A 57,671-nucleotide genomic window follows, 5' to 3' on the forward strand; every position below is an offset into this window, starting at 1 on the left:
CGGGACGAAAAGACCCCGTGAACCTTTACTATAGCTTCGCATAGTTGTTGAATACAGAATGTGTAGGATAGGTGGGAGACTTTGAAGCAGCGTCGCTAGGCGTTGTGGAGTCATTGTTGAAATACCACCCTTTCTGTATTTGTCATCTAACCTCGTGAGAGGGACGGTGCGTGGTGGGTAGTTTGACTGGGGTGGTCGCCTCCGAAAGTGTAACGGAGGCTTCCCAAGGTTTCCTCAATACGGTTGGTAATCGTATGTAGCGTGTAATGGCATAAGGAAGCTTGACTGCAAGACAAACAGGTCGAGCAGGTACGAAAGTAGGGCATAGTGATCCGGCGGTTCTGTGTGGAAAGGCCGTCGCTCAAAGGATAAAAGGTACTCCGGGGATAACAGGCTGATCTCCCCCAAGAGCTCATATCGACGGGGAGGTTTGGCACCTCGATGTCGGCTCGTCACATCCTGGGGCTGGAGAAGGTCCCAAGGGTTGGGCTGTTCGCCCATTAAAGTGGCACGCGAGCTGGGTTCAGAACGTCGTGAGACAGTTCGGTCTCTATCTGTTGTGGGCGTAGGAAATTTGCGAAGATCTGACTTTAGTACGAGAGGACCGAGTTGGACAAACCTCTGGTGTATCAGTTGTGGTGCTAACTGCATTGCTGAGTAGCCACGTTTGGAACAGATAAGCACTGAAAGCATCTAAGTGCGAAACTGACTTCAAGATGAGATTTCCCTTAAGAGACGTTAGAGATGATGACGTAGATAGGCAGCAGGTGGAAGTTTAGAAATAAATGGAGCTGAGCTGTACTAATTTCTCAGTAGTCTTTTGTTAGTGTAGGTTTTCCGATATGCAAACGGAGAGTCATAATTTTTAAATATACTATACATCTTACTTTGTTAAAGTAACACTTGTTAAAGAACTTTTTAAGAACTTGTGTAAGTTGCATTGGTACTAGCCAGACAATTTACCTAAAGAAAAAGGGTGATCATAGCATAGGGGTACACGTCTTTCCATTCCGAACAGAGCCGTTAAGCCCTATTGCGCCGATGGTACTGCGCTATTCGTGGGAGAGTAGGTCATCGCCCGTCTTTATAAGGACAGATACAGGAATGTATTTGTGAACGGACAAAGAATTAAGCCTTTTTAATCATAATTGATTAGAAAGGCTTTTTTTGTGGAAAATAGTGTTTATATCATCCTAGTGAAAAGATATGATGGAGAAAAATTTATTAGAGTAAATCAAGTAATAATAGTAATTTATTGAGTCAAAATTATCTTTTTTAAAAAATATTTTAGAGATTTGTACTATCACAAAATTCACTATATTTTTCTTGTTTTTTGATTAATTCTTTTATGAATAAATTAGCTACTACAACTCCTTCTGCGTCTATATTAGATTATTTCAAACTTCATTTTATTGTAATTATTTGGGGTTTTACAGCTATTTTGGGAAAATGGCTTACTATTCCTGCTGTTGAAACAGTTCTGTATAGAACTATAATTGCAGCCGTTGTTTTAGCTTTTGTTGTAAAACGAAATGAGTGGCAGATTTCTACAAAATTTATTTTTCAACTTCTTTTTACAGGAATGATTGTGGGAGCACATTGGATTACATTCTTTGCAGCAGCCAAAGTAGCTAATGTTTCTATTTGTTTAATTGGACTTTCTACAGCCTCGCTTTGGACTGCTTTTATTGAACCTATATTTAATAAGAAAAAAATAAAGCTCTATGAAGTAGCTTTAGGTCTTGTTATTATTTTTGGTTTGTATATAATTATGAGGGCTGATTTAGAAAGTAATATGGTGTTAGGGCTTGTTTTAGGTGTTATTTCTGCTGTTTTGGCAGCTCTTTTTTCTACTATTAATGGAAAGTTTACTCATCTTGCTGAACCTAATACCATTACTGTTTTGGAGATGAGTGGTGCAGCCATTGGAATTATATTATTTCTTCCTTTTTATTCTACTTATTTTACAGGAGTAGAAGGAATTGATATGGTTTTGAAAAATAACACAGTTTATTTTAAAGAAGGAGAGTGGTTTTTTGATTTTGTCAATTCAATATATCTTACTACTGATGCAGTTATGATTTTTATTTTAGCTATAGTTTGCACCGTTTATACTTATTCGGTAAGTATTGAGCTTTTACGAAGACTTACTGTTTTTATGACTAACCTCACTATTAATTTAGAACCTGTTTATGGAATAATTTTGGCAGCTATTTTCTTTAATGAACATGAAAAGATGGATTCTAATTTTTACATTGGTGCAATAATCATTTTATCATCTGTACTCTCTTACCCAGTTTTTAATTATGTAAATAAGAGAATGAAGAAGAGAAAGCAAAAATTGGTTTAAAACAAAAGTCTTTATTAAAACAATTATTTTATAGGCGAATTCCTAAAAGCGTAATATCATCACGTTGAGGTGCTGTGCGTTGATGCTGCTCTAACAGGTTTTCTAATTCTTGTTTTTGTTTTTCTGTGGGAAGATCTGCTATTTTTTCTAATTTTTCTATGATTACATTTGAACCTACTTTTTGCCCTTGTAAATCAGACTGATCTGCAAAACCATCACTCATTAGATATACCATTGAGCCATTTTGTAGAATGATTGTTTGTTCTTTAAAATTACTATCTTGCCTTTTACTTCTTCTTCCACCAATTGACATTCTATCACCTTTAAGTTTAATTATCTGATGATTTTCTACATAAAACATAGATTGCTTTGCTCCTGCAAAAGTAATTTTGTTTCCTGTTTCAGTCTTGTCTAAACAAAAAATAGATATATCCATTCCATCATCATTCTTTGCTTTTTCTTGTTGAAGGGCAGCACGAACATCCTGATGTAATTTCTCTAGAATTTTAGCAGGAGAAAAAATACGTTCAATAGTGACAATTTCATTTAAAAGAGCATTTCCTATCATAGACATGAATCCACCTGGAACACCATGTCCTGTACAATCTACAATAGCTACAAATGTTTTGCCTTTATAATTTACTGTCCAGTAAAAATCACCACTTACAATATCTTTAGGCTTGAAAATTACAAAATATTCATCAAAAAGTCTGTTCATTTCTTCTGGAGTAGGTAAAACAGCCTGTTGAATTGTAAGAGCATAACGAATTGAATCAGTAATATTTCTGTTTTTTTCTTGAATAATTTCGTACGATTTAGCATTACTTTGTGCAATAGAAATATAGGCTGCTAATGCTTCCAATATTACAACATCTTCTTTTTTATAGGCATTTTTTCTAAATGACTGTACAGTCAGAACACCTACTGTTTTTTCATTGATAACTAAAGGAACATAAATAACAGATTTAGGCATTTTTCCTATATCTAAGTATTTGAGCTGAGAGTTTTGAGCAAAGTGCTCATCTAAGTCATTTATGAATATAGATTTTTTCTTAGTAAAACTTTGCACTGAAAGACGATTAACCTGAGAAAGAGAATCACTATGAGCAGCAAGTAACTCTCCGTGTTCAATGTAATTTTTAAATTCAATCTTATTTTCTTTTTTCTTATAAGTACCGATTCCAAAACCTTCTGCTGGCATGAGAGCCAAAATATTTTGATAAATGGTTTGTACAAGTGTATCAGTTTGAAGTTTTGCAGTGATTTTTTGTCCAATTTCTCCTACTTTGTGGATTTGCTGATAGGACTCTGTAATAGCTTGACGTTGCTCTTCAATTCTATCTCTTTGTGATTCAATTTCTTCTTTTTGTTGATTAATCTCTGCTGTACGCTGTTGAACAGTTTCCTCTAATTTTAAGTTCTGTCTTTTAATTCTTCCTACCTGATAACGATAAGCTAAAAATACTAGAATTAAAAATACTAATACTAAACCCAACCAAAAATAAGCTGTTTGATAGAAAAAAGGCTTTATCTTAAAATTTACAGTAGCTACTTCTTTGCTCCAAATGCCGTCATTGTTAGCAGCCATTACTTCAAAAGTGTATTCTTTTGGTAGCAATCCTGTATAGAGTGCATCTCTTTCATTGACAACTTCTATCCAGTCTTCATCAAAACCTTTCAAACGATATTTGAAGTGCATATCTGAAGGAGAAACAAGACTAAGTCCTGTAAAATGAAAAACAACACGTTTTGCTCCTGCTTCTACAGTTATTTTTTCATTTTTTAGAGAAGGGAATGAATAATTAATACTATCTATTGCCATGTTTAGAATATAAACAGGAGGAGGAAGTAAATTTTTGGATATTTTGGTAGGGTTAATCATAGAGAGACCTCCAATAGTAGGAAACCACATTCTTCCTTGACTATCTTTTAGAAAGTGTACAGCTCCTGTACATTCTTCTTCCTTCATTCCATCACTTCTATCAAAAATTTCTGTTTTCAAGTCGGTTCTTTTTCCTTGAAAATAATCTGTAACTGAATTTCTATCTATCTTAATCACTCCAGACGAAGAAGAAAGCCATAGGTCATTATTGCTATCTTCACGAATATCAAAAACAGCATCAACAGGAAAGCCTGTGGATGGACTAAAAATATTTATCTTATTTATATTATTAGGTGAAATAGCAACTAGTCCAGAATTTGCACAAATCCAAAGAATTTTCCTAGAATCATAACGAGCTGAAAAGGCTAGATTAGAAGGTAATCCTTCTGTTTGTGTATAAATTTTACTGACTTTCCTTGTTTTGAGATTTATGATATTTACACCAGCATCATTGGTAGAAACGATTAGTTTACCATCTTGAGTTGGTTCTATACCCATCACAAAATTAGAAGTTAATCCATCATCTTTTGTAAACGGAATCCATTTTTGTTCAGAAGCAGAGTATTCATCTAGTCCACCACCACGAGTTCCTATCCATATACTTCCATTTATAGTCTGAGTAATTACTCTAACTTGATTATCACTAAGACCATCTGCAGTAGTAAAAAGTTTTTCACTTCCATCAGAAGAAATTCGTAGCACTCCTGCATAAGAGCCTACCCAAATATTGCCTTCTCTATCTTTAAAAATGGCACGTAAACGGTCAATAGAAAGAGGTGTTCTGAAAGTATATGTTCCTATATTTTGATTATTAATAGTATTTATAACCCCTGCATCCGAACCAATCCAGTAGGTATCTTTTTCTACTTCTTGTATTGAACTAACTGAAACAGAAGCTAACCCTTGTTGAACTGTATAATTTACAAACTTTCCATCTTTTAAACGTATAAGTCCTGCTCTATACATTGCCAACCAAATATTTCCTTCTCTGTCTGTACTGACATGCATTACATTATTGTGAGGAAGTCCATTTTCTGTATTCAAAACTTCATAGCGATTGGTTAGAGGGTTTTTTCTGAATAAACCAGCACTTGTAGCAAACCAAATACTACCTTCTGCATCTTCTATAATATCATTAATTGTAATCCCTTCAAATTCTTTTATAACCTTAGACTTTCCGTTTCGGATACAGTTTACTCCATTTATTGTTCCTACCCAAAGTGTATTTGTTTTATCTAATAAAAGACCTGTAATTACATCATTTGAAAGTAAGCCATTTTCTACATTATATTTTTCTACGATTTCGTTTTGATAAGCAAATAAGCCTTTTCCTTCTGTTCCTATCCAAATTGTACTGTTAGCTCCATTTTGAAGTTCATTAATAGAAATAGAATTGATTTCAGAAATAGTAGTAAAAGGAGTAAAGATACCATCTTTATAAATGATTATGCCATTTCCTCGTGTACCTATCCATAGAGAACCATCTTTTATTTTTACAATAGATTCAATAGAATAGTCTGGAAAGTTACCCTGTGTAGTTTCAGAAGTATAAAAATTAAAATTATTGTCTTTTTGTACAATTAATCCACTTCCATGTGTACCTATCCAAAGTGAATCATCTTGAGTTTGGTAAAGTGATGAGATAGAACTATTAGTAAGATAAGGGAGGTTTTTTTTATCAAAAATTTTGAATTCTACTCCATCAAAACGTATTAAACCACTATATGTACTTGCCCAAATAAAACCATCTTTAGATTGGTATACATAATTTAGAGTATTAGTAGGAAGACCATTTCTAGTTGTCCATTGATCAATTATATACTGTGAAATTTGTTTTTTAGGGTCTAAAGCAAAGCCAAATGTTGAAGAGAGTGCATAAAAAAGCAAACCTAAAAACAACGTAAGGGCAGTTGTTATTGAACTAGGTTTATAAAACCATTTAGGAATATAAAATATGCAACTAAAAGAAATTTTTGGTATCACGTCAGAATTATTCAGCTGATAGATTCAGAGAAAAAATAATAGATTAAATTTAGGATAGTATGAAGCACATAATTACTTTCCTCCTGCTCCCCCACCATATCGCCCTGTACCAAACACATAAACACCATAATAAGTGCTGCGATATGTTCTGTCACGGCAGTTTCCCCATTTATCACGCATATTTTCAGGACAGTTTTCATTAAGATCTTTTATAAGGTCTTTGTCATGAGCTGTACTTAACCCTAAACTACTTTTCGAAGCTGCATAGGTGGTAAGAAGAAGAAAAAACAATCCACCAAAGACGATAATTTTTGTAAGTATTGACATAATCTTTTATTTTGAAAATGAGATATTTAAGTTTAAAAAGATATTTATTTTTTTATTCTGCATTTATTCCTGCATAAATATATTTTTCTTTAGTTTTTCTTCCTATTTTACCAAAACTAATAAGCAAAGCTATAACAGTAAGAAAACCACTTAACATCAAGAAATATCTACTAAGTAATGCGCCTTCATTTACTGTAAAATTAATGATGGCTTGTGATTTGGTAGCATCAGTAAAGTAAGTAGAATCTGTTTTTGCATAAATGCGAGCAAAATAGTCTCCTTCTTCTACAAATTTGAAATATTTAGAAGAAGATGTTTCTGACTCTGTCCAACTTCCTTCAGAGTCTGTTCCTGATTCGTACCAAAAATCGCTTTCTACTGCGTTGATAACATTTTTTTCTTTATCTAAAAGCTCTACAACTACATACATCCCTTGGTTCTGATAACTTTTAAATTGCACACTCCACTCAATATTGTAGTTTGTGTTTGTATTATCAATTTTGATAGGTTTAGATAAATAACCTTCTTTTTTGTCTATATCTTTTGTATCAACTTTTGTTGAAGAAATAGGTGTGCCATCAGAAAAAAGAGAAACCAAAAAGACTAAAAAAGCTACTAGAGCTGCTGCGCTTGTTACTTTACGGATGGTAGAAAAACCTTTGTCTCTCTCTTGATAGGTATCAATGTATGGGTTTCCTTTTAATCCTTGATATAATTCTTCTTTAGAAATTTTCTTTTCTGCTGAAAATTCTTTCCAACCATCACCTTGTTCAACAGTATAACTCCACATTCCTTCTTGATAAGTAGCAAAATGAGTTTGAGTTCCGACTGCATAAGGATCTTCTTTTTCGGTTTCTCCTTCAAAAAACTCTAAAAATAAAGAACCATATTCAGTAACTCTATAATCAGCTCTTCCTTCATAAAAGTTAGTAAAAAGCTCTAAATTAGTAGGGTCTGCATCTGTTTTATCAACAGTAATGGGCATTCCTAATGAATATCCTTCTTTATCTTCATTCAAGTAAAAACGCTCATTTTTTCCTTCTTGCGTGTTTTGTAATATATAAGTGTCTGAATACCAAGTTTCATTACTATATCCTGAACCTTCATCGCTGGTATAATATTCTTTATGGGAAGAACGGTAACGCAGACGTGCTGTAATTATAAATTCTTTTTCTTCTAAATTAAGAACCTGACCTACTCTAAGAAAGCTATAATAAGGAAAGTTTTCTGTTTTTAGACTTTCATTAAGAACACGGTTGAAAGCTAAATCTGAAGCCACTCCACAATTATAACAATACATATAACGTACCTCCTCATCCCACACATAGTTAGTATGCTGACAACTCGGACATGTTTTGGGGTTAGTAAAGTTCCCTGTTTTTTTGAGTATATTAGGTGTATTCAAAAGGAATTATAGTTTAGTTTGACTCTAATTTTAATGGACTGGTATTCATTATTTTGATGCAAACATAGTGCTGTTATTTAATATCAAGATAAGAAATATGATGTAATATAACCAATAAACCAAAATACTACAAATAACAGAGGGATAAAAGTAGAATTAAAGAGATACAATTTTTTTGAATAATACTTAGTGATTAAGTTAAAAATAAAATAAATAATTGTATAATTTAAAGATGTTTTTTTTGTGAAATGAAACCTGTATTAGCGTTTTACCGTTTGTTATATAGAAGCTAAATATCTCAATTATTATTACAGTTTAGCTTTCATTTTTTAAACTATACAATTCACTAAAATCAAATATTCTTATGAAATATAATAATAAAAATACCAGACCCTCTAAATCAATAAATTATTTTATTTTATTGATTGTTCTTGTTATCTTTTTTGGGTTTCAAATAAATTCTGTTAATGCACAAAATACTATTGAGTCTAACGAAACAGTCACTGAAATATTGGACTGGAATGTAGAAACAACAGAAAATAATGAAGCTACAAAAGAAGAAAAAGAATTGGCTGAACAAACAGCATTAGGTTGGGATAAATGGGATGCTGAACATCCAACTGAATCTTCTACTATAATCTATGATGAGGAAGTAGAAAATAATAAAGTAAAATCTCCAACTGAAGTTCTCAGAAGTGCATTGATTGGTAATTGGGAAGGTTTCTATGGAGGAAGTAAAGCATATATAAATTTCAAAGAAAACAAAACAGTAGTTATTAATACTTCTGTATTTTCAAATGTTCCTTCAGCTTCAGGTAGAGAGCATACCCAACTGTATTACGAAATTGATGCTTCACAAAGTCCATATAAGCTAACTTTTTATAATAGGAACAAAGAAATAAAAGGAGTTTTTAGAATTAATGATAATAATCAAATTACTATATGTCATAATTTCAATACTACTGAACAACCTAAGGAAATAGATAATAAATATACAGTAATTAACTTTTACAAGCTAGAAACTCAAAAAGAGAAAAAAGAAATTATAAATGAGTAAAGTTTTTACTTATACAAAAGCTAACTTTTTAATTAAAGTTAGCTTTTTTTATGAAAATTGTAACCTTATATACAAAGAAGACGTTATTATAGATAGGTAGTCATTTTTTTAAGCTATCTAATAATTTGATTTTATTTCAAATTATCATTTTTTAAACTACTATTTTTTAATCTAATTTCAAATTTATTATGGAACGTACAAAACGTATGCTCGTTGTGATGCTGGCTTCATTTGGCATCTTTGCTCTTCTTACATTTTTAACTTTTTCTAGTTATGGACAAACTACCAACTCTCTAGACAATGCCGAAAAAGCATTAGTAGGTGCATGGGAAACAGAACTGAATGGAGAAACTAATTATTTTACTTTTAATGAAGATAACTCTCTAATAGTTCGTTCTGATGTTTTTTCAAATTCAAGTGCAAATACGAATGATAAGCAAGTAGGAGAAATGTCTTATAAGATAAACGCAAGTACAACTCCTAATCAAATAACTATCTACAGAGCAAACTCTGTAATGAAAGGTGTTTTCAGAATTGACAATAGTGAAAAAATTTCTTTATGTTTGAATATGGAAGATAATGACTATCAACCTACTACATTTACAGATGATTATCTGACAATGACACTATATAAAGTAAAAGAAGAAGATAAATAGAAAAGATATTAAAAAGAAATAAAGTTGATTTTCTAAAAATACTAAAAGCAAAAATAATCAACATATTTGCTTACCCAAAAGAAACCTGCTATATTTGGTATAGACAGGTTTTTTTTGTTCATTATGAAGCAAAAAATTATACATCAATAAATAAAACTTTTTGATTTGTAACTTCATCATTTTTCCATTCTAATCTGTATGTTTTTAAGGAAGGAGCATTTCCACGAGTAGAATTTCCTGTTTTAAGGTTAAAACAATAACTATGAAGAGGACAAACTATTTCATTTTGCTCGTTTATAAAACCTTTGTGTAGGTCTGCTCCTGCATGAGAACAGTTATTTTGTACAGCAAAAAATCCGTCTTTGGTATGAGAAAGACAGATTTTCTCGTCTTCATTATTTGCATCAGAAACTGTCAGCAAAATTGAGGTTCCTAATGCAATTTTTTGTTTAGCCTCCTGTTCTGAATCAAATAATTTTGTCAAGGTATAAGTAATTAAAAGAATTTGTGAAAATACTAATTTAGTTTTTTCCGATAGCATGATAATAAGGTTCATTTGGAGATATAACAATCTCACTTAATCCTGCTTTTTGCATCATTTCAGTAATCTCACTTCTAGAGAATCGTTGTTCAAGTGAAGTACCAAATCTATCTAAGGCATCATTACGAACTACAAAGAAAGATTGATTTTGATAAAAACTTAAAGGTAAACTAAGAGCAAGTTTCTTCAAACCCAAGAACTTAAAGAATCGTCCTAACAAAATTGTAGGCATATAAACAAAGATAGCTATTAAGTCACAAACAAACTTTTTCAATGTAGAAGGTAAGCTACTTACAACTTTGCGAATGACAGATACAATAGATAGAATCAGTTTAAAAAAAGAAGACTTATCTTCTAAATTATAATAGAGATAGACATAAAAATAACCTCCTTTTTTGATTTTTTTGACGCAATTGCTCATAGCTTTCTGTGTATCAGGAATATGGTGTAATACACCTATACTCATACCAAAATCAAATGTCTCGTCATCAAATGGAATATTATCTGTAGAAGCTCTAGAAAACCGTACATTTTCTTTTTCTGCAATTAGCTTATCAGCAGTATAAATAGCTTCACTAGGATCTATAGCTTCCATAAACCCTATTTTGTCTAATAAATATTTTGTCCATCTTCCAGTACCACACCCTATATCAATTCCATAAGTATTTTTATTGACTATATTCTCATCAATTATATCAAAATACATTTTGCCTAACTTATCAATTTCTTTATCCTCAAAAGAAGCAAATTTTTTCCATTCTTCTCCAAAAGATTCCACTACTGAATGGTCTATATTTTCTTCTTCAAATTCAGTATTGAAGCAAAAAATTTCTTTAAATCTACCCTTTGTTATTTGTAGAGGAGTTTGATTGAATTTTTTTGTCATGCTACTAGTATGTATCATTTTGAGTTTTAAATTAATATTGTCTTTTTATACATTTTTCTCTGTTTTAGCCTTTAATAATTACTCCTGTTGCCATAAAAGAAATTTTGACTTCATCTTCTGTAATTTTTTCAATTTCTTCTTTCGTTTTTCCCGCATCTTCTGCATAATGACGAAGTTGTGCTACAGAAATGACTTCTTTTTTTACTTTTCCTTCCATCACAATTTCTTTTCCTTCTGAATCCATAGGAACAAAAAAGCCATAATCTTTAAAACGGACAAACATTTCTTGATTATCTGAAATAGGAACTTTCATCCAACAGCCTTTTTTCTGGCAACATTCGCCTATTTTTCCAATGACTTTTAGTTCAGCAGAATCTTGTTTGTCTAATAGAGCAGGAATTTCACTTACAGCAATAGCATTTTCTAGTGTTATTTCTGCACCATATTTTTCTTCTTTATTATCAGTATCAGTTTCTGACATAGAGTTTACTTCAGTTGTGTTTTTTTCTTTGTTATCAGTATTGCAAGCAGATAGAGATACAAAACAAAATAAAATTAAAAGGAGTTTGAAAGTGATTTTCATAAAAAATAGAATTTAGATAAAAAGATAAAGATTTTCAAAAATACGAAATTAGACTTTAATTTTTCTTAGTTTTTTAGGTTTAGGAGGTTTATATGCCAAAATAATCAATGCAATCATATAAAAAGGTAAAATAGGAATACGATAACGAACAAGAGTTCCAAAATTACTACTTACAATTCCTATAATTCCACTAAAGAATAAAGTGAATATAAGACAAACTACTACCATTTGATGAGTTTGCAAACGTTTGAGGATTATTTTCCATTTTTGATTTTTAAATACACGAATAGTAAGAAATAAAATAACAAGATTTTCTAGTCCAGCCAAAGCCATATTAAAATTCTTTATTTCCCAAATAAAAGGACGAAAAAGAGTAATAAATATTCCTTTTGGATAAAGTTTTAATAAACCACCAATTGTTCCATCCATCTGATCAAGACCTATATCATAGGCACTTCCTTGTTCACTCATTTGATGAATCCAATCAGCTGTAATGTATGCCTCTTGAGCTACTTTATCTAAGTCATATTCTGTCCCTCTGATGAGATTAGAAAAAGCATAATAGGCAATACCAATACCTAGAACTAATAAAATAGGAGCAAAAACTACTCTTAAAAACTGAGACTGAATCTGTTTAGTATATTGAGAATAAAACCACCAACCACAAGCAGGAATAAAACAAAGCAAAATGTAAAGTTTAATTAAATACATCGTATAACAACACACTGCAAATAAAAGCAAGTTGATATAAACTTTTCTTCTGCGTATTACACCAAAATGAAAGGCTGCAAAAGCAAAACATAATGCAGAAAAAGTAACAGAGTCTTTTACAATGCCTGACGCCCAAAAAAATATAGAAGGAATAAAAAAAATGGCCCAAGCAAGTTGTTTTTTTAACATAGGATAAATATCTACCCAAGCTTTATACATCTGCCAACTTCCTGTAAAACTCATTAGTGCAAAGAAAAGACAGTTTACCGTATAAGTATTAAAGGAAAGAATAGAGAAAATAGAACCAATTTTATTAACAGCAAATGAACCTTTATCTCCATAGTAAGGCATACGATAAGCATAATAATAGGTGTGTGGTGTGCTGTATTCATCCATATTTTGAAACATGATTTCCCAATAGCTTAGTATATCATTCAAAAATGCTTCTCTTGCTATTCTTGCCCCCTCAAAATAAAAAAAAGTATCTCCATATCCGTACACAAACTGAAATACCAATCCAAAAAAAATAGCTCCAACTACTTTTACACTATATCCTATAATAAAAAAATTTCGCATTTCTTTATCTACAATACTTGTACGCATAAAAAATAATACTCCATAAATAAGAAGTAGATATATAGGCGTAAGAAAAAGATCTTGAAGGTTTATATAATTCATAAAATAATTTCTCCTTTTGTATCATTACTGTTTTAAATAACAGCAGAATCCTAACAAATTTACAAAAAACAAAGTTAGTCTATTTTACATTTATCAAAATCTACTCATTTTTATCACTTAATGAAATCTAAAACCATTTTTTTATTCGAATCAATTCGTTTTTTTGTTCAAGATAATATCAATTTCTTTAATGGATTAATATTGGTTATGTATTTTGCAGGACTTTTAGGACTTTGGTTTGAACCTACTCGTGAGCTTTTTGAACTGGCTACACCCTTCAATTTGGTTACAAGTATTGTACTTCTTTTCTTGGCACAACGTAAATACTCACCTTCTTTTTGGATTTTTGTGAGTATTACTTTTTTAGTAGGTTTTTTTATTGAAGTAATTGGTGTGAAAACAGAAGCTATTTTTGGAACATACAATTATGGCAAAACACTTGGCTTTAAAGTGTTAGAAGTGCCTCTCTTGATAGGAGTAAACTGGATAATGATTACTTTCATTGTTAATTATTTTGTTTCTACATACCTTATTTTTTATATTTTTACTTCCAAGGTAACACTATTTTTTAAATCTGTTTTTAGTGCTGCTTTGATGGTAATGTTGGATTATTTAATAGAACCTGTTGCTATAAAACATGATTTTTGGAGTTGGCAGGGAGATGTTATTCCTCTTCAAAATTATATCGGATGGTTTTTGGTGGCTCTGCCATTGTGTATGCTTTTTCAGTATTCTAGGTTTGAGAAAATAAATAAATTTGCTTATTTCTTATTACTGGCTCAATTACTTTTTTTTGGTGGTTATAATGTCTTAATGCGTCTTTTCGAACACTAAAGTATTCGGTACAGTGGCACTCACGCTAAAGCATAAACTACAGTTTTATTTGATATACAAAGTGAGAAAAAGCCTTTGCTCCAAATTCTTCTTTCCATTTAAAAAGTCCTTCATTGATTGAGTCTTTATTTTCTGTATTATTTCTTATCTCACTTACTCCCAAACTCAAAAAATCAAAACTTCCAGTAGGAGAGGTTTTGATGATTTTATCAAAATGAATAACATGGTTTTCTATAAGATGATTAATCAAGAAATCTAATGCACAAATTTCTTTTCCCTTTTTTGTAGCTGACATATACTGTAAATGAATCGTAGATTGATAAACAAAAGAAACACTACAAGCTACAATCTCATTTGTTGAATTTTTTGCTAAAGAAAAAAGAATGTTATTAGGAAATTTATCTTTTAATAACTGAATTTCATCCACCGAATGAACAGGAAGAAGATTATGACGAGTTTTTAAATTGTCTTCTAGTATATTCCAAAAATCAGTCGCTAGTTCTGTCTTTTCTATTCTCAAGTTAGATTGATAGGCTTTTTTGAGATTTCTTTTTTTTCTTGTAGAATAATTTTTATAGTTTATTTCTTGATAATCTACTTCACTCTTGGGCAAAGTAATTACAGAGTTTGCCTCCACTCTCAGAATTTTACTTTCAATCTCATTACTATTAAAGTTATCATTCAAAATTCTGTGAATACTTTCATCTTTATCTATAAAAAAATAAGAGGGCAAAGGTTTTATAATCAAATCAGTAAATTCATTTTTTTTCAAAAACTCAAAACAAGAAAAAACAATTTTTCGTTTTTCTAAAAAACTCAAATTATCTTTAAAAATAAATCCTCCAAAGGTTAAGCCTTTATGAGAATGAAGAATTTTTTGATTATTGTCGTTGGTGGGGATACCAACAACAGCAGGAGATTTTTTTGTAATTTCACAACAAGCTGGTAAAACACAAATCAACTCTTTTTTTCTATCGTAAATCATCAATGAAAAATCCTCAAAACGTTCCTTGTGATAAAATAAATAATCTGTTTCAAAGAAAAAATGTCCTTCTGAATTTGTTCTTATAAATGAATTCCATTCTTTATTATTTTCTTTAAAATTAAATTTTTTGATAGAATACATTTTATACTAATTTGATTTTGAGTATTTTATGAGTCATTTTAAATTAAATCCTAACAATAGTTATTCTGAAAAGTTAAACTAAAAACAAAATCAAATACATTTTTTAAACTACACTTTTAGACATGAAAAAATACGACGCAATCATTATTGGTACAGGACAAGCAGGCGTTCCACTCGCTGCAAAATTAGAAAAAGAAGGAAAAAAAGTAGCGATTATTGAAAAAAATAAAATTGGAGGCACGTGTGTAAATGATGGTTGTACACCTACTAAATCGTATGTAGCTAGTGCTAGAAGGGCTTTTGTAGCCAAAAATAGTGAAGGTTTTGGAATAGAAATAAAAGATGTAAAAGTAAATCTCAAAAAAATAAAGAAACGAAAAGATAAAATCGTTTCAGATTCTCATGATAATATTCAAGGTCTTTTTGATAAATTAGAAAAACTGGATTATTATAAAGGAGAAGGCACTTTTTTAGATGAAAATACGATTGAAATAAAAACAAAAGATGGAAAGACGCAGAAAATAGAAGGTAAGCAAATTTTTATTAATGTAGGTGCAAAAACTATTATTCCAAAAGAATATCAAGATTTAGATTATTTGACTAACACAAGTATTTTAGAACTTGATGAAACACCAAAACACTTAATTGTGATTGGTGCAGGTTATATTGGTTTAGAGTTTAGTCAAATGTTCTCTCGTTTTGGAAGTAAAGTAACTATTTTAGAACAAAACGAACGCTTTTTACACAAAGAAGACAAAGATGTAGCTGATGAAATAAAAAAAGTATTGGGAAAAGAATCAATAACAATTCATACCAACGCAAAAAATATAAAAGTAAATCAAGAAAGAAAAGAGAAAGAACAAGAAAAAACTAAAATTTCGTTTGAAAAAGATGGAAAAAAACATTCTATAAATGGTTCTCATATTCTGATTTCGGTAGGCAGAAAGCCAAATACTAAAACTCTAAACTTAGAAAAAATAGGTATAAAAACTGATAAGAGAGGATATGTAAAAGTAAATCAGCATTTTCAAACCAACAAAAAACATATTTTTGCTTTAGGAGATTGCAATGGTGAAGGAGCTTTTACACACACAGCTTATAATGATTTTGAAATTGTAAGTGATTTTCTTTTTGGAGAGAAAAAACGAAAATTATCGGATAGAATTCAATGTTATTCTATGTTTATTGACCCACCACTTTCAAGAGTAGGAATAAATGAAGAACAAGCAAAAGAAAAAATGAAAGAAGATAAATCGCTGAAAATTGTACAGGCTTTTCGTAAGATGGAAAGGGTTGCTCGTGCTACCGAAAAAGGTGAAACAGATGGAATGATGAAGATTTTGATAGATGAAAAAACAGAAAAAATATTGGGTGCAACATTTTTCGGAATTTCAGCAGATGAAACTATTCATGCAGTTATTGATATGATGTATGCTAAAAAATCCTATAAAACTATTCGTGATGCTGTTCATATTCATCCAACAGTTAGCGAACTTATTCCTACAATGCTTGGGAATTTGAAAGAATTGAAATAAGGGAATAACTTATAACTCAAAGCAGTTTTTTTAATTGAACAGGGTTTTAACCCTGTTTTTATAGATTAATCTCCAAAAATAGATTTTCTAAACTCACTAGGCGATTGGTCTGCATATTTTTTAAATAAAACACTAAAATAGCTCAAACTATTAAAACCAGCTTTGTAACAAACATCAGTTATACTCAATTTCATATTGGTTAATAATTTTTTTGCAAGGCTAATTCTCTGTTTCAAAATGTATTCTACAGGCGTAATTCCAAATTCTCGTTTGAAGGCTTTATAAAAATTAGATTCGCTCATACAAGCTAGTTTACTCAATTTTTCTACTGTTATTTGTTCTTCCAAATGTGTTTCTACATATTCTATCACAAAAGCAAAACGATTTTGAGAACTGTATTTTTTGTATTCTTCAAAAATCAAATTACGTGCTTGTGTTTGCATAATTCGGATTAAAAGTTCTTGTAAGGCAAGGTCAGCCAATAAATTTTTAGCTTCACTTTTTCCTAGTGAAATATGCGTAATTCTATCAATGACATTCTTTAATTCTGCATTATTTTTTAAATGATAATCTGGATTTTCTAGTGTCCAATTTCCGTTTTTATTTTGTGGTGTTTCTAGTTTTGGAAACTGATTATTAAGAGTTTCTAAAGTAGATTTTATTTTTTCATTATCAATTGCAATTGCCAAACACTGAGTAGGATTTTTTTCGTTTGCTTCTGGAAAATCAATTATCATTTCTTCATTTGCAGGAACAATCACACTTTCTCCAGGTAAATAATCAAATTCTGTTTTGGTATTTTTTATTTCTTTATAATGATTAATATTTTCAAAAGATTGCATTACTTTTTTTCCACGAATCATTGCAGTTACTGTCAAAGTATCAAAAATTAGACTTACTTTTTCGCTTTTTTGATGCGTTTCAAAAAGATTGAGTTCAAAGTTGGGAAGATTAAAACTTGAACGATTTTCGACAAGCGTTTGAAGATTATTATAAGAAGTAAGAGCCTGCTGTTTTGGAATAAATAAAGATGATTTTAAGGAATTTTCCATAATTGATAAGATAAATTAGATAGTTGTTTGTGTGCTTTTATTGGAGTGGTGTTTTAAATATAGTACAAGATAATCAATTCTTGACAAATTTTATTTGTTGGAATGATTGATAGAATACTATAAAGTTTTGATAGAATATTAAAAGACAGTTGATTATTTATGTTTTAAATTTGTAAAAGAAAATAAGACTTTTTAAGGAACAATTACGAATTAAAAATTACAAATTACGAATTTAGTATATTCAATATCAATAAATTATTATTTCAAAATAAGTAATTTAGTTCTATTCCTAAATAAATTTTTACACACAAATAATCATTTTTTAATTATGGAAACTACCACAAAAGCAACTGATAAATTAGCTTTTCCAAAGTTTAAGGAACGCTATGATAATTTTATAAATGGAGAATGGACTTCTCCTGTTAAAGGACAGTATTTTGATAATATTTCGCCAGTAAGTGGAGAAGTTATCACAAAAATAGCTCGTTCAACAAAAGAAGATGTAGATTTGGCTCTTGATGCAGCTCACGAAGCATTCAAAACTTGGTCTAAAACATCGGCTACTGAAAGAAGTAATATTATGCTCAAAATAGCTGATATTATGGAGAAAAATTTAGAGTATTTAGCAATTATTGAAACGGTAGATAACGGCAAAGCTGTCAGAGAAACAAAAGCTGCTGATTTACCACTTTGTATTGACCATTTTCGTTATTTCGCTGGTGTGATTCGTGCCGAAGAGGGAAGTGTTGCAGAACTAGACCAAAACACAGTTTCAATGAATATTGATGAGCCATTAGGTGTGGTGGGTCAGATTATTCCTTGGAATTTCCCTCTTTTAATGGCGACTTGGAAACTTGCGCCTGCTTTGGCTGCTGGTTGTTGTGTCGTAATGAAACCTGCCGAACAAACACCTGTCGGAATTTTGATTTTTATGGAACTTATCAAAGATGTCTTGCCTAAAGGTGTCGTTAATATTGTTTCTGGTTTTGGTGTAGAAGCAGGAAAACCATTGGCAAGTTCCCCACGAGTAGCAAAAGTTTCTTTCACAGGAGAAACAACAACAGGACGTTTAATTATGCAATATGCGTCTGAAAATATTATTCCTGTAACTATGGAATTAGGTGGAAAATCGCCAAATGTATTTTTCCCAAGTGTAATGGATGCCGACGACGAATTTTTTGATAAGTGTTTGGAAGGTGCTGTTATGTTTGCCTTAAATCAAGGTGAAATTTGTACGTGTCCTTCAAGATTGCTTGTACACGAAGATATTTATGATAAATTTATAGAAAGAGTCATTGAAAGAACCGAAAAAATCAAAATGGGACATCCATTAGATGATTCGACGATGATGGGCGCACAGGCTTCAAAAGATCAGTACGAAAAAATATTATCGTACTTAGAAATTGGAAAAGAAGAGGGCGCAGAAGTCTTGACAGGTGGTGCAGCCAAATATGTCGACGGACTAAAAGACGGATATTATATTCAACCAACTATATTAAAAGGACACAATAAAATGAGAGTTTTCCAAGAAGAAATTTTTGGACCTGTTCTTTGTGTTACAACATTCAAAAATACCGAAGAAGCCATCGAAATTGCAAATGATACGCTTTATGGACTTGGTGCAGGTGTTTGGACGAGAGATGCTCACGAACTTTATAATGTTCCTCGTGCGATACAAGCAGGTCGTGTTTGGGTAAATTGTTACCATAATTATCCTGCTCATGCTCCGTTTGGAGGTTACAAAAAATCTGGTTTTGGCAGAGAAAATCACAAAATGATGTTAAGTCATTATCGCCAAAACAAAAATATGCTTATTTCTTATGACAAGAAAGCATTAGGTTTCTTTTAAAATTGTAAAGTAAAAAATCAACCAGTTATATCAAACCCTAAGGGACTATGAAGACCCTTAGGGTTTTGCTATAAAATGTAGGTAGTTTTTTGTCGTCGGTAGGGACACCGACAACGGCTCAATGTAGCTTACTCTTTAGAGTGAGAAACAATGTACCGAAAACTTTAGTTTTTGTATAAAATAGACAACCAATTAAAATAAAAACAATTATGAAAAATACGCAAAGAGTAGTTGCAACAGATGCAGCCAAAAAAATTATTGATGAGCTAAGAGAAGAAAATGGAGAACTTATGTTCCATCAAAGTGGAGGGTGTTGTGATGGTTCACAACCGATGTGCTTTGCAAAAGGAGAATTTAAAGTTGGTTCAAATGATGTTTGGGTGGGAACGATTCACGGATGCGATTTTTTTATGAACCAATCTCAATTTGATTATTGGAAACATACGCATCTTACGATTGATGTTACAGAAGGGCGAGGTTCTAGTTTTTCGTTAGAGATTCCTTTGGGTTATCGTTTTATTGTCAAGTCCAGACTTTTTACGGAAGAAGAAACCAAAAATTTGATTCCTGTCAAAAATGGAGAGGAATATTTGGAGGAAACAGCTTTATAAATTATTCTTACCTCAACGACGGCAACACCTCGTTGACGGTTGAAAACAGAATAAAACTAATAACTAACCGTCGTTGAGGCTCAAATGAAGCCGTCAACGAGGTTTCTTTATTAAAAATATCAGCCTTTATACAAACTTCCATCTACTTCCAAGGCAAAAACATTTAGGGCTTCTTTAAACTCCTCATTTTTTATTCCGGCTACAAAAAAACCTTTGAGTTCTTGGTAATTTGTGCTCATAGAAGAAGGAATAATTATATCCATTTCTTCAAAATATCCTCTGTAATTGTTGGAATTTAACTGATTTAGGGCTTTTTGGATTAGTGGGTGCATGTTTTTTGTGATTTAATTTTTGTAGATAGATTATTGAACAAAACCAAAAATAATTGTATTACTATTTTTTGTATCTTAGCTTATCAAAATTACAAAATATATAGATTAAGAAAACACTTGTTTTACAGACTGATAGTTCAAGAAAAAGGAATACAAACCAATTATGAAAAATAAAATTCCAAAACCAAAGAATGAAATTCAGTATTTGTACGAAGACATAAAAGAAATTGCAGAGCAGTTTCCTACTGACTATAAGTGGAATTACGAAGAGTTGTGTAATCATTTTCCTGAAGACCTTTTAGTAAAAGTAGAAATTATTGAAAATAGTCTTTTTGTTTATCCAAGTCCTACTCTAGAACATCAAAGTATTTTAGAAAATGTACTCGTAAAATTTCATCGTTTTATCAAAGATGATAATTTAGGACAACTCCTACTTGCTCCTTTAGATGTGCAACTTGACCAAAATAATATTTCACAGCCTGATATTTTGTTTGTTGCGAAAGATAATCGCAAAATTCTAGGAGAAGCAAGTATTGAAGGCGCACCTGATTTAATTATAGAAATTTGGTTGCCAATGGAAAGTTCAAAAATAAGAGAAGCAAAAAGAGAACTTTACCAAAAAAATAAAGTAACAGAGTTTTGGCAGGTTTATCCTAAGAGAAAACAAGTTTTTGTAGAGGTTTTGAATGAAAAAGGAAACTATCAAACCTTTTCAGAAGCAGAAAAAGAAGGAATTATAAAATCGAAGGTATTGACAGGTTTTGAAATAAACATTACAGATATTTTTGAAGATTAATTTCTCGCACCATTGGTGCGAGTTTTATAAAAACTAATTGTGTCACCACTGGTGACAGTATTTGAAAAGCCGTTGTCGGTGTCTCACCGACAACACAAAAACAACTTACTCAAATCCTTTAGGTTCAACCATTACCACATCTTCTCTTTCCACGACAACTGCACCAAGTGCTGCTCCTTTTGGTTTTCTGACATATTTTTTAGGTGTTACGATGACAGGACAAAGCGAATCTGTTTTTCGCTTGGAATAATAGGCTGCTAAACTGGCAGCTTTTTCGATGACCGATTTTGGAAATGGTTTTCCTGCTCTATATTTTATCACGACATGCGAACCTGCAACACCACGAGCATGAAGCCACAAATCTTCCTTATAAGCATATTTTTGAGTAAGTAAGTCGTTGTTTTTAGAATTTTTACCTACCAAAATCTGAAAATCTTGATATTCAAAAACTTTAAATGGAAGTTCATCAGGTTCGCTTTCTTGTAAATTGGTTACCTTAATTTTATTTTCCTTCAAAAATTTTCGCATTTCTTTGAGTGAATCAAAATTATTTATTTCGTCCAACTGACTTTCAAAAAGGTGTAATTGCTCTTCTTTTTTCTCTAAATTTTGATACAAATTATCAATTTCTAGTTTTTGATTTTTGCCTTTTCTATAAAAAAGTTCTGCATTTTTTTGTGCTGATAAATGGTCTTTTAATGGAATTGTGATTTGCTCGTTGGTATAAAAATCAAAAAGTTCTACTGATTTTGAGCGAGGTTCTACAGCGTGAAGATTTGCCATCAGAATATGTCCAAATTCTTCGTAACGCATTGTATTTTCTACTTTTTCTATCTTTTTGAGTGTCTTGTCTATGTAGTTTTGAGTTTGGCGATGACGTTTTTCTATGGCTTTAAGTGCTGCATTTTTTTCTTTGCCTAAATAATAACGCCTTGAAAACTCCATGTAAAACAAATTACAGGCTTCAATGGCATTGTCTGTTTTGTGTAGAATTTCAGCATCTTTAATAAACTCTTTTGGATTAAGAATCGATAATTTTACTTCATTTGTTTTTAAGAAAACATAAAAATCTAAATTTTCAATCTCATCAAAATAAGTAATTAATTTTTCGGTTTCTTGCCAATATTTTTCTCTGTCTTCTGTATTTTCTACTTTATTGTTGATATATTTTAATACATCTTTTCCAAAAGTAGGAAAGGTTTTCTTGATTCCATTTTCTATAAAATCCTCTTTTTCCTGTTCTATACTTCTATCCAAATCTTCATAAATTATCTCCCAATCGGCTTGTAGCTTATGTTGAAAAATAGCTTCAATTTCTTGTTCTGAATTTTCACTTTTTGAACTCTCATCTTGAGAAAATAAAATAATATTTGAGCGATTACCAAATAATTTGAATAGCAAAGTAAAATTTTCTTCCAATTCTATTCCAAAAGCTCGTTCATTATTAAACTGACGAATACTCGTTATTTTCTTTCCAATAATAGAATCAAAAAGATCAATGCTATTTCGCTTTGCTCGTGCAAAAGATTGAGGAAAAGAAAGTGTTGTGAGTTCAGGTGTAAAGGTAGCACGAATCCAAAATTCAGTTTCTGGATTGTTATTATCAATAAGTCCTATCAATAATTCATCTTTATTTTGCGAAAAAATAGTCGCAATTTCAAATCCTATAATCTGTTTGGAAAGTTCGTTGGAAAGACTTCGAATAAAATAATAATTGTTTTGCATTGATTTTTTTATAAAATTTGGTACTAATCAGACTTAGAATTTTTACTTTGTAATCTATAGTATGTATTTCAGACTTCCTAGTCTGAACAAAATGATTTTTTATTTTCAAACAGACTGGAAAGTCTATCATACGTAATTTCTCCTATACAACCCCAAAAATCACAAAAAGATGCGACAATTTATTTTATTTTTTCTATTCCTTTCATTTTCATTTACTGTTTTGGCTCAAAATGACACTATAAAGGTAGAAAATTTGGATAAACCACTATCAAAAGTCAAATTTAGTGCGTATTTAGAAACCTATTATATTTATGATTTCAATGAACCTGAAAATCATGTTCGTCCAAACTTTTTTTATGCATATCATCGTCATAACGAACTGGCTTTAAATTTAGGATTGATTCAAGCTGATTATGAAACTGAAAAAGTTCGTGCAAGACTTGCGCTTATGACAGGAACGTACTCAAACATAAATCTAGCAGCAGAAGAAGGTGTTTTGAAAAACATTTATGAAGCATATGCAGGAGTGAAAATTTCAAAAACAAAGAATATATGGATTGATGCAGGTATTTTTAGTTCACATATTGGTTTTGAGAGTGCGATTGGAAAAGATTGTCCAACTATGACACGTAGTCTGTTAGCTGAAAATTCGCCTTATTATGAAAGTGGAATCAAAATTTCTTATACTTCAGATAATGAAAAATGGTTTCTATCAGGACTTTTACTCAATGGTTGGCAACGCATTCAGCGAGTAGAAGGAAATCAAACGCTTGCTTTTGGACATCAAATTACTTTTACACCAACCAAAAAAATCACTTTTAATAGTAGTTCTTTTATAGGAAATGACTATCCAACAGCAGAAAAAAAGATGCGTTATTTCCATGATTTTTTTATGAAAGTTGATTTTTCAGACAAATTTGAAATTATTGCAGGATTTGATATTGGCGCAGAGCAAAAACAGAAAGAAAGTTCGGAATACAATGTGTGGTATTCGCCTATTTTGATAGCAAAATATAATTTTAATGAAAAAATTTCTTTAGCTGTACGAGCAGAACATTATAACGATGAAAATGAAGTTATTATAGTCACAGAAACTCAAAATGGCTTTCAAACCTCAAGTTATTCTATTAATCTGGATTATAAAATAACAGAAAATATACTTTGGAGAATCGAATACCGTAGTCTGAAAAGTAAAGATGACATTTTTATAAAAAATGAAAATTCAGTTTCTACTAACTTATTTTTAGGCTCTTCTTTAGCTGTTGGTTTTTGAAACGTATAAATTGTTTGTAATAGACAAAAAAAATAAAAATTTGCTTTAATAGTTGTATTTTGCTTAGATATAGAAATAGTTTTTTATATTTACTAACATGAAACTTTTAACTTAAACCCCAACGAATATATGATTATCTATGAAAGTGATTATTCAGTTTTTGATTACGATGAAGAAAATTCTATCTTTTCACACATTTTTAAATCAGGAAGCGAAAATTTAAATGCTGAAAAATTTAAGAAAGAAATGCTCACCTATCTTGAGTTTTTTGAAAAATACAGACCTAAAAAGGCTTTAGTAAATAATCAGAACATGGAGTATATTATTGTACCTGAATTGCAGGAATGGCATGCTCAAAATATCTTTCCTAAGTGCATTGAGCTTGGAGTGGAAATGGCTGCCATAGTAGAAACACCTGATTTATTTGCTCAAGTAGCTATGGAACAACTCATGGAAGAAGAAACTACAGGAGGATTTGCAGTTCGTTTTTTTGATGATGTTGATAAAGCAAAAAATTGGCTAGTATCATAAGTTCTTTATATGTTATCAATCTATTTTTAATAAAAAAAATCTATTATTTTAATTTTTAATCAACATGAATAATCGTAAATCCATGAACAGTCTTTGGTTAGATATGCCTGAAGATGTACAGGTACGCCAAGGTTGTGAGCCAATAGACTGGGCAAAACTAGAGCAAAAAACAATTTTAGACGGCAATTTTATTGTTCGTGAAGCAACAGAAGCTGACTTAGAAGGTGCATCAGAAGCCTATAAAACAGGATTTCCAGCTCTAAAAGGCTGTGATTTTGAATTGCTGTTTACACCTGATGGTTTTGCTCCTTTTGTTGGGCAAGGTGAGACATTTAATAAAGGAAATAATTTTCTTATTGTTATTGAAGAAGTAGCAACCAAAAAAATTGCCTCAGCTTTAATAATTACGATGTGGAAAATGTTGCGTAGAGGCGAGTTATTAGTTATTGCTACTCATGAAGATTATCAAGCTGCTGGCTTAGGAACTGAAATCTTGAATGCAGCCGACAAATTATTTGAAGATTCAGGTGTTGAAATGGCTTATGGCTGGTGTGCAGGTATGCACACAGTTACACAGACTATTTTGAAAGATATGGGTTATGTTCCTAGAGCTGTTGTACCAGGTTTGTATAGACTTTGGGCAGGCGAAGGTGAGCAATATCGTAGAACAGTAGAAGTATTTTTTCAAAAATTCTATGGGGGTGCAGAAGAAATGTGTACAGCCGATTTGAATCTTTTACCAGAAATAGAAAAATTACTTATTCCTTGGCGTAAATAATTTATTCTTCAAAATTATCTCTCAAAAACTCACTTGTTTCATAAAATGAGTGAGTTTTTTATACAACGAACTGATAATCCAAAACAAAAAACTCAAACATTTCTGCTTGAGTTTCTTTAATTTAACTTGTTCAAGTGTCGACGCTTGAACAAGTTAAATTTATTTCCTAACAGCTCCAATCGGCATATTTGGGTCAAAAAGTCCATATAATTCTGGATTCTGACGGTAGTTTGTATACTGGCGAGTTTGTGTTTGGACATAATCAAAAAGTTCTCTTACCGAAACTATATTATCAGCATTAAAATCAGCTTCGCCTTTCAAGCCACGAATCAAATAATAACTAAAGACTCCTTGACGAATTGTCTTGTTTTCAAGTGAAGTTTCTTCTGCTTTTGATGACATCATAAGTGCTGTTCCTCCAGAAGTTTTGGCAAGAGCTTGATAATACTTATCCATTGTTGCTTTTACATTTCCTCTCAAATTTTCACTACTACTTCCCGAATGACAGGCATCTGCAATAAATAATTTGTTTTTTGCTTTGCAGCTTGTAAAAATATCTTGAACGTCTTTGTGCAGGAGTTTAGTGCTTTCTGTTCCATTGTAATCGTAAGGAATAAAACTACCTTCCAAACCGTGTCCAGCATAATAAAAAATAACTAAATCATTTTCAGAAGCAGCACTAAACTTTTGACTTAAAGAATTAGTAATTTGTGATTTTGTAGCATTCTCATCTACTAAAAGTGTAATTTGATTGTCAGAAAGTGCGCCACCCTCTGGGCTTTTCAAAAAGGCATACATTTGATACGCATCATCATCTGAATAACGCAGTGTTGGCATTGCTGTATAACTTGCCACACCTACTACAACTGCCCAAACTTTTGGCATTGAAGCGATAGCATTTTCTGCACGAGTGGGAGTAGTAAAGATAATATTTGCTTTATCTGAAAAAAAAGTTCCTTGTGCTGTTGTTGCTTCCAAACGAATTTCATTAGTTCCGTTTTGCAGTGGAATTTTGCGTTTTATAGTAATAGCACACATAGTGCTTGGGGTGACGGTAAGTCCTCTAATTGGGTCTTGTTCTTTATTATTCACAAAAACTTTTACTTCATTTACCATCAGTTCGGATTCCAGACACACTTCTAAATCAAAAAAAGAATTTGAAACGGTTGCTGTAAGTGAAGATGGGTTTTGAAAATGAAATTTTACATTTTTTTGTTCGTTTGCTTTCTTTTCTTCTGCAATAAGTTTGTCAAGAGTTACAATTTTCTTTGCAATTTCTGCACGGTTTGGGTGTCCTAATTGTCTTGCTTTTTGGAGGTTTTTTAGGCTTTCTTCATAATTTTTATTCAAATAATTAATGGTAGCCAGTTCATAATTTATCTCTGCTGATTTTGTACTTCCTTCTCCCAAAGCCAATCTAAAATTTTCAACTGTTTTATCAGAATTATTTAATTTTTGATACGCATATCCTTTAAATTCATAAATTTCTGTATTAATTTGAGAATCTTTTTTGGTATTGGATTTTAACGCTTTATCAAAATAAGTAATAGCTTCTTTGTAAGAATCCATTGAATAATAACTTTTACCTTTCCACAGATTTGCTTCTGCCAATTTATAATTAAATAAAATCGTTCTGTCCAAATCTGAAATTGCATCTTTATACTTTTCTAAATGCCATCTAGCTATTCCTCGTTGAAGATAGGCTTCCATATTTCGGCTATTATGTTTCAGAGAAGTTGTATAATCAGTTTCTGCTTGTACATAATTTTTTTGTTCTAATGCTTGATTTCCACTTTTTAGATAATGTGTATCATACTGAGCAAATACCAAGGTTTGACAGCAAAATAAAAATAAAAAAGTAAGTGTAGTAGTTGATATAAAGGAAAAAGTAGGCATAGAAGTAAAATTTAATATTTAATTAAGCTGGTATTTATTCAGAATTACTCATCTGTATTCTTTATTTTAACGAATAAAATTTGGTATTCGTCTATCAAAAAAGAGTATTCATCTATTCTTATTTATACGTACGCAAATAATATGCAAAAAGGTGTCTGAAAAAATATTAGTCTTTCTCTCAGAGTTTTTTTAACACAAAAAACTCATTTTTTAGGTGTGATTTCTAAAAAATGAGTTCTATAAAACGTAAAAGAATTAAACTACTGTTTCTTTTAGTAACCATTCCATTGCAGTTTCCATATCATTAGAAGTTGCCCCCTCTAAATTAGGAGTGTTACCACCTATTTCATTAATTACTTTTTGAGAAGAAAATTTTCCGAAGACATCACTTGGAAGAATATAGGCATATCTATTATAACCAGCCATTACTGCACGAGGCATCCAATCTTCAAATATCCATTTTTGGTCATCAGGAGAAGCTGATTTCGTACGAGCAGCATCAAATAATACTTTTCCACTTTGTGTTTCTTCAATAGCCGTAATGATAGCATTGGAGGCTTCTCTAAATATTTTGCTAGGACAAAAGCCTTCCCAGTTTGTATGTATGTAGCCTTTTTCTTCGTCATAATAAACTTGACAGGCTGGAGTATCATAATAATATTTCATAGAGGTAAGAATATAGTAAGGTTGAATATAAAATAAAGTTATTTAAAATGAGGATATATATTTTTGTCAAAAATTTCTTGAATCTGTTCTCTTTCCTTTCTAAATAAAAGCCCTCCCATAAATTTTCCCAAAAGAGAATCATCTATCAAATGTTGATAATCTGATTTGACAGGAATATTATAGTATGAGTTTGTAGTTTTTGCTTCTGATAACCATGCTGAATGCAAAGTAGTGTTTGCAATCCATTTTGGATGAGTTAGTTTACAAATAGCACCTTTTTTAAGATTTTGAGCATCAAAAATCCATAATTGAGTTTGGTACTCTATGCTTTTGGTCGATTTATTTAATTTTTCTACAGTAACTACACAAGTCATATAGCCTTCATTATCATCTTTATTGGTAGGGTTTTTCTTAGGCACAAACTGCATTGCTCTGTATGATATTCCTTTTTCAAATTGATAATAATCTTCAAATTTCATAGTTTCGGTATTCATCCTGCTGATAACAAATGGAATCCCTTGTTGAGTGTATTTTTTCATATCTTCTACAGATATTTTGCGATTTGGATACTCTTTATACAAATTAAAAATAAAACGTGTGAGAAAATCTTTGTCTAAACCAAATGACTGCCAATAAATATTCTTGATTTTTGGAACTATCTTACTGGCATCTACCATATTTGGATAAGTAAAAAGTGCAATACCCCAAGTATGCGCTCCTATATCCTTTTTAGGTAAGTCTTGACTATTATTGTCATCTTTAGTATCAATATTTCCTTTTTCTGTAATAATAGTCTGTTCGATTATATTTCCAGTCTTAGCATCAATCAAATATTTTCCTATTCTGCTAATATCTAAAATGCCTGTTGGTGGAATTCCTGTTATATTTTCTTTTACAGGTTCATTTGTAAACTCATTTACATCAAATAATCGTATCCATTCAGCCAAACAAGCTGTTGCATTATGAGCTGCATGTAGCGTAATTTGGTCATCAGGGTTTTCATAATCTGCTGTCAAATGTATAGTTTCGAAAGGCAAAGAAACGGGCAATTTTTTTACTACAATAGATTTCAATTCATCTTTCATATCTGCTCTATTTACAATATATGTATCTGTTGTAGCAAGCATTGGAGCTGTCAATATTTTGCGAAAAAAATTATCTATTTTAGAATTATGAGGAAAAGGATTATTAAACATAATATCTAATGTGAGTTTAAAACCAGCATCAACCAAAATAATATAATCTCTTGTCACAGCAATTTGATGCATGCATTGTTGAATGCGTAATGGCTTTTTTGTTGTATTATCTATCAAATTCCATTTCTTCCATTTTCCTGTTCCTTTCCAATTCATCAAAAATACAGCATCTTCTACAGTAGTTTCTTCTTTTATATGTTTTTCTAAGGCTTCTTCTAGTGTTTTAAGTAGATTTTTCCACCATTTAGATTTTATATGTACATGATTTTCTATGCAATCAAAAAAGTCATTTGTTTTTTCTACGAGATAATGTTTGTGTGTCAGTTCAGAGGTAGCAAGTCCTTGTCTAGCCGATTCTGCCTCTAGTTTGTCAATATATTCCTCAAATTTCTTTTCTACTTCATCAGGGCGATTTTTCAAAAGTTCAATTAATTTTATCTGACTTGCCATCGTCTTCATAGACTTTGTAAAATTAACTGAAATCAATTCTTGTGTTACAGGATCAAAAAATGGATGTGCTGTACTTTGAACTACACCAAAAGGATATACCAAGAAAGGAGGTGTAGAGGTAGCCCATTCTGAATTAGCACCAATAGGAGTTTTTATTTTTAGTGTTTCAGCATCAAACTCATAGGGTCTTCCTGCATCATAATTAGCTAAAATTCGTGGAGAAGTATCATTTTTAAATTGAAAAGGAGTTACAGCTGTACACAGTTCGTTTCTAACTCCCATTGTAAAGGACATACGAGTAAGTCCTAAATTACGAAAACCATAAATATTGAAAAGAGGATTTTTTTTATTCTCTTTTTCTAAATAATAACGAGTAGCTTCATCAGCATAATAACAAGGCGTTTTGAGTAAGCGAGATGTTAAATTTATACTACTAATTTCGTTTTGAGTTGCACTAAAGTCTAATTTATAAATCATTGAATCACCTCCTAGAAGTGGACTTCCTAGTTCTCTGTTGTATGTTCCATCAGGACGAGTTGTTGGAAAAGGAATGCCATCAGAGTTTATAGTTCCAACTGAAGAATTGATATAAACAACTCCATCCATATCTTTAGGAAGTTCTCCTTCAATAATTTTTAATTCTATATCTAGTTCTTCTCTGCTTGCTGCTGTGAAAAATGATGAGTTCATGTAATAGTAAAGTGAGATTTTGATGTAAATTTCTTATTACTAGCAAAATACAAATTTTCATTTATTAAAAAAATCTAATTTTCATAAAAAAATATTTCTTCCAAAAAAGTTTAACAGGACATTAGAATGTTTTTTTAGCAACAAATTTTAGTAAGGATATTGTTTGAGTAAAATGCTTTTCTAAAAACTTTTGAGTAATTTTAGGCTGAATCAACTAAACAAACATAAACAAGTAAAAATATGCTTACAGAAACACAAAACGTATCAGCAGGTCAGCAAAAATTCATAGACTTAGAAGATAATTATGGAGCGCACAATTACCATCCACTTCCAGTAGTGTTAGAAAAAGGTGAAGGTGTTCATGTTTGGGATACAGATGGGAAAAAATATTACGATTTTCTTTCAGCATATAGTGCTGTAAATCAAGGACATTGTCATCCCCATATCATAAAAGCTCTTACTACACAAGCTCAAAAATTGACACTTACTTCTCGTGCATTTTACAATAATGTATTGGGAAATTATGAAAAATTTATGACAGAGTTTTTCGGTTATGATAGAGTTTTGCCAATGAATACAGGAGTAGAAGGAGGAGAAACAGCAATCAAGCTTTGTCGTAAATGGGCATATAAAGTAAAAGGAATAGAAGAAAATAAAGCAAAGATACTTTTTGCAGAAAATAACTTTTGGGGAAGAACACTTGCAGCCGTTTCTTCTTCGACAGACCCAAGTGCGTATAGCGATTATGGTCCTTATTTACCAGGTTTTGAAATCGTAAAATATAATGATTTGTCTGCTTTGGAAAAAGCATTGGAAGATCCAAATGTGGCTGGTTTTATGGTTGAGCCAATCCAAGGAGAAGCTGGTGTAGTTGTTCCTGATGAAGGATATTTGAAAAAGGCTTATGAATTATGTAAATCTAAAAACGTTCTTTTTATTGCAGATGAAGTGCAGACAGGAATTGCACGTACTGGAAAGTTAGTATGTTGTGACCATGAAGGTTTTCAACCTGATATTTTGATTTTGGGTAAAGCTCTTTCGGGTGGTGTTTTTCCTGTTTCGGCAGTTCTTTCTAGTCACGAAATTATGCTTACCATCAAACCAGGTGAACACGGTTCTACTTTTGGTGGAAATCCATTGGCTTGTGAAGTAGCAATGGCAGCTTTGGAAGTTGTAAAAAATGAAAATCTTTCAGAGCGAGCAGAAGAATTGGGTAAAGTTTTCCGTCAGAAAATGAGTGAATTGGCTGACAAATCAGACCTAGTAAATTTAGTTCGTGGAAAAGGTCTTTTGAATGCAGTAGTAATAAATGATTCGCCAGATAGCTCAACGGCTTGGGATTTGTGTGTTGCTTTGAAAGAAAATGGATTGCTTGCCAAACCTACACACGGAAATATTATTCGTTTTGCTCCACCACTCGTAATGACAGAAGAGCAATTACTAGAATGTTGTCAGATTATTGAAGATACAGTTTTGAATTTTAAGAAATAATTTTTCCAAAATAGTAATTTAATAAAAAACGAATTTCATTTTTTTGAAATTCGTTTTTTTATGAATCTTAAACTGTAATTCCAATGATACAAATGTCATCAATTTGTTTTTGTTCTGTTCCAATCCAATCCATCAAAGTCATCTTTAAAGCTCTACGTTGGTGTAACATAGATGAAGTAGAAGTTTCATAGAGAAGGCTACGGAAGCGTTTTGACATAAATTTACGTCCTTCTTCTCCTCCAAATTGGTCTTGGTAGCCATCAGAGTACAAATAGAATGTTTCTACTTCTTCTAAATCAATAACATGATTGGTATATTTTTTATCTTGTACCTTTTTATTTCTTCCTCCTATCGAAACAGCATCTCCTTTAATAACGGTCATATTTTTTTCTTCTCCTCCTCGTTGTCTTTTCTTGTGCATATAAACGAGAGGATTTTTTGCACCTGCAAACTCTAAAATTTTTCTCTCACTATCTATAACAGCAATAGAAATATCCATTCCATCTTTATTTCCTGTTGTTTTTTGCTTTAAAATATCTATGATTTCTCGTTGTAATGTATCTAAAATCTCACTTGGTTTAGTTATTTTATGGTGTTTTACAATTTCATTGAGAAGTGTAATTCCTAATAAAGACATAAATGCACCTGGAACGCCATGTCCTGTACAGTCAGCTACAATAATAACCTTTCGATTATCTACTTCTGCATACCAAAAGAAATCTCCTGAGACAATATCTTTTGGAGTAAAAAAGACAAACGAATCTTTAAAAATAGATTTCATTTCTCTAGTACTCCCTAATAGTGCAAACTGAATTCGCTGTGCATAATTTACACTGGATACAAAATTATCATTTTGTTGTTTTATCAGTCTTGATTTTTGTTCAATATTAAGCCTAAAGATTTCAGATTTAGTAATGTCTTGTAATGTACCTCGTTTTCCTATCAAGATGTCATTTTCATCAAATGAAGGATAGGCTTTTTCTTTTATGTAAAGTGTCGCTCTTTTAGGTACATGTATTCTATATACTTCGCTAAACTTTTCTTTATTTTCTATAGCTTCTTCCCATTTTTTTACGACTCTTTTTAAATCTTTGGGTTCTATCCAACTTCTAAACTCTTCCAAGGAATTAGGGAAATCTTTTTTATCAATTTGAAAAATTCCTTCAAAACTTGCTGACCATTCTATTTCCTCAGATTCAATATTCATATCATAACTCACTATTTTTGCTAAAAGTTGAGATTCTTCTAATCGTTCTTTGTTCTTTTCTACATTATCAAAAAGAATTTTTACTTTTTCATTTTGTACAATTTCTTGTGTAACATCTTGAGCTGTTCCTATCAGTAAATAAGGTTCGCCTTCATTATTGTAGTTAATCAAAGAAAAAGCACGGTAATGCTTCCAATCTTCTTTTTCAGATAAATGAGTTGGTCTTGCTCTATAATGCGTCAAGAGTTCTTTTTGATTTCTTGTTGCAGCTTCTGCAAGAGCTAGTTGATTAATCTTGTAATCTTCAGGATGGACAATTTCTCTGAAAGTAGCTGAATTAAATTTCTGACCTTTTTCTAATCTATAAATAGATGGCAAATTATCTGAATGAGTGATGAGTTCTGTTTCTAAATCCCAGACAAAACTGCCCATTTTTGCCATTTTTTCAGCACGATTGAGCAAATCTTGTTTTTGTTCGATTTCGTCTTGAGCAGATAATAAATTATCGTTAATCGAACGCAATTCCTCTGCATTCATTCTTAACTCTTCTTGTGATGCTTCTAATCTTTCATTTTTCAATATTGATTTTGCATTGGCTTCTTCTACATCAAAAAATGCTTGTTTTACTCTTTCTATCATTGGTTTTAAACCAAATACTGATAAAGCGATTACAAAAATCATGATAACTACCACAACTACAAACTGTACAATTTTCAAATTTGTAACCTTATCTTTTGCCTCTTGCTCATAATTATTAATAATAGATTGCATACGGGAAGAAAATTCTTCTTGATTTTTTTCTAATGTTCTTACTGTTTTGGCTTCGTGATTCTGAAGGCTTAAAGAATCTACATTTTCGATAGCAAAAGTAGGATTTAAAAGCTCATCAATTCCTATAACTATATTTTCATAACTACTTGCCAAAGTATCAAAGGCATCACGAACAGATTGAGAGTTTTGATGTTCTTTACTGATTCCTAATGTAAATGACTTTTGAGTGAGGTTTTCGTGTCCTTCTTTGAAATTTTTTAAGGCAATAAGTAAAGAATCTATGTGTCTTATTCTTTCCTTTTCTAGTGTAACAGGTATTCTACTAGAATGATAAAGAATTTTCTGACTCAGTGTAGACTGATTGCTTCCAATTTTAATTAGATGTATATCATCTTGTTCTTTATAAGAAAAATCTTGAAGCAACAAAAAACCTGCAACTAATATCAATCCAATCAGTATAGGAAAGAAGGTGTTTGCAAGGCGCATTCGCTGTATAATTGCCTTATTTTTTGCATTATATTTTTCAATGTTACTATGACGTAAATCACTATTTTCTTTTAGTCTATCTATATAAAAACCAATTGTCCCAAAAGCACCTCCCAAAACAAAAGGAGCAGAATCAATTACAAAATGGATAGGATTAATACGGTGAATCTGAACAACTGTTTCTAAACTTAATGACATTTCATGAAAAAATAATCCATCAAGAATCCAAGAAAAGAAAGGAAAAAGAAGTCCAAATAAAAATCCTCCTAAAGTATAGCGTTGTGTGTTTGAAATAGGAGTCATATAAAGATTAAAAAATGAAACACTTAGAGCATTACTAACCCGTAAAAGAGAGTTATGTTTTGAACTACAAATCTAATTAATTTTTATGAATTTTTATTACTTGAGACATATTTGTTTTACGAAATTCATTTTTTTTAATAAATAGCTGTTTAACTATAGAGTTGAGTTTCCAGAACTACTAGTTAAAATCAGTTTTAGTGTTAAATTTTAATTCCGATTATACAAATATCATCAATTTGCTTTTGATGTCTTCCTATCCAATCTCTCAAGTTATTTTTTAATGCTCTACGTTGTTGAGACATAGAAGAGTTATAGGTATCATAAAGAAGACTTCTAAATTGTTTGGACATAAATTTTCGTCCGTTCTCTCCCCCAAATTGATCTTGATAACCATCAGAATACAAATAAAATGCTTCTACTTCATTTAAATCAATGATATGATTGGTATATGTATTTGATTCTACTTTTTTACTTCTTCCTCCTATAGACACTGGATCTGCTTTGATAACCGTCATATTAGATTTTTCGTCTCCTTCTTTTCGTTCTTTGTGTATATAAACAAGAGGATTTTTTGCTCCAGCAAATTCTAATGTCCCTTTTTCCTTATCAACAACAGCAACAGAGACATCCATTCCATCTCTATTCTTAGTTGTTTTTTGTTTTAATATATCTGTAATCTGTATTTGTAATCCTTCTAAAATAAGACTTGGAGTAGTTATTTTACGATATTCGACAATTTCATTCAAAACCATTGTTCCTAATAAAGACATAAAAGCACCTGGTACGCCATGCCCTGTACAGTCAGCTACTACAACAATTTTACGATTATCTACTTCTGCATACCAATAAAAATCTCCTGAAACGATGTCTTTTGGTACAAAAAAGATGAAAGAATCTTTGAAGATATTCTGTATTTCGTTCGTTCCTCCAAGTAAAGCAGACTGAATACGTTGAGCATAATTAACACTTGATACAAAGTTGTCATGCTGATTTTTTATTTGCTTTGATTTCTGTTCAATATTAATTCTAGCTATTTCAGACTTAGTAACATCTTGTAGTGTTCCACGTTGCCCTATCAAATTTCCCTCTTTATCAAAAGAAGGATACCCTTTTTCTTTTATGTAAAGTACATGGTTGGAAGGAGTATTTATTTTATATATTTCATTAAATTTATTTTTTGATTCTACCACTTCTGCCCATTTATTAGTTACTCTCACCAAGTCTTGAGGGTCTATCCATTTTCTAAAATCAGCTAGAGAACTAGGAGTGTCTTGTTTGTCTATATAAAAAATATTTGCAAAACTATCTGACCAATTTATACTTTTGGATAGTATATCTATATCATAGCTTGCTATTTTAGCGAGTTGTTGTGCTTCTTCCAAATGCTCTTTATTTTTTTCAGCATTCTCAAAAAGGGATTTTACTCTCTGATTTTGCTTTATTTCTTCAGTAATGTCTTGAACTGTACCGACAACTTGATGAGCTTCATCCTTATCATCATAGTTAATCATAATAAAAGCACGATAATGTTTCCACTCTACCATATCAGCAAGATAGGCAGGTCTTGCTCTATATTCTGTAAAAAACTCTTTTGTGTGTGTAGATATAGCTTCAGAAAGTTGATTTTGACTGACCTCAAAATCATCAGGAGCTACATTTTCTTTAAAGACATTAGGAGTAATTACATTTCCTTCTTCTAATCTATATATATAAGGTAAATTATCTGAGTGTTGGATTGTTTTTTCCTTCAAATCCCAAATAAAACTACCCATTTTTGCCATTTTTTCGGCTTGGGAAAGTAAATTTTGTTTTTGTTCTATTTGCTCTTGGGTGGCTAATAAGTTTTCATTTTTCTCTAAAAATTTAGCATTAGCTTCTTCAACATCAAAGAAGGCTTGTTTTACTCTATCTACGGTTGGCTTGAGTACAAAAACAGCTAAACTAGATATAAATAAAATAATCACTACTACTAAGGCAAACTGTATGGTTTTAAAATTTTCGTTTTTATTATCTACTCTTTTTTCATAGTTAGTAATAATAGATTTCATAAGAATGGAAAACTCCTCTTGATTTTTTTCTACTTGCTTTATTGTTTTTGTAGTATTATTTGTAAGGTTTAAAGAATCAAGGTTTTTGATTGGAAACGGAATCAAAAGTTTATTGCCATTCGTAATTACATTTTGATAGCTTCTTTTTAAGGAATCAAATAAATTTTGATTTTTTTGATTTGCTCCTACTAGTTCAAATTGTTGTATGAAATTTTGGTGTCCTTCTTTCAAATTTTTTATTGCAAGACGTAGCGAATTGGTATGTTTTGTTTTTTCATCAGCTTCTGTAATGGGAATTTTAATAGCATTATAGAGTATGTTTTGACTAATTATACGCTGATTATTTCCAATTTTAATTAAATAGAGGGCATTTTGCTCTTTACTTGAAAAGTTTTGTAATAGCAAAAAGGATGTTATCAGCATTGTAGAAATTAGGATAGGAAAAATGCTATTTGCAATTCGCATTCTTCTTATAATAGCTTTGTTATCTTTATTGTATTTATCAATATTGGTATGATGCAACAAACTATTTTCTTTCAATCTATCAATATAAAAACCAATTGTACCAAAGGAACTTGCTAAAATCAAAGGAACAGAATCTATGACAAAATGTATAGGATTATTTATATGAAGACGAACCACCATATTCCAACCTAAAGTCATTCCATTAAAAAATAACCCATCTAAAATCCAAGAAAAAAAAGGAAAAAGAAGTCCAAATAAAAAACCTCCAAGTATATAACCCTTTGTGTTTGAGATGCTATTCTTCAATTCATATAAAAGTTTAACAATGAAATACTTTGGCTACTACTAGATTCACAATAATATTGCTAATTCATAAATATAGCTACTTTTCATGAAATTTCATATTTAGAAAATGAAATTAAGTCATTTGAAATTATTTCTTCGACAAATCAGTCTGATTAAGATGTATTCAAATATAATTTTTGTGATTCAATTTAAACAATGCAAAAAGATTTGTACTTTTGCACCGTTAAATTTTTACACAAAATTAAAGAAAATGAATAAGTTTTTTTCTATACTTTCTGTTTTGGCAACGTTATTTTTTATTGCGTGTTCGCCAAAAACAGTTTCTAATAAGGTAAATTACCCACAATCGCCAACGCTTCTAAAAATAGATGACCAAATTGTTTCGGCTGATGAATTTGAATATCTCTATCAAAAAAATAATTCTACAGAGGAAGACAGCCTTTGGAATAGAGAAAAAATTCAAGAATACTTAGATTTATATATCAATTTTAAACTCAAAGTAGAAGAAGCTAAAGAGCTGGGAATGGATACTTCTCAGGCTTTCAAAAAAGAATTTGAAATTTATAAAAATCAGCTTGCTGAGCCGTATCTTACACCTAAAAATGTAAGTGAAAAATTGGTAAAAGAAGCCTATTCTCGTCTGACTGAATCAGTGCGTGCTTCTCATATTCTGATAATGGTAGAGCAATATGCAAATCCAGAAGATACTTTGGCAGCCTACAAAAAGATTCAAGATGTTAGAAAAAAAGCTATAGCAGGAGAAAATTTTGCAGAATTGGCTAAAACGTATTCTGATGATCCATCAGGTAAAATAAATGGAGGAGATTTGTATTATTTTTCTTCTCTACAAATGGTTTATCCTTTCGAAACAGCAGCATATAATACTGAAGAAGGTAAAGTTTCAGAGATTGTTCGTACTCGTTTTGGGTATCATATCTTAAAAGTTACTAACAAACAACCTTCTTTAGGAAAAGTACAGTTAGCACATATTATGATTCGCTCATCTGATGGAATGATTGCAGAAGATACATTGAAGGCATATCGAAAAATTCAAGAAATTTATACGCAATTAGAAAAAGAAACTGATGAAGCCAAACAAAAAGAATTATTCGAAAATTTAGCAAAGCAGTTTTCAGAAGATTATCGTTCAAGAGAACGTGGTGGACAGCTTACCAATAATGGAAATCCAGAGTTTACTTCAGGAACGCTTGTACCTCCTTTCGAAGAAAAAATTTCTACTCTCAAAAAAGGAGAAATTACAGCACCTTTCAAAACTGCTTTCGGATGGCATATTGCTAGATTGATAGAAAAAGATGCTATCGAACCTTTTGAAGAGTTGCAGCCTATTCTGCAACAAAAAATAGCCAAAGATTCTCGTGCTGAAATTCAACAAGCTGTTTTGATTGATAAATTAAAAACTGAAAATGGTTTTTCTCAAAACAAAAAAGCAGACGATTTTTTAACACAAATGGCTGCCGATTCAGCTATTCAAAAAGCAAATATGTGGACGGTAAAACGTTTTGAAAGTCAGAATCCGAAATTAATGAAGGATAAAAATTTATTTATGGTTGGAACAAAAAACTATACTTTAGATGATTTTGCATCTTATTTGGAAGAAGGGAATAAATTGCCTGCTCCTGAAAAAGCATTGCCATTTTTGAGAGAGGAATTTCAAAGTTTTGTAGCTCAAAAGATTATTGATAATGAAAAAGCATTGTTATCAAATAAATATCCTGACTATCGTTTCTTATTACAAGAATATTATGATGGTATTTTGCTTTTCAAAATAATGGAACAAAAAGTTTGGGCAAAAGCTCTAGCTGACCAAGAAGGTTTAATGGGTTTTTACGATGAAAATAAAGAAAATTACCGTTGGCAAGACAGAGCAAAAGTTACTATCTATAATGCAGCTGATAAAAAAACACTTTCAATGTTGAAAGATAGTTTGAAGTTAGGTTACTATGAAACAGATAATTTCAAGCCTTTACAACTTGAGTTTTCTAGAAAAAATACGAATTTATCAGAAAGTCAAATAAAAAAATTAGGTCCTTTTGCACTTGCAGCCAAAACAAATCCTTCTTATGTTCTTACTATTGAAGCAGCAAAAGCAATAGGAGAAACTGATGCGATTATGCAAAGCCGTATTGATGCCATAAAATCATACTTCAAAAGAGAAAGCGTGGATAATGTTCGTTTTGTAGCTCAAAAAATAGGTAATGCAAATGCTGCAAAAGCAACTATCCAACTCAAAATTTTCACAACAGATTATAAGGTTTTGGAAAAACGCTTTAATAAAGAAAATGCACTTCGTTTAGAAATTACAGAAGGACTTTTTGAAAAACAAGCACAACCAGTTCTTGCAAAAGTAGATTTCAAAAAAGGAGATTATACTGTTGAAGAAAATGGAAGAATGTACTATGTAATTGTTGAAGAAATTGAGCCAGCTAGAGTGAAAAAATTAGACGAAACTCGTGGTGTTGTTATTTCTGATTATCAACAATTCTTAGAAAAAGAATGGATTGAAGAACTACGTAAAAAATACGAATTCAGTACAGATGAAAAAGTAATGCAAGCTATTTTGGAGAAGAATAAAAAGTAAAATTATTTTAACCAGCTCAAAAAAACACCTTATTTTATTCATTTTTTTGGATAGAAGGAGGTGTTTTTTTGTAAATCTTTTCTAGTACAAGAATATCAAATACACGGCTACAATAAATCACTTATTAAAAACGAGCGATAACCTGCTGTTTTGTGAGCCATATAAGGAGTAATCTGCTTTACAGTACTGGACATGAGTTAAATTTTTGACAAAGAAAGGACAGAAAGAGTTAATTTAGAAGTGTGAAAACCAAAAAGCTCTATTCCGTCCTGTTGAACAAATATACAAAGGAATTTTCAGATATTCCTATTCATCATGTTCATACTACTTTGTTGCTTATTAGCTGTATTCTGATAAAAGAAACAGTTAATTTAAACAAGTTAAAAAACCAAGTAGGTATTTTTTTAAATTCTCCTACTGTTCAAATTAATTCTCATTATAAGCGTCTTACTCGCTATTTTTTGGATGTTTATGTCCAAAAAACACTTTGGAAGTTGATTTTAGTTTTTAGTATAGGTTCTTTTTTAAATAGGAAGAAGGTAAAAAAAGAAATTTTCTATCTAGCTATGGATGGTAGTGTTTGGCAGTTAGGCGAATATACGTATCACGTTTTGGTATTAAGTGTTATTTATAGAAAAATGGCTATTCCTATTTTTTGGATAAATTTAGAACGAAAAGGCAGTTCTACTTTGGCTCATCGTAAAAGTTTATTAGCATCAGCTTTACTGTTATATCCTTTTTTGAAAAGATTTACAATTTTAGCTGATAGAGAATACAAAGGTAGAGTTTGGTTTAGGTATTTAGAAGAACAAGGATATACTTATATTATTCGGCTTTGTAAAGGAGATTATCAATTAGAGGTTAAAAAGTACCACAGTTTGCTTAAAAAAGCTAAATTAGGCAAATTAGTAAGTCAAGAATTTGAAACTGACTTTGCAAAAAAACTAAAAATAGTTATTTCTTATAATGGGCAAGCAGCAAAAGAAAGTGAAAAATTTGTCATTTTATTAACCAACAAATATCGTTTAACAAAAGAAAAGATTAGTGCTATCTATTATTTAAGATGGAAAATAGAGTGTTTATTTAAACATTTGAAAACAAATGGATTTCATTTAGAGGAGGTAGGAATGGTAAATCCAAGAAAAATTCGTGTTTTAATGGCATTAGTAATTGCATCTTTTTTACTCTGTATCTTAGAAGGAGTAAAAACAAAACAGAGAGTAAAAAAAGACAATGAATCTTTTTATGAATCTGTATTTAGAATGGGGTACGGAAAAGTAGTATTTTACGCTACTTCCATAGACCAAATAATAAAAAAAATAGTTCAATTATCGAAAAACTACAAAATTCAAAATACAACCTAAATTAAACCATGTCCAGTACTGTAAATCTGCTTACTGTATTTTTTTTGTCTCTGAAGCAATAAACGTAATTCCAGCAGCTAGAAATGTATAGGTTAATATATTTAGAATGAGAGCTACATAAAAAAGTGAACCATTTAATAGATTATCATTTTCTGTAAACTCTTCAACGAGGAAAAAAGGATACTTGAAGGACAAAAATATTCTTTGAGAAAGCTCACCTAGCCAAGTTATTTCTAGTGTTCCCTCATCATGAGCAAAGGCTAAAACAAAATTTGCAATACACAAAACAAACAAAACAAGAAAATATAGCAGAAAAAACTTTGTGAATTTGTTCATTTATAATAGTTTTACTATCTGTTTATTATCTCACTACAAATCTAAATGTATTTAGGCAGCTTACTTGTATTGTAGAAAGTACAAAGCAAGATATTTTATTCTTGACAGAGTAATTTCCCATTTCTTAATCCTCCAAAGCACTAACCAAAAACGTATTTTTCAAAGCAAGCCAAATAATCAAGAATACAAATGCCCACGTTAAATAGATTTCATAAAAATCTCTCGTCAATGTAAATTTGTTTTCTTTGATTTCAGAACGTTCTAATTTATCAATCGTAGAAAAAATCTCTCCCAAAGAAGCATTATTGGTAGCTCGGAAAAATTTCCCCTCACTTATTTGTGCAATCTGACGCATAACAGTTTCATCAAGCGTATTATCAATATATTGAACCTGTCCAAAACGGTTTCTGTAAGGTACTTTTCCTTCTTTACCTACACCAATAGTGTAAATTTTTATATCATATTTTTTTGCTAGTTTGGCTGCCGTAATTGGGTCAATTGTTCCTGCGTTGCTTTCGCCATCTGTCAAGAGTATCATTACTTTTGATTTGGTTTCGCTCTCACGCATTCTGTTTGTTCCTACTCCAATAGCACTTCCGATGGCTGTTCCTCCTTTTTGTATCATTCTGAAATCTATTTCATTCAAATACCCATAAAGAAGTTCGTAATCTGTGGTAAGTGGAGCAAGACTAAAAGCATCGCCAGCAAAAACTACAATTCCGATTCGGTCTTGCAAACGTCCTTTTATGAAGTTATTAGCTACCATTTTGGCTGCTTCTAAACGATTTGGCTTGAAATCTTCAATTTGCATAGATTCCGAAATATCCATTACAATCATAATATCAATACCTTCTGTATAACGTTCAGGAGGCTGTTCAGATGTTTTTTGAGGGCGAGCAAGTGCAATCAAAACAAAGATTAAAAATAGACTGAAAAATACTTTTGGAACGTGTCTCAAAATTGTCCAAAAATCTGATTTCAAACTTTTATCTGGAAAGGCAACTTCTAATTTTTGACGAAAACGCACAAAAATAAGCCATTTCAGTAAAAATAAAAATGGAACTCCAATAAGTGCATACAACCAAAATGGACTTTGCCAATCAAAACTACGAAGCGTTTCAAGACTAAACCATTTAAAATCTAACCATTCAAAACTTGATTTATCAAACATTTTCTTCTTGATTTAATTTTCTATTTCTTTTTTCAACTTGTTTCTCAACAGATGAATTTTGTTTTTTTGCTTTTTTATTTAAGTCATCTTCGGAAGTTACTCTCAGCTCTGCCAAACGTTTTTCAAAGATATTAATGGCATAATTCTTTAGATTTTGAAGTGCCAATTCTGTATTATTATCTATTTGTCCTCCATAAATGGCTCTATCAATTACTTTAAGATTTTGTCCTAAAGATTCATTTTTGGTAAGGCGAGAAATTTCACTTGATGTATAAGTAGTAAAAGGCTCATTTTTGAGCTTTTCGATATAGGCTTTCCACATTCCTAATGTATGGTCGGTTGCTTCTGGATTTTCTATTCGTTTTAATTGGTTAGCATATTCTTGTATAAATTTTTCATGTTGGCTCTGCAAACGTTTCAAACGATAGCCTCTTCGAATGCTTTCGCCAAAAAACACAAAGAACAAAATAACTCCTGCTAATAAAACAACTACAATTAATCCATACAAAGGATAGTTTGTAAATCGTGGAATTTCCAAAAAAGTAGTATTTTGATAAAAAGTAATACTATCTTTTTGTAGCATATTTTGTAAAGCTGACTTTGATAAAACAAACTCAGTTTGTTTGGTAGAAACTTCTGTAAAATACTTGAGTGTGTCACCTGTCTTTTGGTCAAGAACAAAAACGGGTAGTTTAAGTGTTTGGGTAGTATCTAATTCAAAAGTTCGTAGCCAATAAATAGCACTATCAGTCGCTATACCTTTTGAGTCTGTTTGAGTAGGAAAGGCATCTGTTTTTACCCATTCAAAAGGCTCAAAATTATAGGTAGAATCGGCAAAGATAACTTCTTTGTCATAATTATGAACAAAGACGACTTTGAAAGGAATGTGCTTGCCAACCTTCAAACTGTCTTTTGAAAAAGAGCCTGTTATAGTTGGTAAATTATCTTTTTCATTATTATTTTGTGCAGAACTAAAAAAAGCACCAAAAATAAAATTTCCAAATAGAAAAGATAAAATTAGTAAAGGAAAAAAGTATTTTTTATTGATTTTCATATTTTATCATTACTTTTCACGGTATCGAAACCACGAGGGTCTTCAAAACCCTTAGGGTTTAAAATTCAAGATTTTTTTATTACAAACTTAACTTATAGAGTTCCTTTTTGCAATAGAACAGCTAAACTAATAACTTTTTTTGTGCAAATGCTTTGGGAAAGTTAGTCATTTTTTTTTATTCTTCTTCAACAGCTTATGCTTTATTCTCAAAAAGACTTTATCAAGATGCAACGCTAAGAATGTTTTTTGTATCTAAACCAAAAAATAACTTAACTAGCTATGGCAGACAATTACTTTGATTTTGATTTGAAAAATAGAATCATTTTTCTTTTTTTCCTTTGTTGCATTGGAATTTCTCAAAATACAAATGCTTTATCTTCTTTTGCTGATTCAGAATGTGTTGCTGAAAAAAGAGAGACAAAAGTATCCAAAACAGAATCTAACAGAAAAAATAAAGATGACTATCAAAAAAAATCTACTAAAAAAACTATTTTTAAATCTAAAAATACAAAATCAAATACCAAAGTAAAAAAAATATCGTTTCGAAAAAAACTTTCTATCTTAAAGCTAGTTCTAAAAAACAAACCCTCCAATAAAAAATATTATAGATTTAAAGAAAGTAACAAATCTATAAAGAGGTCTACAAAATGGAATGGTCAGCATACAGCTGGTCTCTTAAGTTGGGCAAGTGTTCTTGTAGCTGTAATGGCTTTTTTTACAGGATATTTTTTGCTTGGGATTTTTGCTTCTTGCAGTGCAATTCTTTTTTTGTTTTTAATTTTTGTAGAAAAAGGTAATAAAGGAACAGTAGATAATGTACTTTGGCTTTTTTCGCAGATTATTAATATAATAGTTATTATAGGAACTATTTTTGACTAAGTTTCTCACGTAATTTTGGATTTTTTTTATTGTGCATATATTTTTTTCAATTTAACCCTCAATTTTTATTTTATGAAAACTACCTTTTTAACACTTGTTCTTTTAGTATTTGGATTTTCTTCTTTTGCTTTCATGCCTTCTTTCCCTGCTGAAAGCACTTCTACTTCAGAAAAAAATGTAGCTGTTGCTTCTGAGAAACCAAAAAGTGAATCAGAAAACAAAACAGAAACTAAAGAAGCTAAAACAGTTACAGCTAAAGAACTTACTCAGAAAATGGAAGCTAATTATGAAACCAACAAAAAACAAATGAGCTTTAAAGAGCGTTTGGCTAGTAAATTACTTATCAAAAAACTTCAAAAAGCAGTAAAAAAAGATGCTAAAAGCCCAAATAAATCAAAAGGTTCAACAGAGTTGTTTCATATTTTAGGTATTTTATTGATTGTTTTGGGGGTTATTAGCCTTATTTTCCTAAATTTATATGGAGGCGTTGTTACTATTGTTATTGGTATATTCATTTATTTATTACCAGAACTGATTTAGTAATGACTGTTCAAGATTTTTAATATAAAATAAAGCAATGTATTTTTAATTGCATTGCTTTTATTTTAATTAAAATGTGCTCATTTTTTTAATAATTATATTTTTTCACCTTTTATTATTTACAAATATGAAATTTTTTTCAATCATATTGATTTCGCTTTTTATCAATTTTTCTTCTTTTGCTTTTATGCCTGCTGAAAGCAAATCTAATTCATTAATTTCTGAAAGAAGTAATTCTGAATCGGAAGCTAAAACAAAAGAAACTAAAACGCAGACAGCAAAAATAAACTCAACAGAACTTATTGAGAAACTGGAAGCTAATAAGTCAAAAATGAGTTTTAAAGAACGTTTAGCTACTAAACTCATTACTAAAAAACTCAAAAAAATAGAAAAGAAAGAGTCTAAAAACATCAAGTCTACTAAAGATACTAGCCCATTAGGAGCTATTTTCAGAATAGTAGGTGTTGTTTTGATTATTTTGGGTGTAGTAGGATTATTTACTGTTACTGTTACAGCAGGTGTTGGTGCAATCTTATTAGGACTTCTTTTATTTATACTACCAGCATTGATATAAAACTTTGTTTTTTGATTTTTTTCTAAAAAACAGTGCATTTTTAATTAAATTGCACTGTTTTTTTGTCGATTTTTATCAGTTTTTGTCAAACTATTTCATTTTTTTATTAGAAGCATTCAAAACAAAGTAGCCCAAAATAGATTTGTAAAAATAGGCATCATTAACTATAAAAAAGACCTTTCCCATAAAAATAATCAGTCATGAAAATAATTGAATTACTCAAAAATCTAAAGACACAATCCATACAAGGAGATTTAGAAGGTGCAATAAATCAAATTCAATTTGACTCTCGCAAGATACAGAAAGATGATATGTATGTCGCTCTAAAAGGAACAGTGGCAGATGGACATCAATTTATAAAACAAGCCATTCAAGATGGTGCAAAGGCGATTGTCTGTGAAAAATTGCCTGTTTATTTAGAAAGTCATGTTACCTATCTTGAAGTAGAAAATACAGCAAAAGCATTAGGAATAATAGCAGGTAATTTTTATGGAAATCCTTCTAAAAAACTCAAATTAATAGGTGTAACTGGCACAAATGGAAAAACGACAGTCGTAACAATTCTTTATAAATTATTTAAAAAATTAGGGTATAATGTAGGACTAATTTCTACAATTCATAACAAAATAAAAAGTCGAATTTATCCGTCTACACATACTACACCTAATCCAGTAGAACTCAATCGACTGCTTGCTGAAATGGTGAAAAAACGCTGTACACACGTTTTTATGGAAGTAAGTTCGCATGCTGTTGTACAAAAACGAATTGAAGGACTTCACTTTAAAGGAGCTGTTTTTACCAATATTTCGCACGACCATTTGGATTATCATGGAACGTTTGCAGAATATATTAGAGCTAAAAAAGGTTTTTTTGATATGCTTCCTCATACTTCCTTTGCACTTGTCAATCAAGATGACAAAAGAGGATTGGTTATGCTGCAAAATTGCAAAGCCAAGCATGTTACTTATTCAATGAAATCTATGTCTGATTATAAAGTCAGAATTATGGATAGTTCATTTGAAGGAATGCAATTACAGATAGAAGAAAGACATAATGGCAAAATTAATGGAAAAGAAACTTGGACTAAACTGATTGGACATTTTAATGCCTATAATTTATTAGCTGTTTATGGCGTAGCTATGCTTTTGGAAGAAGATGAAGATGAAGTTTTGACAGAATTATCTAATATAAAAGGGGTAAATGGTCGTTTTCAGCGTTATACATCGTCTTTAGGAGTTCATGCGATTGTAGATTATGCTCACACACCTGATGCACTTGAAAATGTTTTGAAGACAATAAGTGAAATCAAAAAAACACATCAACATTTAATAACTGTTGTGGGTTGTGGGGGAAATAGAGACAAAACTAAACGTCCAGAAATGGCAAAAATAGCGACTAATTATAGTGACTGGTCTATTTTTACATCAGATAATCCACGAACAGAAGAGCCAGAAACAATTATAAAAGATATGTTAGAAGGCGTAAAAGAAGTAGAGCCTTCAAAATATCAAATTGTTACATTGCGAAAAGAAGCTATTGAAAGAGCATGTAGCATGGCAGGTAAAGATGATATTATTTTGGTAGCAGGAAAAGGGCACGAAACCTATCAAGAAATAAATGGAGAACGTTTTGAATTTGATGATAGAGTTGTTTTGAAAGAATCTTTGGAGTGATTTTGTTTTACCTAAAAAATTAAATTATGGAGCATCATAAATTTGCCATACAGGGCATGTTCATAAAAATCTTTTATGTTCAAAGAGGTGATATACATTTCGTTCTTTGTAGGCTAATTCTTCTCTGAGTACTGTGAGATTTTCTACTTTTTGCACTTCCAATAGGTTTGTAGCTAGTATTATACAAACAGCTATAAACCTACTTTGGTTTTCATTTCTAGTTATCAAATTGTCTTCTCCCATTTGTTTATCTCTTGTATTATGATGTACTTCTATTGTCCAATGCTCTCTTATAGCCATAAATAATTCTAGGAAATTAATTTGGTTGAGAGGTAAATTGGTTACCCAGTAACTTTTTTCTTTACTTTTTTTCTGTGTTTTTGTAATTTTTCTTTCTCTTTCTACTACTATCAGGGTTTTGACTTTCGTTTCTTTCCAACGTTTGGGTAATGATTCTGTATTCATTTCATATCCAAAACCGATTCGTATTTCTTCTCTTCCATGCGCTTTTTGGTAGGCTTCTTTTTTATAAGAAGTAGTTAAATTATCGTCAATATGTTTACAATCTTCTAAAAGAAGTTTTTGATTTGCCTTTACTTGCATCAAATAAATACCTCCTTTTTTTGCTATTAAAGCAGGTAATTCACTACTCAAATGAAGAGCATCTAACGTATATTTACCTAATAAGTAATCGTAGGAGTTAAAATAATGAGATACAACAGTCTTTTCCGAGTCTTTACTTCCATTGTACCACCCTACAATACTACTTTGTTTAGTTGAATGAGAAGTACGAGAAACTACATTTTGACCTCGTTTTTCTCCTGCTACATCATCAATACTACCACGAAGTTCTTTTCCATCTATGGCGTACCATTCTAAAGCATCTTTATAAATATATTGATGAAAGAAGGTTTCATTAATTGCATTAAAACCTTGATAATCAACTTTTTTTAGAATACGTTGAAGTTGAGTATAAGAAATACACGAAGAAACTTCTATATCTAAATCTTGAGCTACTTCTTTATAAGAACGGCACATAGAACGATGAATATAGGCGACTGTCAGTTTTTTATCAGAGCGTAAAATACAAAGCATAAACAGAACAATGACAAATGCTAAAGAATGCTGTTTTCCACGGTTATCTCGGTGGTCTAAAAGACAAGTTTGTACTTCTTGATAATACTTTGTAAATTCGTTTTTTGGGGAGTATGCATAGTTTTATATTTTGTAGGTTAGAATTACAAAAATAGAAAATTTAGCAAACGCCCCTTTTTTTTGGACATTATTTTTTATGAACATGCCCTGATTTGCCATAGTCTTTACATGTTTTGTCATTATATTTACAGGAGTACTAGGTTCTATTGCTTTGTACGTTGGTATTCAACAATATAATAAAACAAATTTTCTTGTTGAAAATGGCATAACTACTACTGCTGTGGTTATAGATGTAGGCAAAAAATATGTTCAAAGTCCAAAACGTGGTCATGGTAAGTATGTTGCCTATGCACCCATTCTACAATATTCTGATTTAGAAAATAACAAAATAACATTTACGCACAACGTACCTGCAAATTCTACATCTATTATTCATGAAGTTGGAGACTCTATACAAATAATTTATCAGAAAAATAAACCATACAGAGAACGAGAAAATTCTTTTCAAGGACTATATCTGATTCCAACAGTTGGCTGTTGTATGGGACTTTTAGCTTTAAGTATTGCTCTATGGGGCGTTATTTCAATCTTTAGAAATATAAAAATGAGATAGAAATGAAATTATTTTAAAGTAATTTTGTTCTACTTAAAAAAACTACTCAAAATTAACTCTGCTTTTATGTATAATTTTCTTAAAAATATAGCTTTCTATTCAGCCTTACTTTTTTTTATACAATCTTGTTCCTCTGCTCAAAAAACAGGTTCGCCCATGAACGAAAGTATGGAAAGTACAGAAACTGCCACTAATCAAGATAAAAAAGAACGTGCAGAAGAAGATATTGCAGCAGGAGCTACATCAGAAGAAGCAGAAGACCCAACCATGGTTGTAGAATCAAAACCTTTGAATCAACTTTCTATTCCAGAACAAAAGTTTATTATTGAAAGAATAATAAAAGTGAAGGATAATAAAAGCGAAAGTGATATTTCTAGTGAACTTACAAGTGAAAATGAGCAATTAAGCGTTTCAAATAAACATGCAAAAGTATTATTATTTGCCAAAAAACTAGAAAAAGGCACTTATCCGATTGCAAAAAATAATCTTCCTTATGCAAATGTACATGTAATGCTCACACAAGGTACAGAAAAGATTGAAGGAGATTTAGAAAATGGAACTGTAAATTTATTGCTTTTAGATTCAGCAGGAATAACAAAAGGAAGGTTTGAAGGAACGCTCATCAAAAATAATGAGCGTTATTATATTGGAGGAAACTTTTCTAATTAATACAAAACCCTAAGGGACTATGAAGACCCTTAGGGTTGAAAATTTATAATTGGTTACAAAACTTCAATCATAAAGTTATGATTTGTATAGATACAAATATCAGCAGCGATTGTTAAGGCTTCTTTTACCATTTCTTCGGCTGTCAAATGTGGGGCATGGCGTTTGAGAGCAAGAGCAGCCGATTTTGCGTACATACTTCCCGAACCAATTGATTCTACATCTTCATCTGGCTCAAGCACATCACCCGAACCCGAAATATTCAAGATTCCGTCTTTATTAACCACAATCATCATGGCTTCTAACTTGCGAAGATAACGATCTGTACGCCAGTCTTTTGCTAGTTCTATGGCAGAGCGTTTTACATTTCCACCATATCCATTTAATTTTTCTTCGAATCGCTCTAAAAGTGTAAAGGCATCAGCTGTTGAGCCTGCAAAACCTGTTATTACTTTTCCGTCTGCAATCTTACGAATTTTTTTGACAGTAGATTTGGCTACTGTGTTTCCCATTGTTGCTTGTCCGTCTGCTCCAATAGCAATTTGTCCGTTGTGAGAAACGGCAAGAACAGTTGTTGATTTTATTTTTTGCATTTTTAATTTGATTGAGTATTATTATTTTTAGTATTATTTTTACCATTTTTTACTATTTCTAGTAATGTAGTATGATGGTAAAAAGTCTTTTTAAAATCTTGTAATTGATAAGCTGTATTTTCTAAAACAATAAGACTTGTCTTTGTTTGAGGAAAATAAAAATTAGAAGAAACAAATCCTGCTGCAAAACCTAAAGCTCCAATCTGAATAGTTTGTTCATTTTTTTTGAAAGTAAGACCATACCCATAGTCTATTTCATCAAAAATAGGGTGTTTTCTCGTCTCATATCTTTGAACCATTAATTTGAAAGTATCTTTTTTTAGAATTTTTCCACTATGAAGAAGCTTATTCCATTTTACTAAATCATAAGCTGTAGAAATAAATCCACCTGCTGCTACATAATTTTTGAATGTATTAGTTTCATAAATAATATCTCCATTTTCTTGTTCTGTATAACCTTTGGTCATTTTCTTTTGCTTTTTTAAGCTAGGATAAACTGTATTTTTTAAACCAATTCTTTGAAAAAAATCATTAGAAATGGTTTCAAAAGATTGCTTTTTGATACTTTCTAAGATATTTGAAAGTAATTCAAATCCTAATTGAGAATAATCAAATCTACTTCCTAGAGGAAAAGCTAAAGGTTGATTTAATTCTTTAATTCCGTGTGTATGCGTCAAAAGATGATGAATAGTTACAGAATCTGCCCAACTTTGCTCTAAATTTGGTAGGTAAGTACGAATAGTTTGTTCAAGTTTTAAAGTCCCCTTTTCATATTCTTCCAAAATCATAACAGCCGTAATTTGTTTGCTTATCGAACCAATTACAAACTGATTTTTAAGGGTTAGAGGAATTTTTTTATCTCTATCAGAAAAGCCTTTTGTTTTAGAATAAATTTCTTTTCCTTCCCTAACTATCAAAACAACTCCATTAAAAGGCTTGACAGAATCAGATTCTATAACCGAATCAATAGCTAAAAGATAATCATCATTCGTTTGCACTACTTTTTGATTTTTACAATTAGAAAAAATAAGGACAACAAAAATCAAGAGTGAAAAATAAGGTAGTTGCATTGTTAAAATTTGTTTGTGTTAAAATTCATCATTAAAATCAGTATCAAAGTCAAATATTTTGCGTTTGTATTCATACTGACGACCAAAATAAACGTCTTTTACTCTATTATTTTGTGATACTTCTTCAGGAGTTCCATTGATAAGTGGGTTTCCTTCAAACATAATATAAACTTTATCACAAATAGATAAAGTTTCGTTGGCGTTGTGGTCTGTGATAAGCACACCAATATTTCTTTGTTTGAGCTTGGCAACGAGCATTTGTATATTTTCCACAGCAATTGGGTCTACACCAGCAAAAGGCTCATCTAATAAAATAAAATTTGGATTAGTTGCTACTGCCCTAGCAATTTCAGTACGACGACGCTCCCCACCAGAAAGTAATTTTCCTTGTGTTTTTTGGAAACGCTTCAAACGAAATTCCTCAATAAGTTCTTCCATTCTTTCTTTTTGTTCTTGTTTGGTCAAATCTCGCATTTGTAAAGGAGCCATGATATTTTCCTCTACAGTAAGTTCTCTAAAAACAGAGGCTTCTTGCGCCAAATATCCAATGCCAAGTTGTGAACGGCGAAACATAGGAAGTTTTGTAATATCTCTATCATCAAGATAAATTTTACCACTATTAGGCTTTACCAATCCTACAATCATATAAAAAGAAGTTGTTTTTCCAGCACCATTTGGTCCTAAAACACCTACAATTTCGCCTTGATTTACTTCTATCGAAACGCCATTAACGACAGTTCTGCCTCCGTAGCGTTTGATTAAATTTTCTGCTCTTAAAACCATTTTTTTACAGTTATCAGTTATCAGTTACCAGTAATCAGTGAAATTCAATTTTATTTCCTTGAGTAACTTTGTACTTCTGTGTTTATAAAATATTTTTTTAGAATGAATTATGAAATTTGAGTATTGTCATTTGTATTTCCCAATCTCTAATTTCCATTCCCTAATTCCTATTATTCAAACTTACGAATTACTAATCGTTTTGATGTAATTCTGTTTTTAACAAAACCTTATTTTGTGAATAAATAAGTATTTTATCTCTATTTATAGAATCTTTTAAGAATTTTGAAATAGCATTGTTGCTAATTAAATCAACATCAATATTCAATTCTTTTTCTAAATCTAATTGTAATTGAATCAAATCAAATAAAGAAAAATCAATACAATGTTCTATTAAAAAATCTATATCACTACTTGGATTTTGCTTATTACGAGCATAAGAACCAAATAAATATACTTTTTTAAGTTTGTGTTTTTTCCAAATTGAATGTAAATTTTGCAGCATATGTATTAAACCGTCAACGAACTTAAAAGCGTCGTTGAGGTAATTTATCTCTATTCAAATAAAGCTAATTCTACCCATTCACACAAAATATGTCCTACCAAAATATGACTTTCTTGTATGCGTGGTGTATCGTCAGAAGGAACATTCAAAATTATATCACAAATTTCTTTTAATTTTCCTCCTTTATTTCCTGTCATTCCTATCGTAATCATTCCAATTTCTTTGGCTGCTTCGACGGCTTTTACAATATTTGGAGAATTTCCAGAAGTAGAAATCGCCACCAAAACATCGCCTTCTCGTCCCATTGCCTGTACCATTCTTTCAAAAACAATATCATAACCATAATCATTTCCTACGGCTGTCAGGTACGACGAATTGACATGCAAGGCTTCGGCAAAAAGAGGTTTTCTATCCTTATAAAAACGACCAGAAAGTTCGGCAGAAATATGTTGAGCATCAGCAGCACTTCCACCATTTCCACAAAAAAGAACTTTTCCACCTTTTTCAAAAGTCGTTTTCCAAGCCTGTGCAGCTTTTGAAATGCTTTCTAATAAAGGTTCATCTGTCAAAATTCGCTCTTTTGTAGCGATGCTTTCCTGTATGCGTGTGTTTATGAAATTTTTGTTCATTTATTTCTTTTTATTGTTTTATCACAAATTTACCAAATAAAAATCTCAAAACTGTAATACTAGTTTTAAAGTTGCTACTAATAAAGGAAAAATGTAGCATACGCTTTAGCGTGTGAAAATGTACTGTACACTTTAGTGTGCGAAAAAGCTAGTCTATGAACGAAGTAATCCGTACCGAAAAAATATCAAGGCGTTATAAAATGGGAGATGAAATTATTCACGCTCTCAAATCAGTTTCTATTTCTATTAATTTTGGTGAATATGTCGCTTTTATGGGGCCTTCGGGTTCTGGAAAATCTACATTAATGAATATTGTGGGATGTCTGGATACGCCTACAAGTGGTTCGTATGTTTTGAATAAGCGAGATGTAAGCCGACTTTCAGAAGATGAATTGGCAGAAATTAGAAATAAAGAAATTGGTTTTGTCTTTCAAACTTTCAACCTTTTGCCTCGTGCTTCTTCGTTGGATAATGTAGCTTTGCCGTTGATTTATGCAGGATACAACAAAAAAGATAGAGATGCAATGGCAAAAAAAGCATTGGAAGATGTCGGTTTGGGCGACCGTTATCATCACAAACCAAACGAACTTTCGGGTGGACAAAGACAGCGTGTGGCTATTGCAAGAGCTTTAATAAACAATCCAAGTATTATTTTAGCCGATGAACCCACTGGAAACTTAGATACAAAAACTTCGTATGAAATTATGAATTTGTTTGCCGAATTGCATAAAAAAGGAAATACAATTATTATGGTTACCCACGAAGAAGATATTGCAAATTATGCACATCGTGTCGTTTTTATGCGTGATGGAAATATTGAGCGAGATGAAATAAATGAAAATCCAACACAAGTAAATTTGATTGATTTAGCTAAGAAGGAGTAGAAATTTTGTATTTTTGCAGGAAGATTTTAATCAAAACAAAAATCTTTCTCAAAAGATTATAAAAAATATACTATCAACTATAAGTTGTCCGTAATTTTTAATTCGTAATTCCTCCCAAGCTATGCAAACCACAAAAACAAATATAAACGATACAAATTCTGAAAAAATAGTTCGTGCAAAAAAGAATACATTAAAAGATTATTTTGCATTAATGCCTGTTTTAACGTATTTTTTTACAAAGAAAAATTCGGCAAACTTCAATATTCGTGCAATGCACACTATTAATAAAATTTCAATTACTGTTTTTTTATTAGGACTTATTTTTATCATTGTTAAAAAATTATTCTTGTCTTAATTTTAACTATTGACAAGGTCAAGACCATTGTCAAAGTCAAAATTGAAAAAAATGATATACATTCATATTCCATTCTGCAAACAAGCCTGTCATTATTGCGATTTTCATTTTAGTACAAATCTCAAGCAAAAACAGGCTTTTTTATATGCCTTAGATAAAGAAATCGAATTGAAAAAAGATTTTTTTAAAGAAGCCGTTTTTCCTTCGTCGTTGTCAGTGCTTCCACCGACAAAAAAAACACTAAAAACTATTTATTTTGGTGGTGGAACGCCTTCTATTTTAGAAATTTCAGAATTAAAAGCAATTTTAGAAAAAGTAAAATCTATTTTTGAAGTTGATAAAGAGGCAGAAATTACACTGGAAGCAAATCCTGATGACCTTACTTCTTTAGAATTTTTGAAATCATTAAAGGAAATTGGCTTTAACCGTTTGAGTATTGGTATTCAATCTTTTGAAGAATCTTTTTTGAAGTTTATGAATAGGGCGCACAATGCCGAAGAGGCTAAAAATTGTGTAAAATTATCTCAAAAAGCAGGTTTTGACAATATTAGTGTAGATTTGATTTATGGTATTCAATTACCAAAAAAAGAAATTGGATTCAATGCATTTGAAAATAATTTTGAAAAACAAAGTAATTATTTAAAATCAAATCCTCATTATTTTTGGAAGAACGATTTAGAGTTTGCGCTTTCTTTGAATGTTCCTCATATTTCTGCTTACTGCTTGACTATCGAACCCAAAACGCCTTTTGGAAATAGTCTGAAAAAAGGAAAACTAAAACCGATTGATGAAGAATTTGCAGCACAACAATTTGAAATTCTGACCGAAACATTGAAAGAAAATGGTTATGTTCATTACGAAATTTCCAATTTTGCAAAACCCAATCAGTTTTCAAAACATAATACAGCCTATTGGAAAGATGAACCTTATTTGGGTTTGGGAGCTTCGGCACATTCTTACGATGGAAAAAATCGTTTTATGAATGCTGCTAATAATAGAAAATACACTGAAAGTTTGAATAAAAATAGCTTACCTCAAATCATTGACGAGCTTTCAGAAAACGACCGAATAAATGAATATTTCTTGACTTCTCTGCGAACAATTTGGGGAATTGATTTGAATCATTTAATCAAAAAATATAAATATAATCTTCTGCAAAATCAATCAAAAATTGTTTCAAAATTAGTTGAAAATCAAATGGTTGAATTAAAGAATGATACTGTTACTCTTACAGAGAAAGGAAAATTATTTGCTGATGGAATTGCTTCTGATTTGTTTGTGTAAAAACTTAAATTGTGTATCACAGATTTCCTAGTCTGTGTGAATGATAGTGAAAAATGATATTTATTCAGAGTAGGAAGTCTGAGATACTTGTAAATCACTTTTTAAATAAAATCAAAGTAATTTTCTCAGGTTTTCCACTCTCTCCATTTTCTTGTTTGTAGTAATAGTCTTCAATGAAATCTTCAAAATCTACGATGAAATAAAATAGAAAATCACGTACTTGATAAAAATCAATATTTCCGTAAGTATGCTTCAAAAGTTCAGTCATTCTGTAGGAAACCTTTACTTTTTCTAAAAGAGAATTGATTTTTCGTACTCCTTGTGCTGCTTTGCTTGTTGCTTTTTCATCGATTAGAGAAAATGATTGGTTCAAAATAAGAGCTTTATTTTTCTCTAATTTCATAAACTGACTTACAAAAGAAGAATAAGCCTTTTCTATAGGAAATTCAAATTCAAAATTGGTTTCAATATCGTTGCTTTCATATTTTTTTAATGCAGGGCGTTCTTTCTTATTATAGATTTTTCCTATTTCTATTCCGTTTGTTTTTTTATGAATGGTAAGTTCTGGTTTGTCGTATTTATTATGATAATGGTCAATTACAATTTTCTCCCACCCTTTTGGCTGTGCTAATGGATTGTTTGCTGCTGGATGCCATTGATGAAAAACAGGCGATTTTTCGGCATTAAGCCATTTCATTTCTAATTTTTCTTTATAATCATAATTCAATAAACGTCTATTCAAATCTTTGTCTTCTATTCCCCAAAGCCTGTAATATTCGTCAAAAGCTCCTATTTCTTTTAGTTTATTGGTTGGAATAATTACAATTCCCATCGCAGATTCTTTACTGCTTTTTTCAAACTGACCTAGATTCTCAATCTTCAAACTATGATTTTCTAAATATTTATCATATTCAAACCCTTCATTCAAATAAAAACATTGATAATGTAAAAGTGTATTTTGATTGATATTCTGATTTACTTCTTCCAAAAAATTAGGAGAATAAATCATATCTACATCAGCAATGATACAATATTCTCCTTGCGCTAAATAAATTCCGTTGTTAATAGAAGCCGAACGAGACCAAAACATTCCTCTTACTTCATTAAAAACATAGTTTATTTTATCCAAATCAGTACAAAAACTCTCTAATTCATTAGAAATAACTTTATCACTTCCATAGTTTATAAAAATTACTTCATAGTCTGTAATTACTTTCTGAGTCTGAAGAGAAAGCAAACAGCGTTTAGCTATTTTTGTGTCTCGGTTGCGATAAGGAACAATAAAAGAGAATTTTGTCATCTGATAGAATAGATAAATAATTTAATCGAAAGATTTAATAAAAAAGTAAATCAATTAAAACGAAAGTAATAGTTTTTTGTTCTCTATGCTAGTTATAGATTGAAATTAGTCTAAAACTAAAACAGAATTATCAAAAATACTTATAAAATTTAGTTTTCTGTAAAAGGATGA

Annotated in this window: 49 protein-coding genes and 2 rRNA genes (1 of these 51 cut by a window edge); 25 read left to right on the top strand and 26 right to left on the bottom strand. The window is 30.9% G+C overall.

Annotated features, from left to right (window positions below):
• The 3 genes from V9L04_RS12710 to V9L04_RS12720 form a co-directional block, all read left to right on the top strand.
• Positions 1-826 (top strand): 23S ribosomal RNA (locus V9L04_RS12710) (it extends 2,062 nt beyond the left edge of the window).
• A 146-nt stretch (positions 827-972) separates the two neighbouring features.
• Positions 973-1,083 (top strand): 5S ribosomal RNA (gene rrf / locus V9L04_RS12715).
• 265 nt (positions 1,084-1,348) lie between these two features.
• Positions 1,349-2,350 carry a DMT family transporter gene (locus V9L04_RS12720; RefSeq protein ID WP_338790184.1) on the top strand — a complete coding sequence of 334 codons (1,002 nt, stop codon included), beginning with the start codon at positions 1,349-1,351 and terminating at the stop codon, positions 2,348-2,350.
• A gap of 28 nt (positions 2,351-2,378) precedes the next feature.
• Here V9L04_RS12720 and V9L04_RS12725 read toward each other — a convergent pair whose 3' ends face one another.
• From V9L04_RS12725 to V9L04_RS12735, 3 genes are all read right to left on the bottom strand, one after another.
• Complete coding sequence (locus tag V9L04_RS12725; protein WP_338790185.1) at positions 2,379-6,131, bottom strand: two-component regulator propeller domain-containing protein; 3,753 nt, start codon at positions 6,129-6,131, stop codon at positions 2,379-2,381.
• A 156-nt stretch (positions 6,132-6,287) separates the two neighbouring features.
• The gene (locus tag V9L04_RS12730) at positions 6,288-6,542 is read right to left on the bottom strand and encodes a hypothetical protein (RefSeq protein ID WP_338790186.1); all 255 of its coding nucleotides are present in this window, start codon (positions 6,540-6,542) and stop codon (positions 6,288-6,290) included.
• 52 nt (positions 6,543-6,594) lie between these two features.
• Positions 6,595-7,947, bottom strand: coding sequence for a hypothetical protein (locus V9L04_RS12735; RefSeq protein ID WP_338790187.1), 1,353 nt, complete (start codon positions 7,945-7,947; stop codon positions 6,595-6,597).
• A 364-nt stretch (positions 7,948-8,311) separates the two neighbouring features.
• On the opposite strand from V9L04_RS12735, the gene V9L04_RS12740 reads away from it, so the two are divergent.
• Positions 8,312-9,004: a hypothetical protein gene (locus V9L04_RS12740; RefSeq protein WP_338790188.1), complete on the top strand. Its 693-nt coding sequence runs from the start codon at positions 8,312-8,314 to the stop codon at positions 9,002-9,004.
• 188 nt (positions 9,005-9,192) lie between these two features.
• The gene (locus V9L04_RS12745; RefSeq protein ID WP_338790189.1) at positions 9,193-9,660 is read left to right on the top strand and encodes a hypothetical protein; all 468 of its coding nucleotides are present in this window, start codon (positions 9,193-9,195) and stop codon (positions 9,658-9,660) included.
• A gap of 136 nt (positions 9,661-9,796) precedes the next feature.
• Here the strand turns inward: V9L04_RS12745 and V9L04_RS12750 are convergent, their stop codons facing one another.
• The 4 genes from V9L04_RS12750 to V9L04_RS12765 are packed head-to-tail and all read right to left on the bottom strand — an operon-like array spanning position 9,797 to position 13,059.
• The gene (locus V9L04_RS12750; RefSeq protein WP_338790190.1) at positions 9,797-10,201 is read right to left on the bottom strand and encodes a Rieske 2Fe-2S domain-containing protein; all 405 of its coding nucleotides are present in this window, start codon (positions 10,199-10,201) and stop codon (positions 9,797-9,799) included.
• Entirely contained in the window at positions 10,182-11,105 is a 924-nt protein-coding gene (locus tag V9L04_RS12755; RefSeq protein WP_338790191.1) for a class I SAM-dependent methyltransferase, read from the bottom strand. The genes V9L04_RS12750 and V9L04_RS12755 overlap by 20 nt, the downstream gene beginning before the upstream one ends.
• 46 nt (positions 11,106-11,151) lie before the next feature.
• The gene (locus V9L04_RS12760) at positions 11,152-11,670 is read right to left on the bottom strand and encodes a DUF4920 domain-containing protein (RefSeq protein WP_338790192.1); all 519 of its coding nucleotides are present in this window, start codon (positions 11,668-11,670) and stop codon (positions 11,152-11,154) included.
• A 48-nt stretch (positions 11,671-11,718) separates the two neighbouring features.
• Positions 11,719-13,059 (bottom strand): hypothetical protein, encoded by a 1,341-nt coding sequence (locus tag V9L04_RS12765; protein WP_338790193.1) that lies wholly within the window; start codon positions 13,057-13,059, stop codon positions 11,719-11,721.
• 120 nt (positions 13,060-13,179) lie between these two features.
• Between V9L04_RS12765 and V9L04_RS12770 the strand changes: the two genes are divergently transcribed.
• Entirely contained in the window at positions 13,180-13,893 is a 714-nt protein-coding gene (locus V9L04_RS12770) for a carotenoid biosynthesis protein (RefSeq protein WP_338790194.1), read from the top strand.
• Between the two features lie 37 nt (positions 13,894-13,930).
• Here V9L04_RS12770 and V9L04_RS12775 read toward each other — a convergent pair whose 3' ends face one another.
• Entirely contained in the window at positions 13,931-15,019 is a 1,089-nt protein-coding gene (locus V9L04_RS12775) for a hypothetical protein (protein ID WP_338790195.1), read from the bottom strand.
• 122 nt (positions 15,020-15,141) lie between these two features.
• Between V9L04_RS12775 and V9L04_RS12780 the strand changes: the two genes are divergently transcribed.
• Positions 15,142-16,554 carry a mercuric reductase gene (locus V9L04_RS12780; RefSeq protein ID WP_338790196.1) on the top strand — a complete coding sequence of 471 codons (1,413 nt, stop codon included), beginning with the start codon at positions 15,142-15,144 and terminating at the stop codon, positions 16,552-16,554.
• Positions 16,555-16,619: 65 nt separating this feature from the next.
• Here V9L04_RS12780 and V9L04_RS12785 read toward each other — a convergent pair whose 3' ends face one another.
• Positions 16,620-17,606, bottom strand: coding sequence for an AraC family transcriptional regulator (locus tag V9L04_RS12785; RefSeq protein ID WP_338790197.1), 987 nt, complete (start codon positions 17,604-17,606; stop codon positions 16,620-16,622).
• A 328-nt stretch (positions 17,607-17,934) separates the two neighbouring features.
• On the opposite strand from V9L04_RS12785, the gene V9L04_RS12790 reads away from it, so the two are divergent.
• Together V9L04_RS12790 and V9L04_RS12795 are read left to right on the top strand one after the other, a co-directional pair.
• Entirely contained in the window at positions 17,935-19,455 is a 1,521-nt protein-coding gene (locus V9L04_RS12790) for an aldehyde dehydrogenase family protein (RefSeq protein WP_338790198.1), read from the top strand.
• Positions 19,456-19,664: 209 nt separating this feature from the next.
• Positions 19,665-20,066 carry a DUF779 domain-containing protein gene (locus V9L04_RS12795; protein ID WP_338790199.1) on the top strand — a complete coding sequence of 134 codons (402 nt, stop codon included), beginning with the start codon at positions 19,665-19,667 and terminating at the stop codon, positions 20,064-20,066.
• A 119-nt stretch (positions 20,067-20,185) separates the two neighbouring features.
• Here the strand turns inward: V9L04_RS12795 and V9L04_RS12800 are convergent, their stop codons facing one another.
• Positions 20,186-20,398: a hypothetical protein gene (locus V9L04_RS12800; RefSeq protein WP_338790200.1), complete on the bottom strand. Its 213-nt coding sequence runs from the start codon at positions 20,396-20,398 to the stop codon at positions 20,186-20,188.
• Between the two features lie 163 nt (positions 20,399-20,561).
• Here V9L04_RS12800 and V9L04_RS12805 point away from each other — a divergent pair, with 163 nt between their 5' ends.
• The gene (locus V9L04_RS12805) at positions 20,562-21,194 is read left to right on the top strand and encodes a Uma2 family endonuclease (RefSeq protein ID WP_338790201.1); all 633 of its coding nucleotides are present in this window, start codon (positions 20,562-20,564) and stop codon (positions 21,192-21,194) included.
• 105 nt (positions 21,195-21,299) lie between these two features.
• Here V9L04_RS12805 and V9L04_RS12810 read toward each other — a convergent pair whose 3' ends face one another.
• On the bottom strand, positions 21,300-22,919 hold the full coding sequence (locus V9L04_RS12810; RefSeq protein WP_338790202.1) for an NFACT RNA binding domain-containing protein: 1,620 nt from the start codon (positions 22,917-22,919) through the stop codon (positions 21,300-21,302).
• Between the two features lie 169 nt (positions 22,920-23,088).
• Between V9L04_RS12810 and V9L04_RS12815 the strand changes: the two genes are divergently transcribed.
• The 3 genes from V9L04_RS12815 to V9L04_RS12825 all read left to right on the top strand — a co-directional run bounded on the left by V9L04_RS12815 (position 23,089) and on the right by V9L04_RS12825 (position 25,501).
• Positions 23,089-24,192, top strand: a complete 1,104-nt coding sequence (locus V9L04_RS12815; RefSeq protein WP_338790203.1) for a porin — start codon at positions 23,089-23,091, stop codon at positions 24,190-24,192.
• A gap of 129 nt (positions 24,193-24,321) precedes the next feature.
• Positions 24,322-24,723, top strand: coding sequence for a hypothetical protein (locus V9L04_RS12820; RefSeq protein ID WP_338790204.1), 402 nt, complete (start codon positions 24,322-24,324; stop codon positions 24,721-24,723).
• A 64-nt stretch (positions 24,724-24,787) separates the two neighbouring features.
• The gene (locus V9L04_RS12825) at positions 24,788-25,501 is read left to right on the top strand and encodes a hypothetical protein (protein ID WP_338790205.1); all 714 of its coding nucleotides are present in this window, start codon (positions 24,788-24,790) and stop codon (positions 25,499-25,501) included.
• A gap of 159 nt (positions 25,502-25,660) precedes the next feature.
• Here V9L04_RS12825 and V9L04_RS12830 read toward each other — a convergent pair whose 3' ends face one another.
• The 3 genes from V9L04_RS12830 to V9L04_RS12840 form a co-directional block, all read right to left on the bottom strand.
• A complete protein-coding gene (locus V9L04_RS12830) occupies positions 25,661-27,397 on the bottom strand; it encodes a caspase family protein (RefSeq protein WP_338790206.1) in 1,737 nt (578 codons plus the stop codon).
• A 255-nt stretch (positions 27,398-27,652) separates the two neighbouring features.
• Positions 27,653-28,063 carry a hypothetical protein gene (locus tag V9L04_RS12835; protein WP_338790207.1) on the bottom strand — a complete coding sequence of 137 codons (411 nt, stop codon included), beginning with the start codon at positions 28,061-28,063 and terminating at the stop codon, positions 27,653-27,655.
• A gap of 38 nt (positions 28,064-28,101) precedes the next feature.
• Positions 28,102-30,399: a carotenoid oxygenase family protein gene (locus V9L04_RS12840; RefSeq protein WP_338790208.1), complete on the bottom strand. Its 2,298-nt coding sequence runs from the start codon at positions 30,397-30,399 to the stop codon at positions 28,102-28,104.
• A gap of 240 nt (positions 30,400-30,639) precedes the next feature.
• On the opposite strand from V9L04_RS12840, the gene rocD reads away from it, so the two are divergent.
• On the top strand, positions 30,640-31,890 hold the full coding sequence (rocD, locus tag V9L04_RS12845; RefSeq protein ID WP_338790209.1) for an ornithine--oxo-acid transaminase: 1,251 nt from the start codon (positions 30,640-30,642) through the stop codon (positions 31,888-31,890).
• A 67-nt stretch (positions 31,891-31,957) separates the two neighbouring features.
• On the opposite strand, the gene V9L04_RS12850 is transcribed toward rocD, so the two are convergent.
• Positions 31,958-34,657 carry a SpoIIE family protein phosphatase gene (locus tag V9L04_RS12850; protein ID WP_338790210.1) on the bottom strand — a complete coding sequence of 900 codons (2,700 nt, stop codon included), beginning with the start codon at positions 34,655-34,657 and terminating at the stop codon, positions 31,958-31,960.
• Positions 34,658-34,857: 200 nt separating this feature from the next.
• Positions 34,858-37,476 (bottom strand): SpoIIE family protein phosphatase, encoded by a 2,619-nt coding sequence (locus tag V9L04_RS12855; protein WP_338790211.1) that lies wholly within the window; start codon positions 37,474-37,476, stop codon positions 34,858-34,860.
• Positions 37,477-37,726: 250 nt separating this feature from the next.
• On the opposite strand from V9L04_RS12855, the gene V9L04_RS12860 reads away from it, so the two are divergent.
• Together V9L04_RS12860 and V9L04_RS12865 are read left to right on the top strand one after the other, a co-directional pair.
• Positions 37,727-40,075, top strand: a complete 2,349-nt coding sequence (locus V9L04_RS12860; protein ID WP_338790212.1) for a peptidylprolyl isomerase — start codon at positions 37,727-37,729, stop codon at positions 40,073-40,075.
• A 272-nt stretch (positions 40,076-40,347) separates the two neighbouring features.
• A complete protein-coding gene (locus V9L04_RS12865; RefSeq protein ID WP_338790163.1) occupies positions 40,348-41,439 on the top strand; it encodes a transposase in 1,092 nt (363 codons plus the stop codon).
• Positions 41,440-41,469: 30 nt separating this feature from the next.
• On the opposite strand, the gene V9L04_RS12870 is transcribed toward V9L04_RS12865, so the two are convergent.
• The 3 genes from V9L04_RS12870 to V9L04_RS12880 all read right to left on the bottom strand — a co-directional run bounded on the left by V9L04_RS12870 (position 41,470) and on the right by V9L04_RS12880 (position 44,000).
• Positions 41,470-41,775, bottom strand: coding sequence for a hypothetical protein (locus V9L04_RS12870; RefSeq protein ID WP_338790213.1), 306 nt, complete (start codon positions 41,773-41,775; stop codon positions 41,470-41,472).
• A gap of 124 nt (positions 41,776-41,899) precedes the next feature.
• Positions 41,900-42,946, bottom strand: coding sequence for a VWA domain-containing protein (locus V9L04_RS12875; protein ID WP_338790214.1), 1,047 nt, complete (start codon positions 42,944-42,946; stop codon positions 41,900-41,902).
• Complete coding sequence (locus tag V9L04_RS12880; RefSeq protein ID WP_338790215.1) at positions 42,939-44,000, bottom strand: hypothetical protein; 1,062 nt, start codon at positions 43,998-44,000, stop codon at positions 42,939-42,941. Before V9L04_RS12880 ends, V9L04_RS12875 begins: the two co-directional genes overlap by 8 nt.
• Positions 44,001-44,279: 279 nt before the next feature.
• On the opposite strand from V9L04_RS12880, the gene V9L04_RS12885 reads away from it, so the two are divergent.
• The 4 genes from V9L04_RS12885 to V9L04_RS12900 all read left to right on the top strand — a co-directional run bounded on the left by V9L04_RS12885 (position 44,280) and on the right by V9L04_RS12900 (position 47,666).
• Positions 44,280-44,879 carry a hypothetical protein gene (locus V9L04_RS12885; protein WP_338790216.1) on the top strand — a complete coding sequence of 200 codons (600 nt, stop codon included), beginning with the start codon at positions 44,280-44,282 and terminating at the stop codon, positions 44,877-44,879.
• Between the two features lie 72 nt (positions 44,880-44,951).
• Positions 44,952-45,419 carry a DUF308 domain-containing protein gene (locus tag V9L04_RS12890; protein ID WP_338790217.1) on the top strand — a complete coding sequence of 156 codons (468 nt, stop codon included), beginning with the start codon at positions 44,952-44,954 and terminating at the stop codon, positions 45,417-45,419.
• 127 nt (positions 45,420-45,546) lie between these two features.
• On the top strand, positions 45,547-45,993 hold the full coding sequence (locus V9L04_RS12895; protein WP_338790218.1) for a hypothetical protein: 447 nt from the start codon (positions 45,547-45,549) through the stop codon (positions 45,991-45,993).
• A 200-nt stretch (positions 45,994-46,193) separates the two neighbouring features.
• On the top strand, positions 46,194-47,666 hold the full coding sequence (locus tag V9L04_RS12900; protein WP_338790219.1) for a UDP-N-acetylmuramoyl-L-alanyl-D-glutamate--2,6-diaminopimelate ligase: 1,473 nt from the start codon (positions 46,194-46,196) through the stop codon (positions 47,664-47,666).
• A gap of 60 nt (positions 47,667-47,726) precedes the next feature.
• Here V9L04_RS12900 and V9L04_RS12905 read toward each other — a convergent pair whose 3' ends face one another.
• Positions 47,727-48,761 (bottom strand): ISAs1 family transposase, encoded by a 1,035-nt coding sequence (locus V9L04_RS12905; protein ID WP_338790220.1) that lies wholly within the window; start codon positions 48,759-48,761, stop codon positions 47,727-47,729.
• Between the two features lie 271 nt (positions 48,762-49,032).
• Between V9L04_RS12905 and V9L04_RS12910 the strand changes: the two genes are divergently transcribed.
• Both V9L04_RS12910 and V9L04_RS12915 read left to right on the top strand, forming a co-directional pair.
• Positions 49,033-49,434, top strand: a complete 402-nt coding sequence (locus V9L04_RS12910; protein WP_338790221.1) for a DUF3592 domain-containing protein — start codon at positions 49,033-49,035, stop codon at positions 49,432-49,434.
• Between the two features lie 66 nt (positions 49,435-49,500).
• Positions 49,501-50,103, top strand: coding sequence for a hypothetical protein (locus tag V9L04_RS12915; protein WP_338790222.1), 603 nt, complete (start codon positions 49,501-49,503; stop codon positions 50,101-50,103).
• A 53-nt stretch (positions 50,104-50,156) separates the two neighbouring features.
• Here the strand turns inward: V9L04_RS12915 and hslV are convergent, their stop codons facing one another.
• The 5 genes from hslV to V9L04_RS12940 form a co-directional block, all read right to left on the bottom strand.
• Positions 50,157-50,693 (bottom strand): ATP-dependent protease subunit HslV, encoded by a 537-nt coding sequence (gene hslV / locus V9L04_RS12920; protein WP_338790223.1) that lies wholly within the window; start codon positions 50,691-50,693, stop codon positions 50,157-50,159.
• 2 nt (positions 50,694-50,695) lie between these two features.
• Entirely contained in the window at positions 50,696-51,763 is a 1,068-nt protein-coding gene (locus tag V9L04_RS12925) for a serine hydrolase domain-containing protein (protein ID WP_338790224.1), read from the bottom strand.
• An 18-nt stretch (positions 51,764-51,781) separates the two neighbouring features.
• The gene (gene lptB, locus V9L04_RS12930) at positions 51,782-52,546 is read right to left on the bottom strand and encodes an LPS export ABC transporter ATP-binding protein (RefSeq protein WP_338790225.1); all 765 of its coding nucleotides are present in this window, start codon (positions 52,544-52,546) and stop codon (positions 51,782-51,784) included.
• Between the two features lie 190 nt (positions 52,547-52,736).
• Positions 52,737-53,048: a nucleotidyltransferase domain-containing protein gene (locus tag V9L04_RS12935; protein WP_338790226.1), complete on the bottom strand. Its 312-nt coding sequence runs from the start codon at positions 53,046-53,048 to the stop codon at positions 52,737-52,739.
• 50 nt (positions 53,049-53,098) lie between these two features.
• Positions 53,099-53,677 (bottom strand): D-sedoheptulose 7-phosphate isomerase, encoded by a 579-nt coding sequence (locus tag V9L04_RS12940; RefSeq protein WP_338790227.1) that lies wholly within the window; start codon positions 53,675-53,677, stop codon positions 53,099-53,101.
• A 155-nt stretch (positions 53,678-53,832) separates the two neighbouring features.
• Between V9L04_RS12940 and V9L04_RS12945 the strand changes: the two genes are divergently transcribed.
• From V9L04_RS12945 to hemW, 3 genes are all read left to right on the top strand, one after another.
• Positions 53,833-54,561, top strand: a complete 729-nt coding sequence (locus V9L04_RS12945) for an ABC transporter ATP-binding protein (RefSeq protein ID WP_338790228.1) — start codon at positions 53,833-53,835, stop codon at positions 54,559-54,561.
• Between the two features lie 121 nt (positions 54,562-54,682).
• Positions 54,683-54,916, top strand: coding sequence for a DUF6728 family protein (locus tag V9L04_RS12950; RefSeq protein ID WP_338790229.1), 234 nt, complete (start codon positions 54,683-54,685; stop codon positions 54,914-54,916).
• Between the two features lie 51 nt (positions 54,917-54,967).
• Positions 54,968-56,200, top strand: a complete 1,233-nt coding sequence (hemW, locus tag V9L04_RS12955; RefSeq protein ID WP_338790230.1) for a radical SAM family heme chaperone HemW — start codon at positions 54,968-54,970, stop codon at positions 56,198-56,200.
• Between the two features lie 94 nt (positions 56,201-56,294).
• On the opposite strand, the gene V9L04_RS12960 is transcribed toward hemW, so the two are convergent.
• Positions 56,295-57,500, bottom strand: coding sequence for a glycosyltransferase (locus V9L04_RS12960; RefSeq protein ID WP_338790231.1), 1,206 nt, complete (start codon positions 57,498-57,500; stop codon positions 56,295-56,297).
• Positions 57,501-57,671 lie beyond the last annotated feature (171 nt).

Source organism: Bernardetia sp. MNP-M8, from assembly GCF_037126285.1.
Classification (GTDB): Bacteria; Bacteroidota; Bacteroidia; order Cytophagales; family Bernardetiaceae; genus Bernardetia.

Coding starts and splice junctions, on each gene's coding strand:
- lptB (WP_338790225.1), bottom strand. CDS start 52,546: ATGGTTTTAAGAGCAGAAAATTTAATCAAACGCTACGGAGGCAGAACT.
- V9L04_RS12925 (WP_338790224.1), bottom strand. CDS start 51,763: ATGCAACTACCTTATTTTTCACTCTTGATTTTTGTTGTCCTTATTTTT.
- V9L04_RS12720 (WP_338790184.1), top strand. CDS start 1,349: ATGAATAAATTAGCTACTACAACTCCTTCTGCGTCTATATTAGATTAT.
- V9L04_RS12870 (WP_338790213.1), bottom strand. CDS start 41,775: ATGAACAAATTCACAAAGTTTTTTCTGCTATATTTTCTTGTTTTGTTT.
- V9L04_RS12765 (WP_338790193.1), bottom strand. CDS start 13,059: ATGAATTATATAAACCTTCAAGATCTTTTTCTTACGCCTATATATCTA.
- V9L04_RS12895 (WP_338790218.1), top strand. CDS start 45,547: ATGAAATTTTTTTCAATCATATTGATTTCGCTTTTTATCAATTTTTCT.
- V9L04_RS12905 (WP_338790220.1), bottom strand. CDS start 48,761: ATGCTTTGTATTTTACGCTCTGATAAAAAACTGACAGTCGCCTATATT.
- V9L04_RS12760 (WP_338790192.1), bottom strand. CDS start 11,670: ATGAAAATCACTTTCAAACTCCTTTTAATTTTATTTTGTTTTGTATCT.
- V9L04_RS12945 (WP_338790228.1), top strand. CDS start 53,833: ATGAACGAAGTAATCCGTACCGAAAAAATATCAAGGCGTTATAAAATG.
- V9L04_RS12960 (WP_338790231.1), bottom strand. CDS start 57,500: ATGACAAAATTCTCTTTTATTGTTCCTTATCGCAACCGAGACACAAAA.
- V9L04_RS12730 (WP_338790186.1), bottom strand. CDS start 6,542: ATGTCAATACTTACAAAAATTATCGTCTTTGGTGGATTGTTTTTTCTT.
- V9L04_RS12830 (WP_338790206.1), bottom strand. CDS start 27,397: ATGCCTACTTTTTCCTTTATATCAACTACTACACTTACTTTTTTATTT.
- V9L04_RS12915 (WP_338790222.1), top strand. CDS start 49,501: ATGTATAATTTTCTTAAAAATATAGCTTTCTATTCAGCCTTACTTTTT.
- V9L04_RS12835 (WP_338790207.1), bottom strand. CDS start 28,063: ATGAAATATTATTATGATACTCCAGCCTGTCAAGTTTATTATGACGAA.
- V9L04_RS12935 (WP_338790226.1), bottom strand. CDS start 53,048: ATGCTGCAAAATTTACATTCAATTTGGAAAAAACACAAACTTAAAAAA.
- V9L04_RS12785 (WP_338790197.1), bottom strand. CDS start 17,606: ATGGAAAATTCCTTAAAATCATCTTTATTTATTCCAAAACAGCAGGCT.
- V9L04_RS12940 (WP_338790227.1), bottom strand. CDS start 53,677: ATGAACAAAAATTTCATAAACACACGCATACAGGAAAGCATCGCTACA.
- V9L04_RS12750 (WP_338790190.1), bottom strand. CDS start 10,201: ATGCTATCGGAAAAAACTAAATTAGTATTTTCACAAATTCTTTTAATT.
- V9L04_RS12755 (WP_338790191.1), bottom strand. CDS start 11,105: ATGATACATACTAGTAGCATGACAAAAAAATTCAATCAAACTCCTCTA.
- V9L04_RS12880 (WP_338790215.1), bottom strand. CDS start 44,000: ATGAAAATCAATAAAAAATACTTTTTTCCTTTACTAATTTTATCTTTT.
- V9L04_RS12900 (WP_338790219.1), top strand. CDS start 46,194: ATGAAAATAATTGAATTACTCAAAAATCTAAAGACACAATCCATACAA.
- V9L04_RS12885 (WP_338790216.1), top strand. CDS start 44,280: ATGGCAGACAATTACTTTGATTTTGATTTGAAAAATAGAATCATTTTT.
- V9L04_RS12745 (WP_338790189.1), top strand. CDS start 9,193: ATGGAACGTACAAAACGTATGCTCGTTGTGATGCTGGCTTCATTTGGC.
- V9L04_RS12950 (WP_338790229.1), top strand. CDS start 54,683: ATGCAAACCACAAAAACAAATATAAACGATACAAATTCTGAAAAAATA.
- V9L04_RS12775 (WP_338790195.1), bottom strand. CDS start 15,019: ATGTATTCTATCAAAAAATTTAATTTTAAAGAAAATAATAAAGAATGG.
- V9L04_RS12825 (WP_338790205.1), top strand. CDS start 24,788: ATGAATAATCGTAAATCCATGAACAGTCTTTGGTTAGATATGCCTGAA.
- V9L04_RS12770 (WP_338790194.1), top strand. CDS start 13,180: ATGAAATCTAAAACCATTTTTTTATTCGAATCAATTCGTTTTTTTGTT.
- V9L04_RS12860 (WP_338790212.1), top strand. CDS start 37,727: ATGAATAAGTTTTTTTCTATACTTTCTGTTTTGGCAACGTTATTTTTT.
- V9L04_RS12780 (WP_338790196.1), top strand. CDS start 15,142: ATGAAAAAATACGACGCAATCATTATTGGTACAGGACAAGCAGGCGTT.
- V9L04_RS12820 (WP_338790204.1), top strand. CDS start 24,322: ATGATTATCTATGAAAGTGATTATTCAGTTTTTGATTACGATGAAGAA.
- V9L04_RS12890 (WP_338790217.1), top strand. CDS start 44,952: ATGAAAACTACCTTTTTAACACTTGTTCTTTTAGTATTTGGATTTTCT.
- rocD (WP_338790209.1), top strand. CDS start 30,640: ATGCTTACAGAAACACAAAACGTATCAGCAGGTCAGCAAAAATTCATA.
- V9L04_RS12875 (WP_338790214.1), bottom strand. CDS start 42,946: ATGTTTGATAAATCAAGTTTTGAATGGTTAGATTTTAAATGGTTTAGT.
- V9L04_RS12840 (WP_338790208.1), bottom strand. CDS start 30,399: ATGAACTCATCATTTTTCACAGCAGCAAGCAGAGAAGAACTAGATATA.
- V9L04_RS12805 (WP_338790201.1), top strand. CDS start 20,562: ATGAAAAATAAAATTCCAAAACCAAAGAATGAAATTCAGTATTTGTAC.
- V9L04_RS12800 (WP_338790200.1), bottom strand. CDS start 20,398: ATGCACCCACTAATCCAAAAAGCCCTAAATCAGTTAAATTCCAACAAT.
- V9L04_RS12815 (WP_338790203.1), top strand. CDS start 23,089: ATGCGACAATTTATTTTATTTTTTCTATTCCTTTCATTTTCATTTACT.
- V9L04_RS12740 (WP_338790188.1), top strand. CDS start 8,312: ATGAAATATAATAATAAAAATACCAGACCCTCTAAATCAATAAATTAT.
- V9L04_RS12810 (WP_338790202.1), bottom strand. CDS start 22,919: ATGCAAAACAATTATTATTTTATTCGAAGTCTTTCCAACGAACTTTCC.
- V9L04_RS12790 (WP_338790198.1), top strand. CDS start 17,935: ATGGAAACTACCACAAAAGCAACTGATAAATTAGCTTTTCCAAAGTTT.
- hslV (WP_338790223.1), bottom strand. CDS start 50,693: ATGCAAAAAATAAAATCAACAACTGTTCTTGCCGTTTCTCACAACGGA.
- hemW (WP_338790230.1), top strand. CDS start 54,968: ATGATATACATTCATATTCCATTCTGCAAACAAGCCTGTCATTATTGC.
- V9L04_RS12795 (WP_338790199.1), top strand. CDS start 19,665: ATGAAAAATACGCAAAGAGTAGTTGCAACAGATGCAGCCAAAAAAATT.
- V9L04_RS12850 (WP_338790210.1), bottom strand. CDS start 34,657: ATGACTCCTATTTCAAACACACAACGCTATACTTTAGGAGGATTTTTA.